General features: G+C 62.0%; 63 protein-coding genes and 1 pseudogene (2 of these 64 running past the window's edge). 28 read left to right on the top strand and 36 right to left on the bottom strand.

Annotated features, from left to right (window positions below; translation table 11 throughout):
- The 5 genes from ACGYLY_RS05810 to ACGYLY_RS05790 all read right to left on the bottom strand — a co-directional run.
- Positions 1-407: the 5' portion of a helix-turn-helix domain-containing protein gene (locus ACGYLY_RS05810; protein WP_395282549.1), read on the bottom strand. It extends 232 nt beyond the left edge of the window; only the first 407 of its 639 coding nucleotides appear in the window; the start codon lies at positions 405-407; the stop codon falls past the left edge of the window.
- Positions 408-482: 75 nt separating this feature from the next.
- The gene (locus ACGYLY_RS05805; RefSeq protein ID WP_395282550.1) at positions 483-1,358 is read right to left on the bottom strand and encodes a sulfurtransferase; all 876 of its coding nucleotides are present in this window, start codon (positions 1,356-1,358) and stop codon (positions 483-485) included.
- A gap of 51 nt (positions 1,359-1,409) precedes the next feature.
- Positions 1,410-2,147: a helix-turn-helix domain-containing protein gene (locus ACGYLY_RS05800; RefSeq protein ID WP_395282551.1), complete on the bottom strand. Its 738-nt coding sequence runs from the start codon at positions 2,145-2,147 to the stop codon at positions 1,410-1,412.
- 75 nt (positions 2,148-2,222) lie between these two features.
- Entirely contained in the window at positions 2,223-3,269 is a 1,047-nt protein-coding gene (locus ACGYLY_RS05795) for a YeiH family protein (RefSeq protein WP_395282552.1), read from the bottom strand.
- A 2-nt stretch (positions 3,270-3,271) separates the two neighbouring features.
- A complete protein-coding gene (locus tag ACGYLY_RS05790) occupies positions 3,272-3,403 on the bottom strand; it encodes a hypothetical protein (protein ID WP_395282553.1) in 132 nt (43 codons plus the stop codon).
- 195 nt (positions 3,404-3,598) lie between these two features.
- Here ACGYLY_RS05790 and ACGYLY_RS05785 point away from each other — a divergent pair, with 195 nt between their 5' ends.
- A complete protein-coding gene (locus ACGYLY_RS05785; RefSeq protein ID WP_395282554.1) occupies positions 3,599-4,159 on the top strand; it encodes a GNAT family N-acetyltransferase in 561 nt (186 codons plus the stop codon).
- A gap of 3 nt (positions 4,160-4,162) precedes the next feature.
- Here ACGYLY_RS05785 and ACGYLY_RS05780 read toward each other — a convergent pair whose 3' ends face one another.
- The 4 genes from ACGYLY_RS05780 to ACGYLY_RS05765 form a co-directional block, all read right to left on the bottom strand.
- Positions 4,163-5,872, bottom strand: a complete 1,710-nt coding sequence (locus ACGYLY_RS05780; protein WP_395282555.1) for a molybdopterin oxidoreductase family protein — start codon at positions 5,870-5,872, stop codon at positions 4,163-4,165.
- Positions 5,869-6,138 carry a hypothetical protein gene (locus ACGYLY_RS05775; RefSeq protein WP_395282556.1) on the bottom strand — a complete coding sequence of 90 codons (270 nt, stop codon included), beginning with the start codon at positions 6,136-6,138 and terminating at the stop codon, positions 5,869-5,871. Before ACGYLY_RS05775 ends, ACGYLY_RS05780 begins: the two co-directional genes overlap by 4 nt.
- Positions 6,139-6,274: 136 nt before the next feature.
- Positions 6,275-8,617 (bottom strand): formate dehydrogenase subunit alpha, encoded by a 2,343-nt coding sequence (gene fdhF, locus ACGYLY_RS05770; protein ID WP_395282557.1) that lies wholly within the window; start codon positions 8,615-8,617, stop codon positions 6,275-6,277.
- Positions 8,610-9,530: a 2Fe-2S iron-sulfur cluster-binding protein gene (locus ACGYLY_RS05765; protein ID WP_395282558.1), complete on the bottom strand. Its 921-nt coding sequence runs from the start codon at positions 9,528-9,530 to the stop codon at positions 8,610-8,612. The genes fdhF and ACGYLY_RS05765 overlap by 8 nt, the downstream gene beginning before the upstream one ends.
- Positions 9,531-9,765: 235 nt before the next feature.
- Here ACGYLY_RS05765 and ACGYLY_RS05760 point away from each other — a divergent pair, with 235 nt between their 5' ends.
- Together ACGYLY_RS05760 and ACGYLY_RS05755 are read left to right on the top strand one after the other, a co-directional pair.
- The gene (locus ACGYLY_RS05760) at positions 9,766-10,647 is read left to right on the top strand and encodes a heme-copper oxidase subunit III (RefSeq protein ID WP_395282559.1); all 882 of its coding nucleotides are present in this window, start codon (positions 9,766-9,768) and stop codon (positions 10,645-10,647) included.
- Positions 10,648-10,715: 68 nt separating this feature from the next.
- The gene (locus ACGYLY_RS05755; RefSeq protein WP_395282560.1) at positions 10,716-11,045 is read left to right on the top strand and encodes a DUF6684 family protein; all 330 of its coding nucleotides are present in this window, start codon (positions 10,716-10,718) and stop codon (positions 11,043-11,045) included.
- Positions 11,046-11,059: 14 nt separating this feature from the next.
- Here the strand turns inward: ACGYLY_RS05755 and ACGYLY_RS05750 are convergent, their stop codons facing one another.
- Complete coding sequence (locus ACGYLY_RS05750) at positions 11,060-11,479, bottom strand: hypothetical protein (RefSeq protein WP_395282561.1); 420 nt, start codon at positions 11,477-11,479, stop codon at positions 11,060-11,062.
- Positions 11,480-11,592: 113 nt separating this feature from the next.
- Between ACGYLY_RS05750 and ACGYLY_RS05745 the strand changes: the two genes are divergently transcribed.
- From ACGYLY_RS05745 to ACGYLY_RS05730, 4 genes are all read left to right on the top strand, one after another.
- The gene (locus ACGYLY_RS05745; protein ID WP_395282562.1) at positions 11,593-12,120 is read left to right on the top strand and encodes a DUF6789 family protein; all 528 of its coding nucleotides are present in this window, start codon (positions 11,593-11,595) and stop codon (positions 12,118-12,120) included.
- 190 nt (positions 12,121-12,310) lie between these two features.
- The gene (locus ACGYLY_RS05740; RefSeq protein WP_395282563.1) at positions 12,311-14,044 is read left to right on the top strand and encodes a cbb3-type cytochrome c oxidase subunit I; all 1,734 of its coding nucleotides are present in this window, start codon (positions 12,311-12,313) and stop codon (positions 14,042-14,044) included.
- Positions 14,041-14,802, top strand: a complete 762-nt coding sequence (gene coxB / locus ACGYLY_RS05735; protein ID WP_395282564.1) for a cytochrome c oxidase subunit II — start codon at positions 14,041-14,043, stop codon at positions 14,800-14,802. The genes ACGYLY_RS05740 and coxB overlap by 4 nt, the downstream gene beginning before the upstream one ends.
- Positions 14,803-15,284: 482 nt before the next feature.
- Positions 15,285-15,782 carry a twin-arginine translocation signal domain-containing protein gene (locus ACGYLY_RS05730; RefSeq protein WP_395282565.1) on the top strand — a complete coding sequence of 166 codons (498 nt, stop codon included), beginning with the start codon at positions 15,285-15,287 and terminating at the stop codon, positions 15,780-15,782.
- 199 nt (positions 15,783-15,981) lie between these two features.
- Here the strand turns inward: ACGYLY_RS05730 and ACGYLY_RS05725 are convergent, their stop codons facing one another.
- From ACGYLY_RS05725 to ACGYLY_RS05710, 4 genes are all read right to left on the bottom strand, one after another.
- Complete coding sequence (locus ACGYLY_RS05725) at positions 15,982-16,542, bottom strand: metal-dependent hydrolase (protein ID WP_395282566.1); 561 nt, start codon at positions 16,540-16,542, stop codon at positions 15,982-15,984.
- A 146-nt stretch (positions 16,543-16,688) separates the two neighbouring features.
- Positions 16,689-17,042 carry a hypothetical protein gene (locus tag ACGYLY_RS05720; RefSeq protein ID WP_395282567.1) on the bottom strand — a complete coding sequence of 118 codons (354 nt, stop codon included), beginning with the start codon at positions 17,040-17,042 and terminating at the stop codon, positions 16,689-16,691.
- Between the two features lie 3 nt (positions 17,043-17,045).
- Entirely contained in the window at positions 17,046-17,591 is a 546-nt protein-coding gene (locus ACGYLY_RS05715) for a tRNA (cytidine(56)-2'-O)-methyltransferase (RefSeq protein ID WP_395282568.1), read from the bottom strand.
- A 41-nt stretch (positions 17,592-17,632) separates the two neighbouring features.
- A complete protein-coding gene (locus tag ACGYLY_RS05710; RefSeq protein ID WP_395282569.1) occupies positions 17,633-19,201 on the bottom strand; it encodes a Na+/H+ antiporter NhaC family protein in 1,569 nt (522 codons plus the stop codon).
- Between the two features lie 148 nt (positions 19,202-19,349).
- On the opposite strand from ACGYLY_RS05710, the gene ACGYLY_RS05705 reads away from it, so the two are divergent.
- A complete protein-coding gene (locus tag ACGYLY_RS05705) occupies positions 19,350-20,282 on the top strand; it encodes an NAD-dependent epimerase/dehydratase family protein (RefSeq protein WP_395282570.1) in 933 nt (310 codons plus the stop codon).
- 12 nt (positions 20,283-20,294) lie between these two features.
- On the opposite strand, the gene ACGYLY_RS05700 is transcribed toward ACGYLY_RS05705, so the two are convergent.
- The 5 genes from ACGYLY_RS05700 to ACGYLY_RS05680 all read right to left on the bottom strand — a co-directional run bounded on the left by ACGYLY_RS05700 (position 20,295) and on the right by ACGYLY_RS05680 (position 24,743).
- Positions 20,295-20,624 (bottom strand): BsuPI-related putative proteinase inhibitor, encoded by a 330-nt coding sequence (locus ACGYLY_RS05700; RefSeq protein ID WP_395282571.1) that lies wholly within the window; start codon positions 20,622-20,624, stop codon positions 20,295-20,297.
- A gap of 52 nt (positions 20,625-20,676) precedes the next feature.
- The gene (locus ACGYLY_RS05695) at positions 20,677-21,828 is read right to left on the bottom strand and encodes a S8 family peptidase (RefSeq protein ID WP_395282572.1); all 1,152 of its coding nucleotides are present in this window, start codon (positions 21,826-21,828) and stop codon (positions 20,677-20,679) included.
- Between the two features lie 100 nt (positions 21,829-21,928).
- Positions 21,929-23,065 carry a S8 family peptidase gene (locus ACGYLY_RS05690; RefSeq protein WP_395282573.1) on the bottom strand — a complete coding sequence of 379 codons (1,137 nt, stop codon included), beginning with the start codon at positions 23,063-23,065 and terminating at the stop codon, positions 21,929-21,931.
- 151 nt (positions 23,066-23,216) lie between these two features.
- Positions 23,217-24,296 (bottom strand): S8 family peptidase, encoded by a 1,080-nt coding sequence (locus ACGYLY_RS05685; RefSeq protein WP_395284147.1) that lies wholly within the window; start codon positions 24,294-24,296, stop codon positions 23,217-23,219.
- Between the two features lie 219 nt (positions 24,297-24,515).
- The gene (locus ACGYLY_RS05680) at positions 24,516-24,743 is read right to left on the bottom strand and encodes a hypothetical protein (RefSeq protein WP_395282574.1); all 228 of its coding nucleotides are present in this window, start codon (positions 24,741-24,743) and stop codon (positions 24,516-24,518) included.
- A 163-nt stretch (positions 24,744-24,906) separates the two neighbouring features.
- Here ACGYLY_RS05680 and ACGYLY_RS05675 point away from each other — a divergent pair, with 163 nt between their 5' ends.
- The 3 genes from ACGYLY_RS05675 to ACGYLY_RS05665 all read left to right on the top strand — a co-directional run bounded on the left by ACGYLY_RS05675 (position 24,907) and on the right by ACGYLY_RS05665 (position 27,799).
- Entirely contained in the window at positions 24,907-25,665 is a 759-nt protein-coding gene (locus ACGYLY_RS05675) for a DUF2797 domain-containing protein (protein ID WP_395282575.1), read from the top strand.
- Positions 25,666-25,688: 23 nt separating this feature from the next.
- Positions 25,689-27,026, top strand: a complete 1,338-nt coding sequence (locus ACGYLY_RS05670) for a DEAD/DEAH box helicase family protein (RefSeq protein WP_395282576.1) — start codon at positions 25,689-25,691, stop codon at positions 27,024-27,026.
- A 251-nt stretch (positions 27,027-27,277) separates the two neighbouring features.
- Complete coding sequence (locus ACGYLY_RS05665; RefSeq protein WP_395282577.1) at positions 27,278-27,799, top strand: hypothetical protein; 522 nt, start codon at positions 27,278-27,280, stop codon at positions 27,797-27,799.
- Here ACGYLY_RS05665 and ACGYLY_RS05660 read toward each other — a convergent pair whose 3' ends face one another.
- Positions 27,800-28,186, bottom strand: a complete 387-nt coding sequence (locus tag ACGYLY_RS05660; RefSeq protein WP_395282578.1) for a hypothetical protein — start codon at positions 28,184-28,186, stop codon at positions 27,800-27,802.
- A 78-nt stretch (positions 28,187-28,264) separates the two neighbouring features.
- Between ACGYLY_RS05660 and ACGYLY_RS05655 the strand changes: the two genes are divergently transcribed.
- Positions 28,265-29,776: a DUF790 family protein gene (locus ACGYLY_RS05655; protein ID WP_395282579.1), complete on the top strand. Its 1,512-nt coding sequence runs from the start codon at positions 28,265-28,267 to the stop codon at positions 29,774-29,776.
- A 14-nt stretch (positions 29,777-29,790) separates the two neighbouring features.
- On the opposite strand, the gene ACGYLY_RS05650 is transcribed toward ACGYLY_RS05655, so the two are convergent.
- Complete coding sequence (locus tag ACGYLY_RS05650) at positions 29,791-30,321, bottom strand: hypothetical protein (protein WP_395282580.1); 531 nt, start codon at positions 30,319-30,321, stop codon at positions 29,791-29,793.
- A complete protein-coding gene (locus tag ACGYLY_RS05645) occupies positions 30,318-31,223 on the bottom strand; it encodes an RsmB/NOP family class I SAM-dependent RNA methyltransferase (protein ID WP_395282581.1) in 906 nt (301 codons plus the stop codon). The genes ACGYLY_RS05650 and ACGYLY_RS05645 overlap by 4 nt, the downstream gene beginning before the upstream one ends.
- 94 nt (positions 31,224-31,317) lie before the next feature.
- Here ACGYLY_RS05645 and ACGYLY_RS05640 point away from each other — a divergent pair, with 94 nt between their 5' ends.
- Together ACGYLY_RS05640 and ACGYLY_RS05635 are read left to right on the top strand one after the other, a co-directional pair.
- Positions 31,318-32,064 (top strand): proteasome assembly chaperone family protein, encoded by a 747-nt coding sequence (locus ACGYLY_RS05640; protein WP_395282582.1) that lies wholly within the window; start codon positions 31,318-31,320, stop codon positions 32,062-32,064.
- Positions 32,065-32,474: 410 nt separating this feature from the next.
- On the top strand, positions 32,475-32,651 hold the full coding sequence (locus tag ACGYLY_RS05635; protein ID WP_231183229.1) for a hypothetical protein: 177 nt from the start codon (positions 32,475-32,477) through the stop codon (positions 32,649-32,651).
- A 99-nt stretch (positions 32,652-32,750) separates the two neighbouring features.
- Here ACGYLY_RS05635 and ACGYLY_RS05630 read toward each other — a convergent pair whose 3' ends face one another.
- On the bottom strand, positions 32,751-33,500 hold the full coding sequence (locus ACGYLY_RS05630; protein WP_395282583.1) for a peptidoglycan DD-metalloendopeptidase family protein: 750 nt from the start codon (positions 33,498-33,500) through the stop codon (positions 32,751-32,753).
- Between the two features lie 181 nt (positions 33,501-33,681).
- Between ACGYLY_RS05630 and ACGYLY_RS05625 the strand changes: the two genes are divergently transcribed.
- The 5 genes from ACGYLY_RS05625 to ACGYLY_RS05605 are packed head-to-tail and all read left to right on the top strand — an operon-like array spanning position 33,682 to position 36,893.
- Positions 33,682-33,831, top strand: a complete 150-nt coding sequence (locus ACGYLY_RS05625) for a hypothetical protein (protein ID WP_395282584.1) — start codon at positions 33,682-33,684, stop codon at positions 33,829-33,831.
- A gap of 44 nt (positions 33,832-33,875) precedes the next feature.
- Positions 33,876-34,997, top strand: coding sequence for a pyridoxal phosphate-dependent aminotransferase (locus ACGYLY_RS05620; protein ID WP_395282585.1), 1,122 nt, complete (start codon positions 33,876-33,878; stop codon positions 34,995-34,997).
- 59 nt (positions 34,998-35,056) lie between these two features.
- Complete coding sequence (locus tag ACGYLY_RS05615; protein WP_395282586.1) at positions 35,057-35,908, top strand: UbiA family prenyltransferase; 852 nt, start codon at positions 35,057-35,059, stop codon at positions 35,906-35,908.
- Positions 35,909-35,968: 60 nt separating this feature from the next.
- Complete coding sequence (locus ACGYLY_RS05610; RefSeq protein WP_395282587.1) at positions 35,969-36,403, top strand: RidA family protein; 435 nt, start codon at positions 35,969-35,971, stop codon at positions 36,401-36,403.
- Between the two features lie 58 nt (positions 36,404-36,461).
- Entirely contained in the window at positions 36,462-36,893 is a 432-nt protein-coding gene (locus tag ACGYLY_RS05605) for an NUDIX domain-containing protein (protein ID WP_395282588.1), read from the top strand.
- 41 nt (positions 36,894-36,934) lie between these two features.
- On the opposite strand, the gene ACGYLY_RS05600 is transcribed toward ACGYLY_RS05605, so the two are convergent.
- On the bottom strand, positions 36,935-37,312 hold the full coding sequence (locus ACGYLY_RS05600) for a histone acetyltransferase (RefSeq protein ID WP_395282589.1): 378 nt from the start codon (positions 37,310-37,312) through the stop codon (positions 36,935-36,937).
- Between the two features lie 45 nt (positions 37,313-37,357).
- On the opposite strand from ACGYLY_RS05600, the gene ACGYLY_RS05595 reads away from it, so the two are divergent.
- Together ACGYLY_RS05595 and ACGYLY_RS05590 are read left to right on the top strand one after the other, a co-directional pair.
- A complete protein-coding gene (locus ACGYLY_RS05595; protein ID WP_395282590.1) occupies positions 37,358-38,239 on the top strand; it encodes an alpha/beta fold hydrolase in 882 nt (293 codons plus the stop codon).
- A gap of 40 nt (positions 38,240-38,279) precedes the next feature.
- Entirely contained in the window at positions 38,280-38,918 is a 639-nt protein-coding gene (locus ACGYLY_RS05590) for a type 1 glutamine amidotransferase (protein WP_395282591.1), read from the top strand.
- A gap of 12 nt (positions 38,919-38,930) precedes the next feature.
- On the opposite strand, the gene ACGYLY_RS05585 is transcribed toward ACGYLY_RS05590, so the two are convergent.
- Together ACGYLY_RS05585 and ACGYLY_RS05580 are read right to left on the bottom strand one after the other, a co-directional pair.
- The gene (locus ACGYLY_RS05585) at positions 38,931-39,527 is read right to left on the bottom strand and encodes an NUDIX hydrolase N-terminal domain-containing protein (protein ID WP_395282592.1); all 597 of its coding nucleotides are present in this window, start codon (positions 39,525-39,527) and stop codon (positions 38,931-38,933) included.
- 135 nt (positions 39,528-39,662) lie between these two features.
- Positions 39,663-40,844: a redox-regulated ATPase YchF gene (locus tag ACGYLY_RS05580; protein ID WP_395282593.1), complete on the bottom strand. Its 1,182-nt coding sequence runs from the start codon at positions 40,842-40,844 to the stop codon at positions 39,663-39,665.
- Between the two features lie 376 nt (positions 40,845-41,220).
- Here ACGYLY_RS05580 and ACGYLY_RS05575 point away from each other — a divergent pair, with 376 nt between their 5' ends.
- A complete protein-coding gene (locus ACGYLY_RS05575) occupies positions 41,221-41,430 on the top strand; it encodes a dodecin family protein (RefSeq protein ID WP_255665894.1) in 210 nt (69 codons plus the stop codon).
- Between the two features lie 19 nt (positions 41,431-41,449).
- Here ACGYLY_RS05575 and ACGYLY_RS05570 read toward each other — a convergent pair whose 3' ends face one another.
- Positions 41,450-42,424: a deoxyhypusine synthase gene (locus tag ACGYLY_RS05570; protein ID WP_395282595.1), complete on the bottom strand. Its 975-nt coding sequence runs from the start codon at positions 42,422-42,424 to the stop codon at positions 41,450-41,452.
- Positions 42,425-42,857: 433 nt separating this feature from the next.
- Between ACGYLY_RS05570 and ACGYLY_RS05565 the strand changes: the two genes are divergently transcribed.
- Complete coding sequence (locus tag ACGYLY_RS05565; RefSeq protein ID WP_395282596.1) at positions 42,858-43,076, top strand: hypothetical protein; 219 nt, start codon at positions 42,858-42,860, stop codon at positions 43,074-43,076.
- Between the two features lie 117 nt (positions 43,077-43,193).
- On the opposite strand, the gene ACGYLY_RS05560 is transcribed toward ACGYLY_RS05565, so the two are convergent.
- Complete coding sequence (locus ACGYLY_RS05560) at positions 43,194-43,925, bottom strand: GNAT family N-acetyltransferase (protein WP_395282597.1); 732 nt, start codon at positions 43,923-43,925, stop codon at positions 43,194-43,196.
- Between the two features lie 147 nt (positions 43,926-44,072).
- On the opposite strand from ACGYLY_RS05560, the gene ACGYLY_RS05555 reads away from it, so the two are divergent.
- Positions 44,073-44,468 (top strand): DUF2267 domain-containing protein, encoded by a 396-nt coding sequence (locus ACGYLY_RS05555; protein WP_231183213.1) that lies wholly within the window; start codon positions 44,073-44,075, stop codon positions 44,466-44,468.
- Positions 44,469-44,474: 6 nt separating this feature from the next.
- Here ACGYLY_RS05555 and ACGYLY_RS05550 read toward each other — a convergent pair whose 3' ends face one another.
- From ACGYLY_RS05550 to ACGYLY_RS05530, 5 genes are all read right to left on the bottom strand, one after another.
- Positions 44,475-44,843: a hypothetical protein gene (locus tag ACGYLY_RS05550; RefSeq protein ID WP_395282598.1), complete on the bottom strand. Its 369-nt coding sequence runs from the start codon at positions 44,841-44,843 to the stop codon at positions 44,475-44,477.
- Positions 44,840-46,513, bottom strand: coding sequence for an FAD-dependent oxidoreductase (locus ACGYLY_RS05545; protein WP_395282599.1), 1,674 nt, complete (start codon positions 46,511-46,513; stop codon positions 44,840-44,842). Before ACGYLY_RS05545 ends, ACGYLY_RS05550 begins: the two co-directional genes overlap by 4 nt.
- A gap of 3 nt (positions 46,514-46,516) precedes the next feature.
- Positions 46,517-47,977: an electron transfer flavoprotein subunit alpha/FixB family protein gene (locus ACGYLY_RS05540; RefSeq protein WP_395282600.1), complete on the bottom strand. Its 1,461-nt coding sequence runs from the start codon at positions 47,975-47,977 to the stop codon at positions 46,517-46,519.
- A 2-nt stretch (positions 47,978-47,979) separates the two neighbouring features.
- Positions 47,980-48,828 (bottom strand): electron transfer flavoprotein subunit beta/FixA family protein, encoded by an 849-nt coding sequence (locus tag ACGYLY_RS05535; RefSeq protein WP_395282601.1) that lies wholly within the window; start codon positions 48,826-48,828, stop codon positions 47,980-47,982.
- A gap of 170 nt (positions 48,829-48,998) precedes the next feature.
- Positions 48,999-49,952: a polymer-forming cytoskeletal protein gene (locus ACGYLY_RS05530; protein WP_395282602.1), complete on the bottom strand. Its 954-nt coding sequence runs from the start codon at positions 49,950-49,952 to the stop codon at positions 48,999-49,001.
- 189 nt (positions 49,953-50,141) lie between these two features.
- On the opposite strand from ACGYLY_RS05530, the gene ACGYLY_RS05525 reads away from it, so the two are divergent.
- Positions 50,142-50,339, top strand: coding sequence for a DUF5800 family protein (locus ACGYLY_RS05525; protein WP_066146401.1), 198 nt, complete (start codon positions 50,142-50,144; stop codon positions 50,337-50,339).
- Positions 50,340-50,387: 48 nt separating this feature from the next.
- Positions 50,388-50,525, top strand: coding sequence for a hypothetical protein (locus ACGYLY_RS05520; protein ID WP_395282603.1), 138 nt, complete (start codon positions 50,388-50,390; stop codon positions 50,523-50,525).
- A 167-nt stretch (positions 50,526-50,692) separates the two neighbouring features.
- On the opposite strand, the gene ACGYLY_RS05515 is transcribed toward ACGYLY_RS05520, so the two are convergent.
- Positions 50,693-51,910, bottom strand: a complete 1,218-nt coding sequence (locus tag ACGYLY_RS05515) for a proteasome-activating nucleotidase (protein ID WP_395282604.1) — start codon at positions 51,908-51,910, stop codon at positions 50,693-50,695.
- A gap of 143 nt (positions 51,911-52,053) precedes the next feature.
- On the opposite strand from ACGYLY_RS05515, the gene ACGYLY_RS05510 reads away from it, so the two are divergent.
- Positions 52,054-52,326 (top strand): helix-turn-helix domain-containing protein, encoded by a 273-nt coding sequence (locus ACGYLY_RS05510; RefSeq protein ID WP_231183205.1) that lies wholly within the window; start codon positions 52,054-52,056, stop codon positions 52,324-52,326.
- A 237-nt stretch (positions 52,327-52,563) separates the two neighbouring features.
- Here the strand turns inward: ACGYLY_RS05510 and ACGYLY_RS05505 are convergent, their stop codons facing one another.
- Both ACGYLY_RS05505 and ACGYLY_RS05500 read right to left on the bottom strand, forming a co-directional pair.
- A complete protein-coding gene (locus tag ACGYLY_RS05505; protein ID WP_395282605.1) occupies positions 52,564-52,692 on the bottom strand; it encodes a hypothetical protein in 129 nt (42 codons plus the stop codon).
- Positions 52,693-54,252, bottom strand: a pseudogene (locus ACGYLY_RS05500) (succinic semialdehyde dehydrogenase).
- 61 nt (positions 54,253-54,313) lie between these two features.
- On the opposite strand from ACGYLY_RS05500, the gene mre11 reads away from it, so the two are divergent.
- Positions 54,314-54,488, top strand: partial view of a DNA double-strand break repair protein Mre11 gene (gene mre11 / locus ACGYLY_RS05495; RefSeq protein WP_395282606.1) — the 5' end (the start) only. 1,292 nt of this gene lie beyond the right edge of the window; only the first 175 of its 1,467 coding nucleotides appear in the window; its start codon is at positions 54,314-54,316; its stop codon lies beyond the right edge, outside the window.

The following is a 54,488-nucleotide window of genomic DNA, read 5'->3' as shown; positions in this document are numbered from 1 at the left end:
AATCCGCTGCGTTCGAGTTCGTCCTTGAACCGGGAGAGGCGCTCGTGTGTGGTCGTGAGTTCGCAGACCATCCAGCCGTCTTCGAGGACGTAGGGGAACTGCGGCAGGTTCTTGGAAGCGAAGACGGCGCGGTACGCCGACGGAACGAACGGCAACTGAAACTGGAGCAGGACGGTCCGTTCGTCGCGGTGTATCACCTCGGAGAACATCTCGACCGGAACGTCCTCGAAGAGGTGGACGATTTTCCCCGGGTCCGTCGTCGTGGCCTCCAATACGACGACCAACCCGTTCTCCCCCGGATACGCGCTGAGGATTCGAAGGTCGTCCTCCGGATGTTCGACCGAGTGGTTGAACGGTCCGCCGGGCACGCTCGTCGGCGGCTTGAACTTCACTCGTGCGTGGGGCATACGTCCCCTTCGCTGGCGACGCATATCGGTGTGGCTACGAACATGTTCGAGCGATAAGCGACGGTTCTCCCGGAGCTATTGCTGTCGAATTTCCGCTCGCTGGCCCTTCTCTATCGGCGCACCGACCGTGTTGCCCCACTCGACCCACGACCCGTAGTAGTTGCGCACGGCGTCGTAGCCGAGCAGTTCGTGGAGGACGAACCACGTCAGGGCGGAGCGCTCCCCGATACGGCAGTAGGTGATCACTTCCTCGGTTCCGTCGATGCCATCCCCTTCGTAGATGGTTCTGAGTTCAGCTTCGGATCTGAAACGACCCTCGTCATCGACGACTTGGCTCCACGGGATGTTGACCGCGCCGGGAATGTGGCCGCCGCGTTGGACCCCTTCGTTCCATCCGGGAGGCGCGAGGATTTCGCCGCGATACTCCTCCGGCGTTCGAACGTCGATGAGCGAGGCATCTTCCGGTATCGCGTCCAGGACGTCCGGTTGGTCGGCGCGGATGCTCGCGTCCGGCTCCGCCGCGTCATAGGACCGTTCCGTGAACTGTGGCACCTCGTCCGTCACCGGTACGTCACGGCCCAACCAACTTTCGCGTCCCCCGTTCAGCAATCGAACGTCGTCGTGTCCGTAGTACGTGAGGAGCCAGTAGGCGTAGGCGGCGAACCAGTTCATCATGTCGCCGTAGAGGACGACGGTGCTATCTTCGTCGATCCCGTGTCCGCCGAGCAACGCCTCGAAATCGTCCTTCGTCGGTACGTCGAACGTCGTGGAGTCCTGTAGTTCGGTCTTCCAGTCCACTTTCGTCGCACCCGGAACGTGGCCGTCGTCGTAGTTGCTCGGGTCGATATCGACCTCCAAGAGCCGAAACGAGGGGTCGTCGCGTCGAAACTCGTCGAGTCGGTCGACCACCCAGCCGACGGAAACCAGCGCGTCGGTGGTTTCGTTGGTCATCGTGCTACGTTGTGGTGGGAACCGCATTAATCCCATGCCGTCCCCGACCGTTCATTCGAGCCATCGGTTGCCCTCGTTTCCACCGACGTAACGGCGAGCGAGTTGGGCCTCGGCCTGTCGAAGCCGATAGGAGAGCGTCGATCGCGGAACGTCGAGGTCAGCGGCGATTTCGTCCAGCGTCGCTTCGCGCGGCGTCTCGTAGTAGCCCGCTTCGATGGACGCGCGGAGCGCCGCTTCCTGTTCCTCCGGCATGGCGACGGTCGCTATCGAGTCCTGTCGCCACCCGCCCGCGTCCCGGAGGTGTCCCATCCGAAACGTGAGGCCGGTCCCGAGTCGCGCCCCGAGGTCGTCGTAGAACACGCCGACGTGCTCGTCCGAGCGCATCAGGACGCGCCACCAGTGGGCGGATTCCCGACGGCGGGTTTCGAATATCAACCCCGCCGGGAGGTGTTTTCCCGCGAGCGTGTGGACCGATTCACAGCCTCGAATGTCCGTCAGATAGGTGTAGAGGACGAGTTCGTTCGAGGACCGTTCGAGGACGTCGTGATAACGGGTGGCATCGCAGTTTCGCCCGGTTATCGACTCGCCGCAACACGAATCGTCGAAGCGGACCGACTCGATGCGGTCGAGGGCGGACTGGGGGCCGGAAACGCGCTCGATTCGCCAAAACCTGTCTTCGGTCACGAACCCATCGAGCGAGTGGGCGACGGCGGACGGGTGGTCGATGAAGACGTCCGTGATGGGGTCGGCCCCTTCCTCGTACTCGATGGCGAACGTGAACTCCCGCATTCACCCCGATGAGGTCGGCACTCGGATAAAAAGACTGCCATCGGTGGACCGTGGTCGAATATTACCGAACTACGGTCAGAACAGCGCCTGTACGACCACCAGCATCGCCGTGGCCACGACGAGTAGGGCGAGGAGGACGACGAGGATCGGTTTGTACCCCGTCGAACGGAGTTCGTCGAGTCGCGTCTCCAGACCCAACCCGGCGAACGCGAGGAGGAACGCCCAGTCGGAGGCGTTCGACAGGGAGGTTCTCTGTGCCTCCGAGAGGAGGCCGAGGTTGGCGACGAGGAGGACGGCCAGAAATCCGAGGACGAACTTCGGAAACGTGCTCCAGAGGAACCGCCAATCGCCGGGCGCATCCGTGGTGGTTCCATCGCCTCCGTCGGTTTCGACGATTTTGTCGGCTCCGGCGTTTCGTGGCGGTTCGCCGGAACGGCGGGCGTAGTACACGGCGTAGGCGATGGCGGCGAGTCCGATCATCGAGTTTCGGGTGAGCTTCACGAGAAGTGCCCACTCCCCGGCGGTCTTCGAGAATGTGAACCCGGCGGCAGTCACGGGTCCGGTGCTGAACATGGTCAGTCCGGCCCAAATCCCGAAGACGGTGTTCGAAAGTCCCAACGCGTGACCCACGAGCGGGTAGACGAAGAGGGTGGTCGAGTCGAAGAGAAGGACCGTCGCCGCGGCGTACGCGACGTGCGTCTCGTCCACGTCGATGCTCTCGGCGATGGCGACGACGGCGGACACCCCACAGATTCCCGAACCGGCGGCCAACAGGGACCCGGTCTCCTCGTGGATCGAGAAGACGACTCGGGCGAGGAGTTCGACAACCAGAATCGTCATCGTGACGGTCGCGACGACGAGGAGCAGGATCGTCGGCCCGGCGGCGATAACGCGGTCCAAGGCGACGCTTGCGCCCATGACGACGATTCCGGCTTCGAGCCAGACTTTGTGGGTCTCGACGCCGGGTCGTGCCCAGTCGGGAACCCCGTAGACGTTGCCGATGAGCAACCCGAGGAGTATCGTCACGATAAGGTAGTTGAGTCCCACGGTCGACGCGACGAGACGGGCGAGGAGGCCGACACAGAGGAGGACCGCGAGTCCCGGAACGAACGTCCGTCGCATCGTCACCACGGAATCGAGACGCCGAGCGAGACGGCGAGCAGGAGAATCAGTCCGAGACAGACCGCCTGCCAGTCGTTTTCGAGGTTCGTCCACCATCGCAGCATGGCTTCGGAGGGAGGAACGGTTTCGCTCACTGTGGTCGATACTCCGGTCGGAACCGAAATACGAATTCGGTTGTCGTACGACAACTTTAGCGTGCGACAACTTTCGGAGCGAAAATCGTTCGCGATTTCGGAACGGACGAGCGGCGAACGTCGGCCGTCCGGATTCGTCCGCCGCGAAAATTCATCACGGAAAACATATTACGGGGCTTCCGAAACAGTGGTCCAATGCCCGGCGCACGCATCGACGGCGACGAACGAATCACGCTCAGGACTGTGGAAGAGGAAGACGTCTCGTTCGTCCAGCGCGAGGCGACGAACCCGGAAATCCGCTACCCGATGGGGAAACCGCTCAGGACCCGTAGGGAGGTCGAAGAATATCTGAAGGAGGAAAACGCGGACCGCTTTCTCGTCTGCCTCGACGGGGACGATGCCGGTCCGGGTTCCTCGGAGGAGGAAGACGTGCGGCGAATCGGGTGCGTTAGCGTGGAGGACGCGGCGTGGAAGCGTCCGGAACTCGTCTACTGGCTGATTCCCGAGGAACACGGAAATGGATACGGCAAAGCGGCCGTCTCGCTGGCCATCGAGTACGCGTTTCGGACGTACGACGCCCCGGCAATCGGTGCCGGAGCCTTCGCGTTCAACGACGCGTCCCGTGGCTTACTGGAATCGCTCGGTTTTACCGAGGAAGGCCGCCGACGCGAGTTCATGTTCATCGACGGGAAACACCGCGACATCGTTCAGTACGGCCTGCTCCGCGAGGAGTGGCGAACGGAAGAACGAACGTAGCGACTATTTCGATTTCGGCGGCCGTTCGCGCCGCCAGAACCCATCGACCGGTTCGAGCGGCGTCCGCCGCCGACCGGTTCGGAACCGCTCCGCGTGCAGAATTTCGGTTCCCTTCTCCGCACCCGCGGGAAACGGCCAGCGCTGACTGCCGTGTCCGATTCCCTCGTAGGACATCCCCGCGTACAGCGGGTTGATGCGCGTGAGTTCGTCGAAGACGTCGCTCGGTCGGTCGTACTCGAATCGAGCGTCGGTGAGGCGGCGACCGATTTCTACGAGGATATCGTGGTCGTGTCGAACCCCGCCCGGCGGCGTCGTTATCGGACGCATTCGCTGAACCTGCCGGTCGAGGTTCGTCACCGTGCCGCTCTTTTCGGCCCACAGGCTCACGGGAAGCACCACGTCGGCGTGTTCGACCGTTTCGGTCGGGAACGCCTCCTGTACGAGCAGGAAGTCGAGCGCTTCGAGCGACCGGGCGACGGCCTGCGTCTCCCGCTTGCTCACGGCGGGGTTCTCGCCGATGACGTACGCACCGTGAATCGAGTCGCCGAACGCGTCAACCGCGTCGAGTTCCGAGAGGCCGGGGCTCGATGGTGGGTCGATTCCCCACTCCTCGGCGACGATTGCACGCGCGTCGGGATCCGAAACGGGACGAAAGCCCGGAAGCGTCGAGGGACGACAGCCGACGTCGTTCGCCCCCTGTTCGTTGGTGAGGCCGCGGAGGAGGTTCATCCCGGTTCCCCGTTTGCCGATGTTCCCCGTCACGAGGAGGAGGTCGATGAGCGCGTCCGCCGTCGCTGTTCCCCGATGGTCGTCCTCCTCGGCCCCCGTCCCGGCGATGACGGCGGCGCGGTCGGCGCGGCCGAACGCTTCGGCGACGCCGCGAACCGTTTCGGCATCGACGCCGGTTCGGTCGGCACACGCCTCGGCGGAAAGGCCTTCGAGCGATTCCGCGAACGCATCGAAATCCGCCGTCCGTTCGGTCACGAACGTCCCGTCGATCAGTTCCATGTCGAGGAGTTCGGCGACGACGGCCCTCGCGAACAGCGCGTCGGTGCCGGGATTCGGCGCGACGTGGACGTCGGCGAGTCGCGTGGTCTCGTTCTCCCCCGGATCGATTTGAATCAGCGTCGCGCCGTTGTTGACCGCCGGGCGAACGTACGAGTTGAAGGCGATAGGCTGGCGTTTGGCAGGATCTGCACCGACGATGAAGAAGACGTCCGCCTCGGGAAGGTCGGAAAGCGTGTTCGTCATCCCCGGCGAACCCAAGCGCTCGACCATCGCCCTGACGACCGACCCGTGACAGATCCGGGCGCGGTTATCGACGTTGTTCGTTCCGAGGACGCGCGCGAGTTTCTGGAGGAGGTAGTTCTCCTCGTTGGTACAACGCGGCGCGCCGAGAAACGAGAGCGCGTCCGATCCGTATCGGTCGAGGATTCGCTCGAACTCGTCTTCGATGCGGGAGAACGCTTCGTCCCACGTCGCGGCCACGAGTTCGCCGTCCTCTCGAATCAACGGTTGTGTCAAGCGATTTTCGACGTCCAACCCGTCGAACGCCTGAATTCCGTTTCGACAGAGCCGTCCCTCGGTGTTGACGGGCGCGCCGTCACACCCGACCGCTCCGCCGCGTCGCTCGCTGTATCGAAGCCGGCAGCCCACCGAGCAGCGTGGACAGACGCTTTCGACGGGGTCGTCCGGCGCTTCTCTCCGGCTCATCCCTTTGGAACGTCACCTTCGAGGACGTTATATGCGACGCCCAATCCGGCGAGCGCCATGATGACGAGTAGGATGAACAACGCGTTTGGAACGACCGTTTTCGTCCGGAAGAGGTGGCTTCCACACTCCGGGCAGGTGATGCTCATCGTCTCGAACTGCGCCCCGCAGACGGTACACTCGTGCACGTCGTGTTCGCGGTCGTTTTGGACGCCGACGAGACCGTCGTCGATGCCGAGGAGCCGCTTGACGGTGTACGAACGGTTCATACCGATCCCATGTGTTGTTCGCTGATGTGGTCGCGGAGTTCGTCCTCCGTGTCGAACGATTCGTGACAGAATTGACACTCGTGGTCGGTCGCGGTTGGATTGTCTGGCATGGTGCTAAATTGTGATGGGATTTCGTTCAGTCGTCGTCTGCGGCGACTTTCTGTTCCTCGCTCCGTTCGCCGTCCCCGGCGGGGGACACCCGAACGTCCGTGACTTTGTACTCGGGGACGTGCGCCTGTGGATCGAGGTGTTTCTCGTCCGTGAGTTCGTTGGCGACGTCTCCTCCCAAGTAGTGCATCGGAACGAAGACGTCCTCCCGCCCCGGCCGCTCGGTGATCTGTGCGATGGCCGTAATCGAGTTCTTCCGGGACGTGATTTCGACCTCCTGTTCGTCGATGATGCCGAGTTCCTCGGCGGTGTCGGGATGGATTTCGACGAACAACTCGTCGGTGTACGAGCGGATACCGGGTTCCCGGTTGGTCATTGTCCCCGTGTGATACTGGTAGAGGACGCGACCGGTCGTCATCGCCAGCGGGAAGTCCTCGTCGTCCATGTCCGCTTCGACCGGCCCGGAGGCGGTGGTCGGGAACATGTGGGCCTTCCCGTCGTCCGTGTTGAACTCCTCCATGTAGAGGTGAGGCGTCCCCGGGTGGTCCTCGTCCCAACACGGCCACGGGATGCTCCCCTCGGTTTCGAGGCGCTCGTGGGTGATGCCGCCGTAAATCGGCGTGAGATCGTTGATCTCGTCCATTATCTCGCTCGGGTTTCGGTAGCCCCAGTCGTAGCCGAACCGCTTTGCGAGTTCTTGCGTGATGACCCAGTCGGGTTTCGCCTCTCCGGGCGGGTCGATGGCACGCTTGACGAGTTGGACGTGGCGCGTCGAACTCGTGAACGTCCCGTTCGTCTCGACGGGGGCGTTCGCGGGCAGGACGACGTCGGCGTACTTCGCGGATTCGGTGAGGAAGATGTCTTGGACCGCGAGGAACTCCAACTCGTCGACGATTTCCTCGGCGTGGCTGACGTTCGGTTCGGAGTACACCACGTTCTCGCCTTGAATGAACATGCCCCGAATCTCGCCGCGCTCGGCGGCGAGGAACTGTTCGGTGATGGTGTGGCCCTCCTCGTCCGGGAGGTGGTCCACGCCGTAGGCCTCCTCGAACTTCTCGCGCGCGTCGTCGTTCGTCACCTTCTGATAGCCAGGGAAGTTCCCGGGAACCGGCCCCATGTCGCCGCCACCGCCTTGCACGTTGTTCTGGCCGCGGAACGGCGCCAGACCGGATTTTTCGGTTCCGACGTGACCCGTCACGAGCGCGAGGTTCGCCATCGAGATGATGTTCTCCGTTCCGTGGCTGTGTTCGGTCAACCCCAGCGTCCAGCAGAACGTACACGAATCCGCCTCGGCGATGGTCTCCGCGGCGTGCTTGATTTCTTCGGGCGGCACGCCCGTCTTCTCCTCGACGAACTCGGGCGTGAAGTCCTGGACACACTCCTTTACGTCCTCGAACCCGACGGTCCGTTCCTCGATGAACTCCTCGTCGTGCAGGTCGTTTTCGAGGATGTGGTGGATCAGTCCGTTTATCCACACCGTGTCGTATCCCGGTTCGATTCGGGAATACTGCGTGGCGAACTGCGCGATCTGGACCTTCCGCGGGTCGAAGACGAACATGTCCGCGTCGTTGTCCCTCACGTTCTGTTTGATGCGGGTCGCCAGTACGGGGTGGGCCTCCGTGGTGTTCGACCCCGTGATGAGATAACAGTCCGTATTTTCGAGGGCGTCGGTGCCGACCGAACCGGCACCGAAGCCGACCGTTTGGGACAGTCCTGAGACGGTCGGGGAGTGACAGAGTCGGTTGCAGTTGTCGATGTTGTTCGTCCCGAGGGCCTGCCTGGCGAACTTCTGCATCAGGTAGTTCGCTTCGTTCGTCGTCTTGGACGAAGAGACCAGTCCCAATCCGCCCGGACCGTGTTCGTCTTTGATTTCGGAGAGGCCCTCCGCGACTCGGTCGAGTGCTTCGTCCCACGACGCTTCCCTGAACTCGCCGTCCTCCTTGATGAGCGGTTGCGTAAGCCTGTCGTCGTTGTCCGCGTACTTGTAGCCGAACTTCCCCTTTACACACGTCGAGATGCCGTTTATCGGTGCTTTCTCGGGGTTGGGGCGCACGCCGAGGATTTCGCCGTCCTTCGAGTAGATGTCGAACCGGCACCCGACCGCACAGTAGCCACACGTCGTGTCGGTGACGTCGACCTCGCTGAGTCGGTAATCGCTCAAGGCGTCCGCCATGTCGAACAGGCGGCCCTCGGACATGGTGTTCGCGGCGAAACTTTCGGCGACGTGTTCGACGGGTTCGAACGCGTTGCTTTCCCCGACTTTCTCGCCCGCGGTTTGGGCCTGCTTCTTCGCCCGCTGCATGAATCCCGCAACCCCCTTCTTCTCGCTGCCGTCCTCTGAACCCTTCGTTCCCGGTGTTTCGTCAGTCATCGTCGGATTCGGCACCCCCTTTGCGACCCTTTCGGTGCTCTTTCATCGGCGTCATCTGCCGAGGTTGATGCTCGTAGTCCTCGCCGATCGCCTTGCCGATGCTGTTGTGTTGGTTGAATCCGGGCACCGGAATCGTGGCGATGTCGGTCATGTTCTGTTCGACGAGCGCCCCGGTCGGACACACCGTCGCGCAGTGACCGCAGGAGACGCAGGTCGATTCCATCATCGTCTCCGCGCCGTTCTGGAAGCCGATACGCGTCTCGCCCGCGTTCCCCTCCATACGCAGGACCCCCTCGACTTGGACGTCGTTGCAGGCCTCCACGCAACGGTTGCAGAGGATGCACTTGTTGCGGTCGATCTGTATGAACGGCGATGACTCGTCGATGGGTTCGTACTCGTCCCGGTCGTCGAACACGCCGTATCGCGGTTCCACCACGTCGTTTTCGATGGAGACGTCCTGTAGGTCACAGCGACCGTTCTTCCCGCAGGTCGTACACCTGAGGTTGTGGTCCGAGAGGAGGAGGTCCAAGTTCACGTCCCGAGCGTTCGCGGCCTCCTCGGCGTCCGTACTGATCGTTATCCCGTCCTCCGCCGGGAAACTACACGACGGGACGATACCGTGTTCCTCGGTTTCGACCATGCACGTCCGGCACTCGCTTCGGGGACCGATTCGCTCGTCCTCGTCGTACGAACAGAGCGCCGGAACATAGCCGTCCGTCTCGACCTGTTCGACCGCGTCGAGGAGCGTCGCTTCTTTCTCCACCGACACCGTCTCCCCATCGACCGTAACGGCGGCGCGGTCGGTCGATCCCACATCGGGGTCGTTCGCCGTCCCCGTGTTGATGTACTCGTTCAGCGGAAGGTCGGGGCCACCTTCGTCTCGTGAACTCTCCCAAATCGGATCGGAACTCATGTCTGCCTCGGTTTGAGGCCTTCTATGGCCGTTTTCTTATGACAAATCGTGCGACGGAACATTGAATAACACACCGCATACGCGTATCACGAGATTTTACTTAGTCCTGCTGGCTACTCCGGTCATACTACCGTCATCACCGCACCGAACGGGCAACGACGTTATATCCCAGAAGGTTGAGTTCGTAATCCATGCCTGTCGTCCGATACCCGGTTCCAGTGGGAGGTGTGGACGGATGACCGACGAGTCGACCGGCACCGGTCCGCGGTCCGTGGAACGAGAGAAGATGGAGGAGGACCCGGGCGTGTTCGAATGGCCGTACGACGTCGAGGAGACGAGCGTCTGGCCGTTCGTCTGCGCATCGGGCGTCGGAACGATGTACCTCGGCGCGTCCATCATCGTGCTGACGTTCGGGAGCGACCAACTGCTCCCGCGCTGGCCCGGCTTGATACTCTTTTTCGCCGGAATGGGTGGGTTCGTGACCGGACTCTTCGGTTGGGTGTATCAGGGGTTCATCTACCGATACTGGTTCCGCGGAACCGACCGCCACGACACCATGACGCTCCGGACGGCGATGGTACTGTTCCTTCTGACCGAAGTCGGCACCTTCGGCGGGGGATTTACCTACTACTTCTACGTCCGCGCTCATCCGTGGCCGCGGGGGACGGTTCCCGAACTGTTGAGTCCGATTCTCGTCATCAACACGGCGCTCCTCGTGACGAGCAGCGTGACGATGCATTACGCCCACCGGGCGATTCAGCAGGACCGTCACGAGCGGTTCGTTCAACTGCTCGGCATCACGGTCCTCCTCGGGGCGACGTTCCTCGCGGGACAGGTGTACGAGTACTACGACTTCATCGTCGAGAAGGGATACACGATTTCGAGCGGTATCTTCGCGAGCGGCTTTTTCGGCCTGACGGGACTGCACGGCCTTCACGTCACGCTCGGCGTCCTGCTGCTGACAATCGTCCTCGTTCGCGGACTGTTCCTGAACCAGTATTCCGCGGACAAAATGACCTCGATAAGCACCGTCTCGATGTACTGGCACTTCGTGGACGGCGTTTGGCTCGTCCTCGTCACCGCTCTGTACATCGGTGCCTCGCTCGATATGCCGTAGACTGATCGACCCCTCCCCGCCAACAGCCTATTTACGCACCACGGTGAACGGCCCGTGGAGACGTTCACATGCTCGGATTGACCCGCGAGCAGTTATCGGACAGCGTGCCAAACGTCGTTCCGTTGACCATTATCGTCGCACTGACTGCCCTCTTCATCGCGTACAACCCGTGGGGATGGGAGGACTGGTTCTTGATAACCGAAATCTTCGGCCTCCATCTCGTCCCGCTGATCGTACTCGGGCCGGTGACGTACGTCCTCGTCAAACTCGTCAGCGAGTCCACCGACGGCGAATCGGAAACCGCGAACCGGGTAAGAAAATGGTTCGCCGCGGATTCGGAGGAGGAAAGCGAGGAGTCGGAGGAGAAACACGACACGGGGGTACCGGCGAGTCGGTGACGGGTCGTACAGTTCTAATACTTCGTACAGAGGATGGTACCGACCATCTGCACGGAGTAATACGGGCAGATGTAGGTCGTCATCTCTTGGCTCGACTCGAACGTCATCGACACCGTTTCGCCCTCCTTCGAGGAGACGGGGGACTCCTCGAGCGTATCTTCCATACTGTTCTTGATGACGAGTTTGTGTCGGAGGCCGTCGAGGTTTTTGAACCGGACGCAGATGGATTTTTCCGGGCGAAACTTGAGTTCGGGGTTCAACTCGCCGTTTATCTCCTCGGGTTCGATACCACGCCATCCGGTCATCTTCGCGCCGAGCGTGTACTCCTCGTGGGAGAACGCACCCGAGGCGGGATTTTCCGGCGCGTTGAAGTTGAAACATCCGGCGAGAGAGGAAAGCGTCGCGACCGAACCGCCGCCGACGAGTCTGAGCATACCTCGCCTGCTCGTCGATGGGGACCGAACCATTGTGAGCGGTACTTCGGCGAGACGCAAAAGGACTGTGGCGATGCGGTTTCGCCGAGAGCGGTCGGACAGCGGGCGAAGGTATGATTACCCTCGATACCGTCGGTGGGTGTGACAACGGGGAGCACGGTACGGAGAACGACACCGGAGATTCACACGGACCACCGATGCACAGGATACTACGCGCGACCGGTTCTGGAGTGATAGCAACGACGGTGATGATCTTCGCGCTACTCATCATCGACGTACAAACGCGGTCGAAGCTCTCGCTGTTCGAAGCCCTCTCTCGCTTCTTCGGCGTCTCCGGGGAGGTCGGTTTGGGCGTCATCTTGTTCCTCGTCTTCGGCATCCTCGTCTGGCCGGTCGTTTTCGTCTACGTCAACGGGTATCTCCCGCCGGAAAACGACCCGGCAGTGAAGGGAATGGTGTTCGCGACGGTCCTCTGGATAGCCTTCATCCTCATCGGGAGCGCACAGATGGACGTCATCTTGGTGCTGTTCTATCTGGTCGTGACCCTCCTCGCCCATCTCGCGTACGGGTTCACACTGGGACTGCTGTACGGGTGGACCGAACCGATGACGACCGCTCGGCCCGCGAACAGCGGTGTGTGAGTTCGACGCCGCCCACCCTGCGGCCGAGCGAAATTCGCTTGCATCCACGTCGCTGCCGCTTTCACCAACCCACCTCATGTGGTAATTCATACCTGTCTTTCAACCCCGCAACAAAGTTTATGTGTGCAGTTCAGGTCATTAGGCACGTGATTTTCATGGTAATCGGAACCACTTCTGGGGGAGTGTTGTAGTGACGAGCATCCCGTTGATCCTCGTCGTCGTCGCCCTCGTCGGGGGGACGACGGTGGTCTTCCGCCGATTCGGGGGGATTTCACGCGGAGCACGGGCGGACGGTGGCAGCGTCGTCACCGAAGAGGAGATGGATATTCCGAACGTCTCGGACCTTCTCAAGTGGCTGTTGACGATCAATCACCGCCGAATCGGCGTTCTGTATCTCATCTTCGGAACCCTCGCGGGGTTGTGGGGGGCCACAGACGCGATGATGATGCGGACGGAACTGTTGAACCCGGAAGCGACCGTGTGGACGGTCGAAACGTACAACGCCCTTTTCACGACGCACGGGTTGACGATGCTGTTGTTGTTCGTCACGCCGGTTTTCACGGGTATCGGGAACTACTTCATCCCCATCCTCGTCGGTGCCGACGACATGGCGTTTCCGCGGTTGAACGCCATCGCGTTCTGGTTGCTACCCCCCTCGTTGCTCCTCGTCCGACTGGGACTCACGTCGGAAATCGTCGGACGGCTATTTCACGTCATCGGCATGGACCTCGGCTTTCTCTTCGCGATTCGACCGCCGGAACTCGGGTGGACGCTGTACCCGCCGCTCTCCACGATGACGACGAATCCCGAGACGGACATCCTTCTTCTCGGAATTCACCTGTCGGGTATCGCAACGACGTTAGCCGCCATCAACTTCATCATCACCATCCTGCTCGAACGCGACGACGACGTCCCGTGGGCGAACGTCGATATCTTCTCGTGGGGCATCCTGACGATGAGCGGCATCATCCTGTTCGCCTTCCCGTTGCTCGGAAGCGCCCTCATCATGCTGCTGCTCGACCGGAACTTCGGGACGACGTTCTACGCGATTCAAAACGGCGGGCCGATCCTGTGGCAACACCTGTTCTGGTTCTTCGGCCACCCGGAGGTGTACATCATCGTCCTCCCGGGACTCACGCTCGTCAGCCTCATCCTTCCCAAATTCACGGGGCGAAAGGTGTTCGGCTTTCGCTACATGGTGTACACGACGCTGGCCATCGGCGTGCTCTCGTTCGGCGTCTGGGCCCACCACATGTTCGCCACGGGCATCGACCCGCGCCTTCGGATGTCCTTCATGATAGTGTCCGTCGCCATCGCGGTACCGAGTTCGATAAAGACGTTCAACTGGATCGCGACCATGTGGAACGGGAACATCCGCTTTACGGCACCGATGTTGTTCTGCATCGGCGGCGTCAGTACGTTCATCGTCGGCGGGATCACCGGCGTGTTCCTCGCGTCGATTCCCGTGGACCTCCTCATGCACGACACGTGGTACGTCGTCGGTCACTTCCACCTCGTCATCATGGGCCTCATCATCTTCGCGATGTTCGCGGGAAGCTACTACTGGTTCCCGATTCTCACCGGCAAGATGTATAACCAGCGACTGGCGCTCGTCCACGTCGGATTGACGTTCGTCGGCGTCTGGACGACGTTCTTCCCCATGCTGTTCTTGGGGGCGTTCGGGTTGCCGCGGCGATACGCGACGTATCCTCCCGAGTTCACGTTCCTCCAGCAGGTCGCGACGGTCGGCGCGTACATCATCGGCCTCGGCGTCATCGTCTGGCTCTGGAACATGGTCCAGTCGTACCGGATGGGCGACCCGGTTCGTGATGCCGACGTGTGGGACCTGAAGAAGACCGACCAGTTCTCGCGCGAGTGGCAGTGGTTCGAAAGGCGACTGGAGGAACGGGAGGGAGAACGGTGAGACTGACTCGTCTGTGGGGAGTCCTCCCGATTCCGCTGTTGGTCGCCGTGGTTTCCGTCTTCGCGCCCGCCGCGGAGTACAACTCCGCCACCGAAAGACTGCTCCGTAACCTCCATCACGAACTGCTCTGGGTCGCGGTTCCGCTCGCCGTCATCGTCGAGGCCGCGCTGTTCTACGCGATGATCAAGTTCCACGACAACGACGACCCGAAGCCGACCAAACAGAACCGCCGCCTCGAAATCACGTGGACCATCGCCGTCGCCGTCGTCCTGCTGTTCGTCGGGGCGTCGTCGTACATGGTTCTCACCAGTCCGATGGTTTCGACCCAACCGGGACAGAGCCACGCGGGAAGCGACGCCGTCGACGTTCACATCGTCGGACAGAACTGGTTCTGGATGTTCGAATACCCCGACAGCAACGTGACGACGACAAACACGCTCGTCCTCCCCGCGAACCGAACGGTGTTCTTTACCATCACCTCGAAGGACGTGGTTCACTCCGTCCACATCCCCGAACTCGGGATCAAGGAGGACGCGTTTCCCGGCCGGACGAACACGTACAGAACCCACCTCACCGACACGGGTACCTATCGTCTCTACTGCGCCGAGTTCTGCGGAACGGGTCACTCGAAGATGCTCGCGACGGTCAAAGTCGTCAGCCCGGAGCGATACCAGCAGTGGCTCCGCAAGCAGAAACGAGACGGGTCGGGGAACTCCGGCAACGCGTCCTCGACGAACGCCACTACGGGTTCGGCGTGAAAGCGCCGACCCGCCGAGTATGACCGTCGGAGGAATTTTTCGAAGTGGAATACAGTACGGAGATGTCTTCCGCGCACGCAAAGCAGTACTACCGAACAGCTCCGTGGATACGGAACGGTCCGACTCCCTCCCCCGCCGTCGCTCCTCGCGGCCACCGGCAGTGGCCGCCTCGGTGGTTGTCTCGGTTCGACATCGAGGGGGACAGGTACCGAAGGATCGCCGACGGAAAGCGAAAGCGACACCCCGATGAGGAACGGTCCACCCGTCGAAGGGTCGCGGACGCAGGCAGGAACCGTCCTGCGTCCGCATGGCCGTCGACCCGAACAAAGGTGGTTCAGGCTCCTCGAAACTCCTCGTAATCACCAATATCGCCGGTGTAACGTAGAACGTTCCGGATGAACCGTCGGTAGGATATGATTGGCAAACTGAAACGTCTATGCCCTTTATCAGCGAGTCCGGCATAGACCGGAGGCGAGGTAGCAATGACCGAAAGTGACACACAAGAACACGTCGAATCGAAAGACCGACGCTCGTTCATGAAGAAAGGTGCACTCGCGACGGGTGCGCTCGCACTGGGATTGGGAAGCGCCGGAAGCGCTTCGGCGCAGTCCACCAACGTACTGGTCTACACTTACGATTACCACCCGAACGTCGAGTTCCGGGTCGTCAACACGCTGGAAGCGGCGACGACGGTTCGTCTCCTCGAACGACCCGGTGGCGGCAACGTGCCGGAGATCAGTCAGCCGGACAACTACAGCGGCTACATCATCCGCTACTTGCTCGGCGGGGGCAACGGCGGACAGGGCTCGATCACCACCTTCATGTTCAAACAAGGTGGCCAGTCCCTGAGCCAGGGCGACACGCGACGCTTCAGCGGCAACGCGTCCATCTTCAGCAGCGAACTCAACCTGCTGAGCACCAGCATCGGGAGCGGAAGTGGTGGCGGAACGACGACCACTAGCGGCAATTCGTCGGCGTAATCCCCCATCCCACAACATCGTTTTTAGTACGAGCGTATCGCGAATCGACACTTTTCCAATTTTATACGAATCGAGCCGCCGACGCCGAGAGACGTAGACGGATGAACCGCGACTTCGTCGTGTGTTCGCAGGTGCGTCGCCATTCACCGTCCTGCCGGACGAGTCCATCGTACTCCGTCGGGTCGAACGTCGCGCGACGCTACGTGTCGCCGATCCTGTAGCGCGTCTCGATCGGCGAACGTTCGGAGCGGAAGAGCGCGAAGTGAACCGCGAGCGCGACCCCGAAGAGGCCGAAGTTCCATATCGGCGAATCGTAGTAGATGACGTCGATGATTATCGGCTCGGTGTACACCGGCCAGAGCGGCGACAACGGCGGGGCGATGTCGGGTGCCGAGAGGAGGTCGGCGAACAGGTGGCTCATGCCGCCGATCAGAAATCCGGCGGTGGCGAACACGAACACGGTTTCCTCGTCGATCCTGTCGCTCCGCACCCACCGGCTCGCTTCGAAGCGTGAGGTGAGGAGGGTCGCCGTGAGTGCACCGGCCGCGACGCTGGCGACGGTGACGAACAACACCGTGTGCGTCACGCCGTGGTGGTGAACGGCCGGAATCAGGTGTCGAAGCACGAGGTCCGTATCGGGCAGCATCGCGGTCACGAGGGTGAACGCCGCGAACGCGAGACTTCCCCGCCGTTCCCACAGCAGCCACGCGGGAGCGGCGAACAACAGCGCCATCGCCAAATGTCCGCTGACGTCGACCATACCCACACAACGGGTGGTCGGCCGCTTATACGTTCTTGCCGAGAAACACGTCCGAAACGTGTGCTACGCTAGCTGGCAAGCCGACGAAGGAGAGGGTTAGGCCCGCGTTTCGTGGGGCACAGCTACGACGGCTGTGGAAAATCGGGCTAGTTACGCATCCGTTTGTACCGTTCGCCGAGGACTAACGGGAGGAAGAACCCGACGACCAACAGGACGAGCACCGATAGCGGTCGGTTGTGAAACACTCGATTCGCGAGAATGGCGGAGACGACCGCGAGAATAACGGCGAGAACGGTGATCTTCGGTGCGAAATCCATTCGTTTCGCGGTATGTCGGCCGAGGGCATATAATTTCTCACGAACGCTCGAAAAATACGGTCGGCTCTCGTCCGAAACGCACGCCTCCTCCCACCGCTCGTCGTTCCGGGTGGTCACGGGACCGAGCGTCGAAACCGGGCACCATTCGAAACCGGCGAGCGCGACTCGCCGGGGAATCGTCACCGATCACTTCCCGTCTTCGACCGGTTCCACCTGCTTTCCGGTCTCTTTGGGGACGACGCGCTGTTGGGCGTCCTCCCACTCCCTGTCGAGTTCCCGGCCGTCGAACAACCGGTCGAGGAAGACGGCGAGTCCGGCGACCTCGGAGTGGGGTTGGTTGGTAACGCCGACGTTCCAGTCCGCCGCCTCGTACACGTCGAACGTGACCTTCTCCGCGCCGACGACGACGAGGAGCGGTTCGTCGTCGTGCGCCTCTCGAACGTCTCGTTCGACGTCCTGTACGCGCTCGCCGTACATCGTGAGGTGGACGACGGTTCCCTCCCAGTTTCGGATGAGCGCCTTCTGACTGCCGGACAGTTCGACCTCGAATGGGCCGCCGAAGCGGTCGGTGATGTCGCGGATGGTCTCCCGTGACTGGCCCGCGTTGTCGGGAAGGACGACGCGGTCCGCGCCGAGCGCGCGGGCCGTGAGTCCGACGTGCGTGGTCATCCGTTCGTCGCGTCCGGGTCGGTGGCCGAGACGAACGACCGTGACCGACGGTTCGTCGTGCATGGCCGAAACTGGTGTTCGAGCGGGTTAGGAGGTTTCGAATCTCACTCGAACGTCTGTGCGACACCCAGTTCGTCGGTTACGCCGACGAACTCGGAGAGGAAGTAGGTCGTTCCGACCAACAGCGCGACGCCGAGGGCGAGCGTGACCCCCACCGGAATGCCGGTGTAGCCGCTGACGAGAAAGGCGGCGGTCGCTATCACGGCGGCCAGTACGGCGTACGGTATCTGTGTGTTGACGTGGTCGACGTGGTCGCTCGCGGCGAACATGCTCGACATGACGGTGGTGTCGCTGATGGGCGAACAGTGGTCGCCGAAGAGCGACCCCGTCAGGATAGCACCGATGGCCATCACGAGGGGAGAACCGAGCGTGTGGGCTAGCGGTACGGCGACGGGGAACAGGATTCCCATCGTTCCCCACGAGGTGCCAATGCAGAAGCTGATGATGGCGGCGCTGATGAAGATGACCGCGGGCAGCAGTTCAGGTGTGATCAGTCCCCTCGAAACGCTGACGACGTAGTCACCGACCTGCAGTTCCTGGCTGACGGACCCGATGCTCCACGCCAACGAGAGGATGGCGACGGGGAACATCACCATTTTGAACCCCTCGAAGATGGAGTCGCTTATCTCGTCGAGTTCGATGCGGGCGTGTCCGACGAGGATGGCGAGGATGGTCCCGCACCCGGCGAACGCCGCCCAGAGGATGGCGCTGGCGGTGTCGGCGTTCTTCAGCGCGTCGCTGAACGACCGACCGCCCATTCCACCGCCCGTGAACCAGAGGCTGAACACGGTGACGGCGATGAGAACGAGGATGGGTGAGACGAAGTACCACCAGCGCGGATCGACGCTGTCGGGCGTCTCGATGTCGCTCGCCTGCGTCTCCATCAGCGGGTTGGCGTCGTCGCCGAGGACCTTCCCGGTGTTCCGTGCGCGGCGTTCGGCGGCCCGCATCGGACCGAAGTCCCAGTCGGTGAGGACGATGACGAACACCAACACCAGCGCGAAGAGGCTGTAGAAGCGGAACGGGATGGACTGCACGAATACGACGAACGGACTCCTGTCGATTCCGAGCGCGTCGAACTGCTGTTTGATGAGACCGACCTCGTAGCCGAGCCACGTCGAGACCACGGCGATGCTCGCGGTCGGAGCGGTCGTGGAATCGAGGATGTAGGCCAACTTCTCTCTGCTGACATCGAAGCGGTCGGTCACGGGGCGCATCACCGAACCGGAGATCATGGTGCTGGCGTAGGAGTCGAAGAAGATGAGCATCCCGAGCACCGAGGTCCCGAGTTGGGCCTGACGGCTCGTTTTCACCCGCTTGACGATGGCGTCGGCCACCGACCCCATCCCGCCCGAGAGGAATATCATTCCCAGCATCGCGCCGATGAGGAAGGTGAACAACAGGAGTTTGACGTTGAACGTCGAGGTGACGTTCGTCACCACGAATTGCAAACTTCGAGCGGCACCGGCCACCGGGTTCCATCCGACGAGAATCGTTGCGCCGAGCCAGATACCCGCGAACAACGAGAGCAACGCTTGTCGTGAGACGAGCGTCAACACGATGGCTAGCAGTGCTGGTAACAAACATATCGGACCGTACGTCTCAGCTGGCATACTGATAAACACACCAATAGTAGAGTATAAGTATTATTGGACGTAGATGAAAAATAAAGAAAGGTTTCACTAATCGCCTTTCGGTCGAATTTCGTTCTCCCTGTAGAGGACCGGAACACACTTGCCGGGAACCGACACAGATTGGTGCATGCAACTCTCCGGTAAACGAGTTCTCGTAACCGGCGGTGCCGGTTTGGTCGGTTCCCACCTCGCTAAGCGTCTCTCCGAATCGAACGGGGTAACGGTTGTCGACGACCTCTCGAAGGGAAACCGAGAGCGTGTTCCCGACGGGGTCCGGTTCGTCCAAGCGGACATGACCGACGAGGACGACGTGGCGGACGTCGTCACCGACGAACTCGACATGGTGTTTCACTTCGCGGCGTACACGGACACGAACTACTCGCGTCCGCGTCGACTGTTCGAGGAGAACGGCGAAATGACGTACAACATCCTCGAACGAATGCACGAGGTGGGCGTCACGAACTTCGCGTTCACGTCGTCCTCGACTGTGTACGGCGAGGCACCGATGCCGACACCCGAAGATTACGCGCCGCTCGAACCCATCAGCATCTACGGTGCGAGCAAACTCGCGGACGAGGGCATCATCTCGACCTACGCCCACTCCTACGACTTCGATGTGTGGATGTATCGATTCGCCAACATCGTCGGACCACACCAACGGGGCAACGTCATCCCCGATTTCATCGAGAAACTACTCGAAGACCCCGAGTCGTTGACCATCCTCGGCGACGGACGACAGGAAAAATCCTACTTACACGTGGATGAGTGTATCGACGCGATGTGCCACATCGTCGAGAACGCGGACGACGAGTTGAACACCTACAACCTCGGCACGCGGACGACCACCTCGGTCAACGCCATCGCCGACATCGTGGCCGACGTGATGGACCTCGACCCCGAGTACGAGTACACCGGCGGCGACCGCGGGTGGACCGGTGACGTCCCGAAGATGCGCCTCTCCATCGAAAAGCTGTCCGCGCTCGGGTGGAACCCTACCCAGAGCAGCGACGAAGCGGTTCGGGCAGCGGCCGAACAGTTGTACGACGAACTGGCGAACTGACTCGAAAAGCGATCAAACGCTGAAATCCGTTCTCGCTTCCACGTCCTCTTCCACGATTTCGAGCGTCGCGACGACGGTGTACTGGCCCGGACGCGGGTCCGGCCACGCTCCCTCGAACGTCTTTTCCACGTCCGGATCGAACGATTCGGACTGGAGTGCCTGCGTGTACATTCGCCCGTCGCTCGCGCGCCAGATTTCGGCGTCGTCTTCGAGGACGGCGAAATCCGCCTTGAGTCCGCTCCTGAACGTCACGTTTCTCGAATCGGTATCCGGGTTTCGAACCGTCAGTTCGAACTCGACCGTGCCGTCCGTCGTCGCCGTCACGTCGCTTTCGAGCGTCATTGTTTCCCCTTCTCCGTCCTGTCTCGAAAAGGTTGTCCCCCGCCCGTGGCGATCAGTTGTCGGTGGAGTTGAGACCGAGCGCCGCAGCGACGTCGAGAAGACCCGACCCGCTCTCGTTGCTCGCCAGACCGATGTCCTCCGCCGTGTTCGTCAACTGGCTGCGGGCACCGGAGTTCGAGTACCCCTGTGCCATCAGTTGACCGGCGGCACCGGCAACGTGCGGGCAGGCCATCGACGTCCCCGAGTGCGTGTCGTATGCCTCGTCGGGGTACGTGGAGTAGATGCTGCTGCCGGGTGCGGCGATTTCGACTTCCGGGCCGGTGCTTGAGAAGTACGAGAGGCCGTCGGAGCTGTTCGTCGACCCGACCGCCATGACTTCGGGGTAGGCCGCCGGGTAGCCCACGCAGTCGGTACACGGCCCCGAGTTACCCGCTGCGGCGACGACGAACACGCCGTTGTTCACGGCGTACTGGCACGCGTCCCGGAGCGTCGCCGAACCGGTCGACCCGCCGAGGCTCATGCTGCCGACGTCCCAGCCTTGGTCGGCGACGTACTCGACGCCCGCCGCGATGTCGGACATGGACCCCCCTCCCTGCGAGTTGAGGACTTTCACGGCGTGGAGCGTGATGTTCGGGCCGACGCCGACGACGCCCTGAGCGTTGTCGTTCGCCGCCGCGATACCGGCGCAGTGGGTGCCGTGGCCGTTGTCGTCGTCCCAGCCCTGTTGACACTCGCCGGACGAACACGAAACCGCATACGCACCCGCCCCGAGATAGTCCTGTAGGTCGGGGTGATCGGAGTCGATACCGGTATCGATTATCGCCACGTCCGCCCCAGCGCCGAGGTAGCCGTTCGAATGTGCCACCTCGGCGTCCACGCGGTCGATCCCCCACGGGAGGTCTTCGGCGAGCGCGTGCATCGTCCCGTTTTCCTCCACGTAGCGGATGTTCGGGTTCTTTTCGAGCGCCGTCGCCGCACGCTTTCGGACGCGCATCGTCATCGCGTCGAACTCGAACTCCCGAATCACGTCCTCGGCGGCGTCACGGGCCATCGCCCGGCCGCGCTCGCTGCTGAACCCCACGTTCACCTCCACTTTGTCCGTCGGTGCCGCCGAGGCCAGTCCCGAGATCGCGAGACCCGCCGTCGCTCCGCCGGTTGCCTTGAGTACGTTACGTCGTGACACGCCACTTTCGTTGAGTCGCATTGCTTGTGGAAAAATATCACAGTACACCTTAAATTTTTCTACTAGCATTAAATAATAATATGATCTTATAGGATGGATAAATCGTCGGCGTCCGTACTTCTCAGTTGTCGCTGGAATCGAGACCGAGCGCCGCAGCCGCGTCGACGAGGCCGTACCCCTGTTCGTCGACGGCCAAGCCGAGGTCTTCCGCGGTGTCTCGCAGCCGTTGGCGTCCGCTCGTGTTCGAATATCCCGCGGCCATCACCTGCGCTGCCGCGCCAGAAACGTGTGCGGTGGCCATCGACGTCCCGGAGAGCGTCTCGTACGTGTCGTCCCAGTACGTCGATTCGACTTCCACGCCGGGTGCGGCGAGTTCGATTTCGGGACCCGTACTCGAAAAACTGGCAAGGCCGTCGTTTTCGTTCGTCGCACTGACCGCGATGACTTCAGACGCGGAGGCCGGATAGCCGACACAGCCGTCTTCTCCGCACGGCCCGGAACCGCCCGCTGCACCAACGAGGAGACAACCGTTGTTGTACGCGTATTGGACCGCGGCGTCGACCGTCGAGGAGCGAGACGACCCGCCGAGGCTCAGGTTGATGACGTCGTAACCTTGGTCGGCCGCCCACTCGATACCGGCCGCGATGTCGGAGTAGGACCCCGACCCGTAGCCGTTCAATACTTTCACGGCGTGAAGCGTCGCTTCGGGAGCGACGCCGACGACGCCTCGCGTGTCGTTCACCGCTCCGATGATGCCGGCGACGTGCGTGCCGTGACCGTTGTCGTCGCTCCACGAACTGCCGACGAACGCCTTCCCGGTTCCGAGGTTCGCCTGCAGGTCGGGGTGGTCGGCGTCGATGCCGGTATCGACGACGGCCACGTCCGCGCCAGTGCCCGTGTCGCCGTGTTCTATCGCCACGTCGGCATCGATGCGGTCGATACCGTGGGGAACATCCTGAAGGAGTGCGCGCATCCTTCCGTTCTTCTCGACGTAGGCCACGCCCGCTGCGGATTCGAGCGCGGAAATCGCCTCCGCGGGTACGCGAATCGTCGCCGCGTCGATTCCCGAGAACTCCCGAACCACGTGGTTCGCCGATTCGAGGGCCATCCGCCGACCGACGTGGTTTTCGAATCCGACGTTCACCTCCCGGAGTTCGCCCGTTCCGGCGGCGACGCCGCTCGCACCGACCCCGACGATGGATGCGCCGGTCGTTTTCAACACGCTTCGTCGCGTCGTATTCCGCATTTCTTTCGCCATCACCATATATATAAAATACCCTCGTATAATATTTACTAATAATTGTATGGAATAATACGGGCGGGTTCGGACAATCGGTCGGTGTGTCAGACCGCGATATCACCGAAAAAGCGAAAGTACCGTCGTCTGTACCCTGTTCGACATCGATTTCTCAGTTGTCGCTGGAGTCGAGGCCGAGCGCCGCGGCGACGTCGAGGAGGCCGCTGCCCTGTTCGTTGCTCGGGAGGCCGAGGTCCTCGGCCGTATCGAGGAGTCGGCTCTCCGCGTCGCGGGCCGAGTAGCCCTGTGCGATCAGCTGACCGGCGGCACCGGCGACGTGCGGCGTCGCCATCGAGGTGCCGGAGTAGGTGTCGTAGCCGCCGGGAACGGTCGAATAGATGTCCGTACCGGGCGCGATGATGTTGACCTCGGGTCCTTGACTGGAGAACGAGGACTGCTCGTCGTCGCTGTTCGAGGACGCGACCGTAACGGTCTCCTCGTACGCCGCCGGGTAGCCGACGCAGTCGGTACACTGGCCGTCGTTCCCGGCCGCCGCGACGAGGACGACGCCCGCGTCGTAGGCGTACTGAATCGCGTCGTGAAGCGCCTGCGAACCGGATGACCCGCCGAGGCTCATACTCGCGACGTCCCACCCTTGGTCCGCGACGTACTCGACGCCCGCCGCGATGTCGGAGAACGTTCCGCTGCCGGAACAGTCGAGGACCTTCACCGCGTGGAGCGTCGCTTGCGTCGAGATACCGACGACGCCCTGACCGTTGTCCACGCCGTTCGCGATACCGGCGCAGTGGGTACCGTGGTTGTTGTCGTCGGACCACGAATCGTTGCAGGAGTTGTCGTTGCCGTAGAAGAGACAGTTCCCGGTGAATCCGCCGCTCCCACAGGAGACGAACGATTTTCCTGCGCCGACGTTCGACTGCAGGTCCGGGTGGTCGTCGTCGATACCCGTGTCGATGATGGCGATATCCGCACCCGCGCCCGTGTCACCGTTGTCGTGTGCGACGTCGGCGTCCACGCGGTCGACGCCCCACGGCGTCGTCTGAGCGAGCGCTTCCATCGTTCCGTTCTCCTCCACGTAGCGGATGTTCGGGTTCTTTTCGAGCGCCGTCACCGCGCGCTTTCGGACGCGAATCGTCATCGCATCGATGGAGTCGAACTCCCGGACGACGTCGTCCGCGCTGCTTCGGGTCATCGCTCGCCCACGTGCGCTGTTGAACCCCACGTTCACCTCCACTTTGTCCGTCGGTGCCGCCGCGGCCAGTCCGGTGGCACCGACCGTTGCCACCGAGCCGCCGGTTAGTTTGAGAATGTTACGTCGTGATACGCCATTGGCTTTCCTTGCCATGCGACTGCAACAAACAATTATGTAGTAATATAATTTTCTATTTTTATTTCCGAAATAAATTGCTGCCGCGACGCTAATGGAGGTTGCGTCCACCGCCCCGGTGCCGGCTTATACCCCGGACTGGCCGTTCTCCTCGATGTACCGTATTTCGGAATGACCGTCGAGTTCCGACCACCTCGAACGCGGAATCCGAACCGTCACCACATCGAGCGACTCGAACTCCCGAACGACGTCGACTGCGGCATCCAGCGCCGCTTGCTTGCCGTCCCTGCTATCGTATCCGATATTGACTTCGACGGTGTCCCGTTCGCTACCCCCCACGTCATGATTCGACACACCACACCACTACGCGTCGCCGGTTATTAATCTGTTCTCCTTAGCTTCAAATATATTGAAATTATTCAATTTTAATTGCTTTATCGAACAAATCCAACTTGAGACACGATCTCTCGTTCCGTCGAACGATACGCCTTTTACCCGGTCCGACCCAACTAGACCCGTGCAAATTGTCGGGTACGAAACCGGTGCAGATGCGGAGGAACGACCAGCGTTGCTGGTGGACGATGGCGATTCCGTCTCGCGAGAACCGCTTCGACGCGGCGACGAACTCGAATACACGCTCGGCGACAGACACTGTGCGGGAACGTTCGACGGGTCGACACATATCGCGTGTCCCCGGCCCGACGCGCCATACTGCGACGTCCACACCCATACGTGGGTGTGCGCTCGTTGTACCGGCACGTGTCTCAAGGACGAGATGGACTGCCACGAGGACCACGCAATCTACCTCGCGGCCTTCGCGCCGCGGACGTTCAAGGTCGGCGTCACGCGCGACTGGCGACTTCACACCCGACTTCGGGAACAGGGTGCCGACCGCGCCGCACACCTCAACACCGTGAAAAACGGCCGAATCGCCCGCGAACTGGAGGCGGAAATCGCGGAGACGTTCACCGACCGCGTTCGCGTCCCGACGAAGATTCGGACCCTCGACCAATCGGTGGACGACGCGGCGTGGCAGGACGCACTGTCCCGGTTCGACCCGCTCGATACCTTCGAGTTCGATTACGGATTCGAACTGGCGTCGGCACCCGTCCACGAAACCCTCGCCAGCGGCACCGTCCTCGGGACGCAAGGCCGCGTCCTCGTCCTCGAACGCGGCGGGACGACCTACGCCACCGACATGCGCGATCTCGTCGGCTACGAACTCGAACGCGGCGCGACCGACCGAAGCCTGCAGGCCAGCCTCGGCACCTTTTAGGCCGGAGACTTCCCACTTTCGGTGTGGCAGACGTGACCCTCTCGTACGAGAACGGTACCCTCCGCGTCGAGAGCGAGCGCGACGTTCCGTTCGCCGAACCCGACCCACGCTCGAAGACCCTTCGTGCGCCCGCCTACCGCTACGCCGCCATCCGTGATTCCTGTGCTGAACGCGGGCTTTCGATGGCCGATAGCGTCCTCGACGTTCCGGACCTCCCCCCGCTTTACTCCGCATACGAACTCCGGGAGTACCAGCGGGACGCGCTCGACGCGTGGGAGACCGCTGGACGGCGCGGCGTCCTCGAACTTCCCACGGGGAGCGGGAAGACGGTCATCGGCGTGAAGGCCATCGAACGGTGTCAGGCGGCGACCCTCGTCGTCGTCCCGACCATCGACTTGCTCGAACAGTGGCGACGGGTCCTCGAAACCGAGTTCGACGTGCCCATCGGCCAACTCGGCGGCGGCGAGCAGAACGTCGAAGGGTTGACCGTCTCGACGTACGACTCCGCGTATCTCCGGGCCGACGACATCGGCGACCGGTTCGGTCTCGCGATTTTCGACGAAGTTCACCACCTCGGCGGCGAGGGCTACCGCGAAATCGCGCGACTCCTCGCCGCTCCCGCGAGGATGGGGCTGACCGCGACGTTCGAGCGACCGGACGGTGCCCACGAAACCGTGAGCGAACTCGTCGGGGAGAAGGTCTTCGACGTTCACGTGGACGAACTCGCGGGAACCCACCTCGCCCCCTACGACGTGAAGCGAATGACCGTCGAACTCACGCCCGAGGAGCGCGAACGATACGAGGAGGCTCAAGGCGTGTTCACGGATTACCTCGCCCGTTCCTCCATTCAGATGCGGAGCGGCAGCGATTATCAGGAACTCGTCAAACGTTCGGGGAGCGACCCGAAGGCCCGCGAAGCCCTGCTCGCGAAACAGCGGGCACGCGACATCATGATGAACAGCGAGGGGAAAGTGACGCTCCTCGCGGACCTCCTCGACGCCCATCGAGACGACCGGATAATCGTCTTCACCGCGCACAACGACCTCGTCTACCGCCTCTCCGAACGGTTTCTCATCCCGGCCATCACCCACCGAACGTCGGCACCCGAGCGACGGGAAATTCTGGACCGTTTCCGCCACGGCGAGTACTCCCGCGTCATCACCTCGAATGTCTTGGACGAGGGGGTAGACGTTCCCGACGCCAACGTCGCTATCGTCCTCTCCGGGAGCGGGAGCGAACGCGAGTTCACCCAGCGCCTCGGGCGAATCCTCCGGGCGAAAGGCGACGGCGGACGCGCGCTCCTCTACGAGGTCGTCACCGAGGAGACGGCGGAAGTCCGCGTCGCAAATCGACGCCGGTAGCCTTCGACCGCTCGTCGGTTCGTTTCATCGTTCGCGAGATGCTGCTTTCTCACCGGTTTATCGATACTGTTTCTCCGGCATTCATGATAGTATACTCTGTTTTCATACTATCTACTGCATCTCTGTTTTTGATAGTATAGTGGCAGTACTCAATACGCCCGTTCACCTTCACTCGAATGGGGACGCCCTACTTCCCTCTGACATGGCTCTTGGGGGCGTCCCCTCTCGACGTTTCCGTTAGGAGGCCGATGATGACCGACCTATCCACCACTTCGACCGAGGAGTACGAGCTACTGACCGCGAAACAGAAGGAGCGACGGGGAAACACGGAGACGGCGACCGTACAGGACGTTCGTGTGACCCGAACGCAGGTCAACCTCTCGCTCAGCTTCGACTGGACGGCCGACTCGACCCGACTCGTGTACGATTTGGACGACGGGCGGGACGTGCGCGAACTCGAAGCGCTGGCAGACGAACACGGCTTCGAGTTCGCACAGGTCGGCCACCTCGAAGGTCTTTCAGTCCCCGTTCGGTACACGAGTCAGGGATGGGTTCCGGCCACGTACCTCGCGCACACCGAAGGAGAAGGCTCCATCTCGGAGACGTCCCGAACGAAACTCGAACCGTTCGGTCGGGAGATTGCTCGAACACCGGGTTCCCTCGGCCGGTTCGTCGCGTGGGTCAAATCCCTCTCCACGAAACAGCTCGTCATCGGCGTCATCATCGTGAAAAAACTGCTGATAGTCGCCGTCCTCGTCGCGATGGTGCTGTAGTTATATTAGGTTGATGTCGATGGAGGATTTGCCCGCACTATCGTACTTCTCGTACGTCACCTCGAACGGGACGTGCACGTCCTTCGATTCGTTTCCGGGAACGGTTATCTCCGGGTCCATTAAGTGAACGACGCCGTCCACCGTGGTCGTCACTTTCAGCGTTGCGGACTCCTTCTCGCTCCCGTGATTTTGCACCGTGACGACGACCACGAGATTACCGTCATCGTTTTCTTTGGGTCGTATTTTGACACTTTCCAAATCCCCCGATCGTTTCTTATCGCCGTCATCGGAGTTCCCGCCGCGTCCACCGAGGATGGCGGCACAACCGCTGGTCGCCGCGAGAGAGGCAACGAGGCCGAACTGTCGGAGGGCATCTCGTCTTCGCATACTCCGTACCGATTCGAGCGGCCGGAATGAATCTTCTCATTCCGTCGGCTTTTGTACACTGCACGTGTAGTGTCAGGTGTGCTTACGAAAGACCTGCTCCGGGTGTCCCGCGCCGGAGGAGGGTACCATCCGCAGTTCGCCGGTCGCGACCAGCGACCGCTCGCGGCGCGCGTCCTCGGAACGTATCAGGGTCACGTCGGCGAACCGTTCGGACACCTTCAGTCCGCCCTCTCCGAACTCGAAACGGAGGCACCCGACTTCAAACTCGTCCGCGGGTTCGCCAAGCTCCTCGACCGAGAAGCGAGGTTCGAAACGGAGGCACCCGTCGCGCCGAACCGCGCACGAACTGCCGCCTTCGAGGCGGCCGAAGGGGTCGGCGTCGCCACCGAATCGGAACGGAAGACCGCCCTCCAGCGGGCAGCAGCCTCCATCGGTTCGACGCCGGACGATGTCGCGGAGTCGCTGTACGCCGATCTCGAAGAGCGACAACCCCTCGTCTCCTTCGACTCGCGGTGGGACCCGGACGAACTCGTCTCCCAGTACAACCTGTCGCTCGCCCAAACGGCGCTGTTCGACGCGACGGAACTCCGCGTTCGGAGTTCCGACCCGCGGGCGCTCGTCTCGGCCGTCAAGCGACTTCGACTGATGTACGAAATCCACGAGACGGACGCCGGACGTGAAGTCATCGTCACCGGCCCGGACGCGCTGTTTCGCTCGACGCGACGGTACGGGACGCGCTTTGCGAGACTGCTCCGAACCGTCGTCAATGCCGATGATTGGCGACTCGTCGCCACCATCGACGACCGCGGGACCGAACGCGAGTTGGTCCTCTCCGACGACGACCCGATTCGGCCGCCGGGAACCGAACCCATCGCGGACGTGTCGTTCGACAGCGAGGTGGAGCGGTCGTTCGCGACCCGGTTCGAGGCTCTCGATTTGGACTGGGACCTCGTGCGCGAACCCGAACCATTGGCGGCGCGCGCGCGAGTGATGATACCCGACTTCGCCTTCGACTATCGGCACGCCGACTTTCGGGTGTTCTTCGAAATCATGGGCTTCTGGACGCCCGAGTACGTCGAAAAGAAGCTCTCCCAACTTGACGCCGTCTCCGACGTACAACTGCTCGTCGCCGTCGACGAAAGCCTCGGCGTCGGCGAGGAGATAACCGCCCGCGACCACCGCGCGATTCCGTACTCCGGGTCGATTCGACTCAAGGACGTTCGGGATGCCCTTCGACGGTACGAGGAGGAACTCGTCGCGGAAAGCGTTGCAGCGCTGCCCGACGAACTCGTCCCGGACGCGGACGCGATTTCGCTCGCTGACCTCGCCGCCGCACACGGCGTGAGCGAGGACGCGCTGGAAGGTGCGTCCTTCCCCGAGCATCGGCGGGTCGGAAGGACGTTGGTTCGACCAGGTGTCCTCGATGCCATCGACGACGAAATCGAGGACGGAATGGCCTACTCGGCGGCGAAGTCAGCCCTCGAAGAACGCAATATCGAGGACGACAGCGCCCTCCTCTCGGAACTGGGTTACGCCGTCGAGTGGGAGGGGTTGAGCGGCGGCGTGATTCGGACACGGGACGGAGAATAGAGAGCTCGGCCGTTTCAGAGATCCCGCTGTCGTCCCTGCGGGACGAGCGATTGGAGTTCGCCGTGGAGGAACAGTCCGACGCCGAGGGGTTCGACCCCTCCCGCGATTTCGTGTGCGGCGATGAGGTAGCCCCAATCACCCTCCCACTCGATTTCTTGATCCTCTCCGCGGGCGAACCGCCGGGCCTGTTCGTCGTCGAGTTCGATGACGTTCTTCGTCGCGTGTCGACCGAACCGCTGGGCCGCGTTCGTCGTCGGTTTCCAGTGTCGCTGTCGCGTGCGGAGGAACGTCATCCCGAGCGCCTCGATGTGGACGGGCGACTCCAAATCGCCGTCCAGTATCCAGATTTTACCCTTCCCCTTCTCCCAGAAGGACGCTCCTTCGAACGTCTCCGGTGGGATGCCGAACCGGTCTTCCCACCAGTCGAGCACTTTCCGTCTGCTCGCACGACCCGACACCTCGCGGTCGTCTTCGGTGTCCGGCAGGCGGTCGAACCGCTGGCCGTCGTTCGTCGCCAGTTCGTCCCCGTCGCCATCATCGTTCATCGACCCACCTCCAGTTTCGCACAGAAGAACCCGCCCGTGTCGTTGTGGTGCGGATAGAATCGCTTCGCTTTTCGAACGCTCCCGTCGAACTCGTCGCCCTTCCACTCGGTGAGTCCCGGTTCCGACTGAAGGCTGATGTCGTACTCGGTTAGACGGCAGTCCTCACAGGAGAGAACGTAATCGAGGACCGCCTCGTTCTCCTCCGGCGCGAACGTGCAGGTTGAGTACACCACGGTTCCGCCGTCCCGCGTGGCCTGCACGGCGCGGCGCAGGATCCCCTTCTGGACGCCGGCGACGCCCTCGATGTGGTCCAAGCCCCAATCGTCCAACGCTGTCGGGTTCTTCCGAATCGTCCCCTCGCAGGAGCACGGCACATCCACGAGCGCCGCGTCGAACGCCGAGAGGCCGAACGGTTTGAGCGAGAAGTTCCGGGCGTCCTGATTCGTCACCGCGGCGCAGGTGACGCCGAGTCGTTCCGTGTTGAATCGAAGCGCCGACAGGCGACCGAGGTTGCTGTCGTTCGCCGCGACGAGTCCCTTGTCGTCCATCAGCGCCGCGAGTTGGGTCGTCTTGCTCCCCGGCGCGGCACAGGCGTCCAACACGCGTTCGCCGGGTTCCGGGTCGAGGACGAACGCCGGAATCGAGGAGACCTCCTCCTGTCCGTGCGTCCAGCCGTGAAACGAGGGCCACGTGTTGCCGGGTTTCCCCTCGATTTCCAGCACGTTCTCGTTCCACTCGCGCGGCGTCCACTCGACGGACTCCTCGTCGAACGCCCGCGTCACCTGCTCTCGGGTCGCTTTGATGCGGTTCACCCTGACGACCGAGGGAAGCGGGCGCTCGCACGCCGCGAGAAACGTCTCGAAATCGTCGAGGATGGGTTCGTAACGCTCCAGTGCGTCCATTGCTCGGCTATGCGGGCGAGAGGTGTTTGTGGGTTTCGGAGCGCCGCTGCGAGTCGCCCTCGTTTTTAAGACGCATCCATCCGAAAACGATGGTATGACCGACATCGCCGTGGTCGCGGACGACATCGAACTCGACTCACCGACGCTGGTCGAAGGACTTCCCGGACTCGGATTGGTCGGCAAAATCGCCACCGACCACCTCATCGAGCGGTTCGACATGACCTACTACGCGGCGGTGGACTGCGAGGGCATCCCACAAATCGCGGTGTACGAGGACGGCGACCGCGATTTGCTCCCACCGGTTCGGTTGTACGCCGACGAGGAGCGCGACCTGCTGGCGCTGCGGAGCGACGTTCCCATCTCGGCGGACGCCGCTCCCCAGTTCGCGAACTGCGTCACCGCGTGGGTCGAATCGACCGACGCGACGCCGCTCTACCTCAGCGGCCTTCCCCACCAGAAACAGGCCGGGACGGTCCCCGAACTCTACGGCACCGCCACGGGCGACTTGGGACAGCTGCTCGACGAGTACGACATCGGCTCGCCCACGGAAACCGGAGCGGTCAGCGGCCCGACCGGCGCGCTCCTCCACCGCGCCAGCAGGAGCGGCGTCGGCGCAATCGGCCTCATCGTCCAGTCCGATCCGCAGTTTCCCGACCCCGCCGCGGCCAAGGTGCTCCTCGAAGACGGCATCGACCCCATCGCGGGTATCGACGTGAACACCGACGAACTGGTCGAGAGCGCCGAGGAAATCCGCGAGCAGAAAGAGCAGTTCGCCCAGCGAATGCAGGAAACCGAGGAGGCGGAGAGTTCGCAGGCTCAACCGCTTCGGATGTTCCAATGAACCTTTTACGACGGTCAGAACTCAGCGGTCGCGTGCCGTAGCGCGCGACCGCTGACAGCTTCCCTGTAAAAGGTTCATCAAAAGCACCGGAAGACGTTCCAGCTCACTTCGTTCGCGGGCTGCGACTTCCGAGCCTTCGTTCGCTTTACTCACGAAGACACTCCTCCCTCACTTCGACTCACGGCTCACTACCGTTCGCCGTTCGCTTATCGAGACGCAAAGCGTCTCGCTCCGCTCGGTCGTCGGCCGGAAAATCGAAGATTTTCCGGAAGGATTGCTAGCGACTGGCGGTTGTGACGGTTGCTGATTTCCGGCGGTCGTGTAAATTCGGTTTGGGTGGATGTGTCGCTGGCAGATAGAATTGAAGAGTTATATTCCGCCAAAGAAGATACTCAAGATATACGATTCGAATGAGTAACGTAATCCTGCGATTGTACGGTCACGCGGCCCTGTTTGCGGGCGTCGTCGGGGTCGGATTCGCGTTGATGGTGTTGACAATCAATCCGACCAAATTTGCGACGTGGGGCGCTGGATTGGTCTGTCTCCTGTTGGTTGTTCTCGGCGTCCGGACGATACAAGCGGCGTAGACGCCGCTGGCGATTTTTCACTTCTTTCGTTTTCGGTATCGTCGTTGACGTCGGTTAATTCCGGGCAAAAATTCGTCGATAGTGGACCGGCGGAGTCGTTCAGATACCGCCGTAATCCTTCGGAATCGCGGTTCCGGCGGTGACGTTCTCGCCGTCGGCACCGGGAATCGACGCGTGGCCGCTCCCGGTTTCGATTTCGAAGTGGAGGTGCGGGCCGGTCGAGTTTCCGTCCTCACCCATGCCGCCGATATAGTCGCCCTGACTCACCGTCTGACCGTCCGAGACGGCGGTGCTGTTGAGGTGGCCGTACTCGGACTGGTAGCCGCCGCCGTGGTTGATGTAGATGTACGTTCCGTAGCCGCCGGGGTCCTCGGCGGTGTAGGCAGTTCCGCCGTGGGCCGCGTAAATCGGTTCACCGATGTTACCGTTGGCTCCGATGTCCACGCCGTAGTGGTAGCCGCCGTCGCGCGGACCGTACGGCGACGTGATGTATCCCGTAATCGGCCACACGAAGTCCGAACCGCCGCCGCCACCGGACGTGGATTGGAGGTACCGTTCGACCGACCAACCCCAGACGTTCCGGTTGAGCCAGTGGACGCCCCACCACGTGTAGCCGCCTTTGTCCGTCGGCCCGTTCATGATCTCCCCGACTTCGCCGTCGTTCACCGTGGCGACGATGGGTTGGTCGGTTCCTGGTTGTTCGCGCGTGTTCAGCGCCGTGGTCGCCGCGACCCGTTCGCCGTCGGTGAACGCGCTCGCCGACCCGCTCAGCGCCGCCGTTCCGGTGAGAACCGTCGCGGTGGTGCCGAGGGATTTCAGAACTGACCGCCGCCCGAATTTTCGTGACATAGCAACACTAGTAATTCACCGCACAAAATTAAATTTTACTAATTTCTATAAGAATATTATAGTGCTCTATGGAGTTCGTGCATTCGAGCTTTGGAACCGCTGTCACCGCTTCCGTCGCTCGGTTGGCCCGGTTCGAAATGCAACCACGACGCTTTTGGGTGCCAACCGTCTTTCCTCAACCATGAGCGACACGGATAACGTTGATTTGGACCAGTTCTTCCGCGACGTGGACAAGGTGTACTCGGAGTACGACAACGGCTACATGGATGCCGACGCGGCGCTCTCGGTCATCGACGACCACCTCGAAGCGCTCCGGGCACAGGTCGAGTAACCGAAGCGAAGAATTATCCTCCCCCGTTGCGTGCTTTCGGGCGTATGACCGGCTTTTCGGACAGGGTCGAACACGTATCGATAAGCGGCATTCGGAAAGTGTTCGAAGCCGCAGGTGAGGACGCTATCAATCTCGGACTCGGGCAACCGGACTTCCCGACACCGGACCATGCTCGGGAGGCGGCGCTCGAAGCCATCGAATCGGGTGCGACGGACGCCTATACGTCGAACAAGGGGATTTCGCAACTCCGTGAGGCCATCAGTGCGAAGCACGACCGGGACAACGACCTCGTGGTCCCGCCGGAGAACGTCATCGCCACGGCGGGCGGGAGCGAGGCCCTCCACATCGCCCTCGAAGCGCACGTCAGCGCGGGCGAGGAGGTCATCTTTCCCGACCCCGGGTTCGTCGCCTACGACGCCCTGACGCACCTCGCGGGCGGGACGCCGAAACCCGTTCCCGTGCGGGAAGATTTGACCATCGACCCCGCAATCATCGAGGAGAACATCACCGAGGACACGGCCGCCTTCGTCATCAACAGCCCCGGCAACCCGACAGGCGCGGTGTCGAGCGAGGAGGACGTGCGCGAGTTCGCGCGCATCGCGGACGAACACGACGTCCTCTGCATCTCCGACGAGGTGTACGAACACATCGTCTTCGACGGCGAACACTACTCGCCGATGCAGTTCGCCGAGACGGACAACGTGGTCATCGTCAACGCCTGCTCGAAGACGTATTCGATGACCGGGTGGCGACTCGGCTGGGTCGCCGGTAGCGAGCGCAGAATCGAGCGCATGCTCCGCGTTCACCAGTACGTACAGGCCTGTGCGAGCGCGCCAGCGCAGTTCGCCGCGTTGGGTGCCCTCTCCGGCTCACAGGACCCGGTGGACGAGATGGTCGAATCGTTCGAAGAGCGCCGCGACGTGCTCCTCGACGGCCTCGCGGACATCGGACTCGAAACCCCGACGCCACAGGGTGCGTTCTACGCCATGCCCAAGGTTCCCGAAGGGTTCGTGGACGAGGTAATCGAACGCGGCGTCGTCGTCGTCCCCGGCGAGGCATTCGGCGAGCACGGCGCGGGCTACGCTCGCATCTCCTACGCGACGAACGTGGAGGAACTCGAAGCGGCGCTCGAAATCATGGGCGAGGCGGCCGACGCGGTTCGCTGAATTTTTCCGATTTTTCGCGGCCTGAGACTTTATCATGGGCGACGTTGTGGGTCGATTCGATGCCCATCTCACGCCGCGGTTCCGGCGTGGTCCCCGCAGCACGCGCAGTCACATCGCAGGTACATCCGGTGTTCATGCTCCCTCCCGTCGCCGCATCGTGGTTCGGGAGCATGTTAGCTGGACACTTCTCGCTGCTGACCGGCGGACTCCACATGGTCGCCATTTTCGCCGCCGTCTACACGGCCCACGTCAAGGACGGGTACGTCGATTTCTATCTCCGGGGCGAGGACGACGACCATCCGCTCACCGAACGCGGATGTAAACTCCTGCTCGTCGCCGCCGCCGTACTCTTCGCGGCCTGTCTCGCGGGACTGTGGCTCACCGTCGGTATCGGTGCGGTCCTCATCACGCTCCCGACGTGGTTCATCGGCTACCTGCACGCGCCGCAACTCGATACGAATCCCGTCAGCACGACCACCGGCTATCCGCTCGGTATCGCGCTTTCCATCCTCGGCGGCTACTACGTCCAGACGAGAACCCTCTCGCTCGTCGCCCTCGCGTTCGCGTTCGTCTTCCTCGTTCTCCTCTCGGGCGTGAAAGTCATCGACGACGCACAGGACTACGACTACGACCGCTCCATCTCGAAGCGGACCGTCGCCGTCGCGCTCGGCCAAAACCGGGCTCGGACAACTGCCTACGGACTCATTCTGACCGCGCTCCTCTGCGTGCTCGGATTTTCGATGACGCAGGTGTTTCCGCCGAGTTCCGCCGTCGCCGTTGTGGCCTTCGGCGTCGTCGCCGCCATCGCGTACCGAAGCGGACCGGAACTCGCCACCATGTTGCTCATTCGCGGGTCCTACGTCTTCCTCGCACTGTTGCTGACGGCGGTGTGGTTCCGGCCGTTATCGTGAAGGTGGCGACAAATTTGTCAGATAAAAATATACTTGTCCGTGGTCTGTGTGGCGAATTTCATGGAGAAAACCGTCATCGAACCCGGATTCGGCGACCTCGACTCTGAAATCGTGGATCATGCCGTCTTCTCGTGGGGTGTCGTCACCGAACATTCGAACCACCGTCGGGTCTGCCTGTCCGGCGGCGGGTGGCCCGAGGGTGACGTACAGGAGCAAACGCGGGAAATTCTCGGATACGTCGAGGAAACGCTCGTAGACCTCGGTGGGTCGATGGACGATATCGTGATGACTCGATTTTACGTCCGGTCGGATATCTTCTCGCGAGAGACCCGGGCTCGAATCCACGAAGTGCGAGCCGACTTTTTCGACTATCCGGAATACCCTGCAAGTACGATGCTTGGCGTCGCGGACCTCCTCGGCGATGATATGCTCGTAGAAATCGAAGCCGAAGCCGAGATTCCGGACGACGAGTGGAGCGCCGAAGTCGTTGATTGATAGGACAGGTGATTGAAATAACGCTTACGCCCCCGCCCCTCGTTTTGTAATTGTATCCGTGATAGACCAACCTGTAACTGAAGAAAAAGCCTATGCGTACATCACCCGCAAGGCCGCCCAGACCCCCCAGTTGCTCGTCTTCGAGCACGCCAACGAGGACGCTGGCGTGCAGGTTCCGAAAGGTACTATCGAGGACGGTGAAATCCCTCGCGAGGCAGTCGTCCGCGAAGTGCGGGAGGAAAGCGGCTTGACGGAGTTCGATTCCATCCGTCCGCTCTCGACGGACGTGTGGAACCATCACGAGAAGCCGAAGGCGTATCGTCGTCACTTCTTTCACCTCAGCGTCGACGAAACGCGGGACGAGTGGCGACACAGGGTCACGGGAAACGGCGAGGACAACGGCGTCATCTACAGCTACTTTTGGGTCCGACCCGGGTCGTGTTCGCTCGCGCGGGACATGGACGACTACATCGAGCGGATTTCCGACTGATTCGACCGAATCGTAGACCGACCCGACGAATCCTGAGGTAATCACGAGTCGAGCGACCGGCACCGATCAACCCACCGTGTTTCGAAGGTAGCGCCCGTGACGACGCGCCCCGCGAGGTCGGAGATGTCCGTGATACCTTCGTCTCGACACCACGAGACGCATCGTTCGTATTTCGACACCGGAATGTCGTCCGTATCGCGGACGACGCGGAGTTCTTCCGCGCCGGAGAGGTGGGCGACGAAGGCGCGCGTGTGTCCGTCCGTGAGCGTCCATCTGCCGTCGAATTTCCGCACCGGAAGCGGGTCGTAGTTCGGCGCGTCGAAGTCGAACCACCTCGTCACAAGCGAGAGTTTCGACCCGTTGAGATACAACTGACTGGGCTGAGCGGCGGTCTGCGGGAGGGTGAAGGGTTCCGTCACGGATATACGTCAACGCTTATCCACGAAAATACCGTGGATGAAACCATGCCCGAACTGACTCACGACGAAGCCGTCGTCAACGGGGTCCGTCTCCACTACATCCAAAGCGGGGATGGCCCGCTCGTCCTCCTCCTTCACGGTTTCCCGGAGTTCTGGTACTCGTGGCGCGAACAGATTCCCGCGCTCGCTGCGGCGGGGTATCACGTTGTCGCACCCGACATGCGCGGCTACAACGCCTCCGAGAAACCACACGGCGTCGACGCCTACCGAACCGACGAGTTGGTCGCCGACGTGACCGGCCTCATCGACCACTTCGGCGAGGAGAGCGCCCACGTCGTCGGCCACGACTGGGGCGGTGCCGTCGCGTGGCAGGTCGGAATCGAGCGCCCGGAACGCGTCGATAAACTCGCGGTCCTGAACGCACCCCACCCGGAACGATTCCGGGAGGAACTACGAACGCCGTCGCAACTCAAACGCTCGTGGTACATGTTCTTCTTCCAACTGCCATGGCTTCCCGAACTGTTCCTCTCCGCCCGCGGGTACGAGTCCATCGAGAACATCTTCAGGGACAGCGCGAAGAATCCGGAGGCGTTCGACGAAGAGGACGTCCGCCGCTACGTCGAGGCGGCCGCACAGCCCGGCGCGTTGACCGGTTCCATCAACTACTACCGGGCGCTGTTCCGGGAGAATGTCCCGGCGGCGTTTCGGTCCCTCCTCGGTAAGGAGAGAGAATCCCTCGACGTGACCGTCCCGACCATGTTAATCTGGGGAACGGAGGATTTCGCGCTCGGCAACGAACTGACCGAGGGGATGGACCGGTGGGTTTCCGACCTTCGAATCGAACGGCTATCCGACGCCAGCCACTGGGTACAAAACGACAGGCCGGAACGGGTGAACGGACTGTTGACCGAGTTCCTCGCCGAGTAAGCACGTAGCTTTTTACCGTCATCGGACCGATACACCGCTGATGCTGCTCGTACTGGAGAACGAAGTGAACCCGGATTATCGGTATTTCGTCCGCTCGATGGAGTCGTTTCTCCCGGACCACGAGGTGTACGATTACGTCGCGGCGGACGAACCGCCGTCCCTCTCGGGCGTCGACGGCGTCATCGTCGCCGGAAGCACGGCGGGCGTGTACGAGCGGGACGAAAACCCGTGGATGGACGAGGAGGCGGCGCTCGTTCGCGAACTCGTCAAGCGGGAGGTTCCGACGCTGGGCGTCTGTTTCGGGCACCAGTTGGTCAACGACGCGCTCGGCGGTTCGGTCGAACACCGCGGCTTGACGAACGAACTCGTCCGCGCCGACTTGGCGGACGACCCGCTCTTCGACGGCGTCTCACCGGTCGTTCCGGCGGTCCACGGCGACCATGTGGTCGAACTCGGCGACGGGATGGAACCCATCGGTTCGACCGAGTACAACGAGTATTTCGCCACTCGCCACCGAAACGTGCCGCTGTGGACGACGCAGTTTCATCCCGAATTCACGGACGAACTGTATCCGAAAATTGCGGCGGACTTCGGATGGGAAGAGAACGAACTGTCGTTCGATGAGGTGAACGGGGAACGGGTTTTCGAGAACTTCGTCGAACTCGTGGACGGGTCGTGACGAACGGTATTCTCACCCTCGCCGCTTTCTGGCCGCCGCGCGCGCCGCCGGTTCGTGGTCCTTGTGCCAAACCGGGACGTCGTTGATGTCCCAGTACCGAACGTCCTCGCCCTCGTGGGACACCCGGAGTTCGCCACCCGTGACGGAACAGAGGTAGGAGTGACGAACCAGACAGTGCGGGCCGTATTCCCCGGGTATTCTCGTGTAGATCCCGGCCAACTCGTCCACTTCGACCGTGAGCCCCGTCTCCTCTCGGGTTTCCCGCACGGCGGTTTCCGCCGGGGATTCGTTGGGGTCAGTGTATCCGCACGGAAAGCACCACGTTCCGTCGTCGATTCGTTTCTGAAGCAGGATACGTCCGTCGGAGTCGAAAACCACGGCCTCGGCACACACCTTCGGCGTGACGTAGCCGACTTCCTCCGCGAAGCGTTCCCGAACGTCTTTTTCCGGCAGGTCGTACGACCGGCCGTACCACTCGCTCACGAGGGTCAGGATTCGCTCGTAGCGCTCCTCGTCGTACGGGTCGTCGACGTATTCGAGGCCGACCTGTGCCATGATTCGGAGTTCGTCGAGGAAGGCAGTGAAGTCGTCTTCAGCGGCGTTAGACATCGGCCCCTCCGGCGCGAGCGCGATTTCGTTCCATAACTATTGTATGAAAGAAACCGAACCGATATCAATCAATGGGTGGCGAGCGTGGTCGAAACCGGAACGCGGACGCGAGAAAAACCGCGCGCTACCGACGGCTCACTTCGCGGTGCTGACGATTTTTATCACGTCGCCCTCTTCGAGTTCGTAATCGTCGCTGATGTCGCGCTTCGTTTTGGCGTTCACGGCGTGGAGATAGCCGTCGCCGATGTCGCTGTGGACCGCGTAGGCGAGGTCGCGCGGCGTGGAACCGCGCTGGAGGAGGAATGCGTCCGGGAGGACGTTTCCCTGCCCGTCCGTCCACTTCGATTCGTTCTGGACTGGATACGTGGTGATGCGGTCCAGAAGGTCGTAGACGGCGGCGTCGAGGCTTCCCTGCACGCCCGTGCCGCCCCACTCCCCCATCACGTCCCGTATTCGCTCCAGTCCGGCCTGCTGTTGGTCGCTCAGATCGCCGATTACCTCGAAGTCGTCGTCGCCGGGGTCGTAATCCACGACCTCCGCCTCGACGCCCTGTCGGAGCGCGAGTTCCCCCTCCGCGGTCGCGGGAATGACCATCTTCCCCGTCCCGCGGAGTCGCTCGATGTTCTCCTCGGGCGCGACGTCGGCCTTGTTCGCCACGAGGATGATGGGCTTCGTCCGGGCCCGGATGTCGCGGGCCAACTCCTCGCGGTTCTCGTCCGTCCATTTCTGCGGATCGCTGGGGTACTCCAAGCCGCGGAGACTCGTCGTCACGTCGTGTTCCGTCGCGCCGAACCCCGTCAGCATGTCCGCCAATGCTTCATCGATGTCGAACCCCGGCGAGCGTGACTGGCGCACCACGCTCTCCCAGTTCCGGTCGATGATGCCGGTCAGCCATTGGTCCATCTCCTCCTCGATGAAATCCACCTCCTCCACCGGGTCGTAGCTCCCGACTTCGACGGGTTCGCCCTCCTCGTTCGTCCCCCCGGAGGCGTCCACGACGTTGAGGATGGCGTCGGCGTTGGTCAGCGCGTCGAGGAACTGATTGCCCAACCCTCTCCCTTCGTGTGCCCCCGGCACGAGCCCGGCCACGTCCAGCAGTTCGATGGGGACGTAGCGCTTCCCATCGTGGCAGTCGTCGCTCCCGCAGCGCTCGTCGCGTTCGAGGCAGGGGCAGTCGGTTCGGACGTAGCTCACGCCGCGATTGGCGTCGATGGTCGTGAACGGGTAGTTCGCCACGTCAACGTCGGCCATCGTGGCGGCCTTGTAGAAGGTGGACTTCCCGGCGTTCGGTTTGCCCGCCAGCGCGATAGAAATCATGTCTGTCGGTAACAGGGAAACCGGCAACTGCCTTTCGGTTTTTCGGAGAAAATGTGAACCGCAGATCCGAGAGGTACGAGTACGAGCGAAGTCTGCTAAACGGCCCCGGCGCGTGCGGCAGCAACCCGAGGACGCTTCGTCCGAGGGGTTGGTTGGCTATCACGCGAGGGATGAGCGGAACGAAGTGAAGCGAATCGGCTGGGGAGGGTGTGGACGGTGCGGTCGTGCGCCGCCAGTAATCGCCCGTGGAAGCGCCTCAGAGATTCCAGTTCGACGAGACGAACGCACGAACATCGGTACCTCTTCGACGGAAATCCGATTGTCCGTTCCATCCGGCCGCAACTGGCTATATCGACCGCGGCGTAGGGCGCGTGCCATGCCAGCAGTGAAAGTCATCAAAGTGCTCGGGATCTCGGAGGAATCGTGGGAAGAGGCGGCCAAAGAGGCGTTCGAGAAGGCGAGCGAGACGGTCGAGGACATCTCGGGGATCGAAGTCGAAAGCTGGACGGCGAACGTCGAGGACGGTGAAATCAAGGAGTACCACGCGACGGTGGAGATGGCGTTCCCGGTTCACGGGATGGAATAGAAGGAGGAGAGGAAAGCGGCTACTCGTCGGCGAACGCGCCCGCGACCAGCATCGGAACGACCAACGTCGCTTCGGCCTCGACCTGCACGTAGTTTTTCGTCTCCTGCTTGATTTTCCCCCACGAGACGGCCTCGTGCGGCGGGGCACCGGACAAGGAGCCGTCGCCCTCCATTCCGGTCGAGACGTAGACGGCGTAGTCCGCGCCGCCGCGGAAGAGGTTGGTCATGATGGCGTGGTGCTTGGGGACGCCGCCGCCGAGGACGATGAGACCCGTCTTGTCCGCCAGCAGACCCTGCTCGATGAGGGTGTCGTAGTCGTCCACGATTTCGATGCCGATGTCCGAGTCGTAGCCCTGTCGATAGTAGTAGAGGAAGTTGCCGACCTCCGCGTCGGTCAGGGCGGGACAGAAGACGGGGATGTCGTTGTCCGCGGCGTTGGAGAGGATGGAATCCTCGTCGTCCAGTGTCTCGCCGAGTTCGCGCGAAAACTCCGTCGGCGTGCGAATTTTCTCCTCGGCGAAGAAGTCCTCGAAGAAGTCGTTCAGGTAGGACTCCAACCAGACGTAGCGGTCGGAGGGAACGAAGATGTTGCCGAGGCGGTTGATGCCCCGCTCGCGCATCTCGGCCTCGTCCACGTCCCACTCGCCCATCTTGAACGGCTTTTCGGTCTTGATGACGTCCTCGGTTATCGACCCGGAGGTGGTTATCATCACGTCGACGAGGTCCTCGCGGGCGAGGTAGGCCAGCGTCTCCCGAAGCCCCGAAGAAACGATGTTCGAGGTGAAAGTGAGGTTGATTTCGGCACCCTCCTCGCGCATCGCCCGAATCAGTTCGACCGCCTCGTAGAGGTGGGTCGCCTGGAACCCGGTCGTCTCGTACGACGACAGCATGTCGAAGAAGTCGAAGTCGCCCCTGAAGTCGTAGCCGGAAACGTCCTCGGAATCGAGTTCGTCCTCGCTCCCGGGAACGACGTGATCGTGGCTTTCGTCACTCATGTCCGGTTCTCATCACCGAGCGAAAATGAGTCTTCAGATTTGGCGGCGGCGTGTTGGCGAGGAATCAGAACGGTACCCGGTACGGTGACTTTCCGGCGCGCGAAAAACGCGCGAGGGACGAGGATGCGGTGAGAGCCACGCAGTGGCTCTCATGCTCGCGGATAAACCGCGAGCAAGCGACCGAGGAGGTTGGGAAGGGTGAGGTGCGGTGCGGTTTCATTGCCTCTCGGTCGTTGTTTACGCTGTAGTTACTCATGAATTCAGAAAAACGAGAACGGCTCTGCCGAAATACTATTGAGTAGACGCCATTGGTAGTGAAACATCGGAGAGGTAGTGTACGAGCGTACCGATACTCGACCAGACACCTCATCGTCGGAACTCATACTTACAAGTCAACGTAATCGATCATATGGATGGACTCGGGAGGAAAATCGTGCGTGCAGACGAATTCCTCTGGCATCTCAGCAATGTCGGTGTCGGTATCGCCGTGTTCGTTGCTACGCTCTTGTACGCCTCGCCAGGGAACTACTCCCTCGATTTAGTCGTGTTTAGTATCGACCCGTTTTATCCGCTCGTTCCGCTCTCGATCGCGTACACCGCTTGGACGGGAATCGATTTCTGGAGGTGGTGTTTCGGTACCGACGATCGATAACGCTGTTAGACGTACGCTCTGCTCCGAACGGTACGAAAACTCCCGTTCGAACAGTAACTCGGTGTGAGTTTCAACGGGGCCAAAAAATCGGAATCAATCCCCGGCGATCAAACTCGGCTACAACTTCACGGCCATCATCACTTCGTCCACGTACTCGCCGTCGATCTTGTAGTGGTTCTCCCGTACGGCCTCGGTTTCCCACCCGTGTGCTTCGAGGAAGTCGATGGCGTTCTCGTTGGTCGACGGCGCGCTCTGGTACACCTTCTCGTAGCCGTTCGCGCCAGCCCACTCCAACCCGCGTTCGAGGAGGTGGCTGCCGATGCCGTGGCCCTGATACTCGTCCAGCACGCCGACGGTCAACTCGGCGGTGTGGCTGAGTTTGTCGAGTTCGGGCGCGTTGAGGTGGACCCACCCGACCACTTCGTCGCCGACGGTCGCGACGAAGAACATCCGGGATTCGAGGTCGTTGTGGCGGAGCAGGGCGTCCTGATGGTCGATTTCGTCGGCGACGGTTTCCGCGACGATGTACGACCCCTCCTGGGCGACTTGCCGAATCGCGCCGATGATGCCCGAGAGGTCCTCCTGTCGCGCGGGGCGGATGATGAACTCCACGTCGTCGACGTCGAACTCCTCTTCTGCGCCCGTTTCGAGGGCGACGGAGAGCGTTTCCTCGTCCTCCGAAAGGTAGCCATCCCGGCGGAGGATGGCGATGTGATGGCGGAACCCGCTGGGGTCAATGCGGAGCGAGTCCTGCACATCGTTCACGTTCGCTGTTCCATGGCGCTCGACGTACTCGTAGATTCGGCGGCGGTCGTCGTGGCCGAACTCCAACTTCTCGGAGAACTCCATGCACTCTGTTACCATCCATCTATACTTATTATTACCGATGGATCTGACGCCCCGCTGGGAGTTTCCGACGCCGCCCGTCGAACCGCCGCACCGAATCCGCCGCGCGATTCTTGTAGCAAGGTGTCGTGATACCGCTGGGGGAGAATCATGGATTACAGCGATTTCATCGGACAGGTACAGCATCGACTCCAATTGGGTAAACAGGGACAGGCGGTGAGAGCGATTCGCGCCACGCTGACCACGCTCGCCGAGCGGTTGCAGGAAGGCGAAGCGAAAGACCTCGCGGGTCCGCTCCCGATGGAAGTCGACTGGTATCTACTACAGGCCGACTCGGGCCAGCGATTTCACTTCGACGAGTTCGTCTCCCGCGTCGCCGAGCGGGAGAGCATCGACGAGGGCGACGCACTCTTCCACGCGAAAGGCGTGCTGTCGCTCGTCGCCGAAGTCGTCCCGGAAGGCGAGTTGGAACAGATACGCGGTCAACTCCCCGAGGAGTACGACCCGCTCTTCGAACTCGTCGGAAACGAGGACGCGTTCGACTAAGGCCGCTCACCCTGTTTTCCTGTCGGGAACGCGCGTCAGCAACTGCACGGTGTCGTGCAGGTCGTGGGTTTTTATGACGAGTTCCGCGACTTCGCGCACCGTGAAATCCGTCTCGATTTCGTAGCCGTAACAGCGCGCGTACAGCGCCAACCAGTCGTTGAGCGCCCGCTCCATCCGTTCCATCTCGTCCCCGTCGAACCGCACGAACTCGCCGCTTCGCCCGTCGATGTACACGGAAACGACGTCCCCGACTCCCTCACGGAGGTACGACACCGCCATCTCCTCGTCCGGCGGGTCGGCGGGCGCGTCGAACGATTCGCGCTCGTCCCGCGCCCGCGTGGCGAGCGACGCGATGCACTCGCGGTACTCGCTCATCCCTCGCGGAACTCGACTCCCTTGCCGCCGCGTGGGTGTTCCCACTCCGTGTCGGCGACGAGCGCACACGTCCCGCATTCGACGCAGGGTTGCGTGTCGAGGCTGACGATTTTCTCCTCGTGGCTGTTCTCCTGTACCGTCTCCTCGCGGTAACAACCGCCGCCGAAGTCCTTCGCGCTGACCGGACAGGCCGTAACTGCCGCGCCGCTGACTTCGTAGGAGTTGTCGCGCAGTCTGATGTGCGGGTTGCCCACGTCGGTATCGTAGGTCAGGTCGCCGATTCGGTCGGCGAGGCTCTTGGGTTCGACCTCGTTTTCGTCCGTGATTTCGGTTCCCAACTCCTCGGCGATGACCGTGGGCAGCGTGACGTACGGCGTCCGCGTGTCGGGAATCATCGAGGAGAGGTACGGCGAACCGTACAGGCGTTCGAGTTGGCCCGATATCACGCCGGAACTCAGTACCGCCCGCCCGAGCGACGAGGAGAGTACGTTGTCCACGAGTTCGCTCATCCGGTCGTTCTCGGCGATGCCGCGGGTCGCGCGGTACTGATTGGGACGAAGTTTGCTCATGACGCCCTCGTCTTTGAGTTTCTGCTCGTAGAGCCGTCCGGCCTTCTCGGGGTCGCCGCGCATCCGCGCCTCCGCGAAGGCTTCGGCGGCGAGCGCCCCGGCGGTCACGGCGTGGTTCATCCCCTTGATGATGGGGCCTTGTGCCTGCATCTGTCCGCCAGCGTCGCCGACGAGGACGAGTCGCCCGCGGTGCGGTGCCGGGTGGGCGACCTTCTTCGAGTCGGGGACGAGTTTCGCGGAGTACTCCACCTCGTCGTAGTGGCCGTTCAACCACTGGGCGAGGAGCGGATGGGTGAGCAGGTTGTCGAGCAGTTCGTGCGGTTCCGCCTCCTCCGCGACGAGGCTGTCGAGGTGGAAGACGGACCCGATGGAGAGCGTTCCCTCGTTCGTGTAGAGGAACCCGCCGCCGCGGACGCCGTCGAACAGGTCCCCCGAGAAGAGGTGTGCCGCGCCCGTCTCCGGGCCGACGTCGAACCGCTCGTCGATGACGTCTTCGGGCATGTCGATGACGGCTTTAACGCCTTGGAACCACTCCTCCGGTTCGTCCCAGTCCATCAGTCCGGCTTGGCGCGCGAGTTCGCTGTTCACGCCGTCCGCCGCGACGATGAAGTCGGCTTTGATCGGGTCGAGTTCGTCGCAGGTGACGCCGACGATCTTTCCGCGTTCGCGGAGCAGTCCGTTCACCCGAACGCCGGTCAGCAGGCCGCCGCCCGTCTCGTGGGTCATCTCGTGGACCTGCTCGGCCAGCCACGAGTCCATCTCGCGTCGGAGAACCGCATCACACCACTCCGTGTCGTGGTCGTGGAGTCGGGTAATGTCGAACGATTTCACCTTGTCGCCCGCCACGTTGTGGATGTTGTAGTCCGTGATCGGCCGTTCCGTCGCCTCCTCGCGGAAGTCGGGGAACAACGAGTCGATGGTGTAGGGTGACGACTCCTCGGCGTAGAGGAGGCCGCCGGAGACGTTTTTCGACCCGGCCTCGACACCGCGTTCGAGGACGAGCGTTTCGATTCCGTTGCGTGCGAGCGTCGCGGCGGCGGCGGCCCCACCGGGGCCGGCACCGACCACGACGGCTTCGTAGTGTTCGTATTCCTCGCTCATCGTTCAGTCATCGTCCTCCGCTACGACCGCATCCAGTTCGCCCGCCTGTACCGCGTCCGTCAGACGGGGGAGCACGTCGAACATATCCCCTTCGATGAAGAAGTCGCTGAAGTCACGGATGTCCGCGTCCGTGTCGGTGTTGATGGCGATGATTGTGTCCGACTCGTCCATCCCCACCTTGTGCTGAATCGCGCCGCTGATGCCCGCAGCGATGTACAGCGGTGGTGCGACCACCTGTCCCGTCTCGCCGATCTGACGTTCCTCGGAGACGTACCGCTCGACGTGGCCTTCGACGCTGTAGGAGGCCGTCACCACGCCTCGGGACAACCCGAGGTCGGCGTCCTCGAAGGCGTCCACGAGGTCCAACGCGAGTTCGATTCCCTCCGTCGGGTCGTCGCCGATGCCGCGCCCGATCGCGACGATGACCTCCCTCCCGGTCAAATCGACGCCGGTGTCGAGCGTGTCCCACTCGGTGACTTCCACGCGGAACCAGTCGTCCGGGAGGTCGATGTCGTGGGAGACGACTTCGCCTTCTCGATCCCCGTCGGGGTCCATCGCGTCGAAACTTCCCGGAATCACCGAACAACCCTGCGGATGGAACTCCCGGTCGGGGTTGTCGATACAGAGAATGGTCGAATACTCGAACCCGGAGAAGTCCGGGCGTTGCATGTGCAGGATGCGCTCGAACTCTATCTTCTCGCCGGGTTCGCCGGTTTTCACCGGGTTCGAGATGAGTTCGTCCGTGATGGTCAGGCCGGAACAGTCGCTCGCCAGCCCCGAGTCGAGTTCGCCCTGTACCTGCGCCGAAAGGTCACGTCCGTTGTTCGTCGCCGGGAACAGGAAGTATCGCGGTTTGTCGTAGTCCTTCCACTCGGCATCCGTTCGCGCCATGTCCGCCACTATTTCCGTATACGGCTTGTGGCGGAACCGCTCCAGTCGGTCGTCGTCGTGATAGACCGCCACGTCCGCGCCGAGGGTGATGCACTCCTCGGCGAGTTCTTCCATGTCGTCGCCGACGAGGACCGCGACGACGCGCTCGTCGTCTCCGTAGTCCTCGGCGTAGCCGTCCATCAACTCGCGGGCCTTGCCGAGCATCTCCTTCGACACGTCGAGGAGTTCACCGCCCTGCGTCTCGCAGTACACCCACATGTCGCGGTAGACGCCGTTTTCGAGCGCCCGGACGTGCTTCTTGTCGGCGGTCGCCTCCCCTTCGTCGGGACTTTCGACGTCCTCCGCCGTCGCCTCGTACTCGCCTTCGGTTTCGGTGTCGTCGGTCGCTTCGTCGACGTCCGTGTCCTCGGCTACCTCGTCGATTCGGGCCTGAATCACTTCCTTGGCCGTTTTTCGGTCCTTTCCTTCCTCCTCCGCCGAGAGGAGGTCGGACAGTTCGCCGGGGTCCTCGATGGTCCGCACGTCGTCCTCTATCTCCTCGACGGTTCGGTCGCCGGGATTCGTGTCCGTCATGGTCAGTCACCCCCCGCGAACGGCTGCATCGTTTCGAGCACCTCGGACATGGCTTCCTCGTCGTCCAACGTCGCCATCGTAGCCTCGCGCTCGGCCGGTGCCTTCGGAATCGGGTCCACGGAGGAGACGATGGTCGGCGACCCGTCCAGTCCGATGTACTCGGAGTCGAGGTTCAGGTCCTCGTGGTCCCACGTCGTGAGGTACTCCTCGTACTCCTCGGCGCGCGCCTCCGTCTCGGCTTGCAGTTGCTTTTTCCGGAGTCGGTGTGAGGCCTTCCGATAACTCGCTTCGTACTCGGGGTCGGTGACGACGAACGCCGGGAGCGGGGACTCGACCGTCTCGATTTCGTCCACGTCGCCCTCCACCAGTCGCTTGGCGCGCACGGTGCCCTCGTCCTCGTCCACTTCCATTGCGATGACGTGCGTGATGATGGGATAATCGAGACACCACGCCGTCTGCGGACCGGTTTGGCCCGTCTCGCCGTCCGCCGTTTTGAATCCTGCGAACACGAGGTCCGGTTGGCCGATCTTCTCGATACCGGCGGAAAGGGTGATCGCCGTCGCCCACGTGTCGGCGGCGGCCATCTCGCGGTCTGAGAGCAGGTAGAGATCGTCGGCGTACGTCTCCATCGCCTCGCCCAGCACGTCGGCGTAGCCGGGCGGTCCCATGCTCATCGCGCTCACCTGTCCGCCGTGTTTCACCTTCGTCTGGAGGGCGGCGTTCAGTGCGAACCGGTCGTTCGGGTTCATCACCGTCGGGGTTCTCCCACGTTCGAGGTGGCCGTCTTCGTCGAAGGACACCTGCCCCTCGCGGAAGTCCGGGACGCCCTTGGTCAACACGACCGAGTGCATCGGTACCTCCTCGCGTGAGTGCGTTTAGTTTGCATACGTCAATCGTTACCAATACCGCCTGTCGTTATTATACTGTCGGAGGTCTAACAATTATCTGACATACTACCTCGATTCAACCGGCTGTTGATGGCTATCGCTCGACGGTTGTCTCCGCGAAAAGGTATCATTACTCAGGCTTGTGGCGCGGGGCCGTCGGATCCGCTTCGGTCCCGATGTGCCGTCTCGACGGCCTCCGAGGCGTTCTCGTCGTCGCTTTCGTCTTCGTACGTCTCTTCATCGGTCGGTTTCCGAGCGTCGGCACGTACCATCGTCATCTCGCCGCGGGCGCGCATGGTTCCGTCGGCGGTGGCGTTCTCGTGAAATTCGAGGTCGGTACAGGAAACGTCGCCGAGAACCTCCGCACCGTCTTCGAGGACGACGGTGCCGTTGCGCGTCGTCACGTCGCCGTGAATCCGCGTTCGTTCGCCGACCACGATGTCGCCGCGCGCACGGAGGCTTCCGAACAACTCGTCGTCCGCGCCGACGACTATCTCCTCCGCGCGGATGTTGCCGTGGAGCCGACAGCCGTCGCCCACGGTCGCTGGCGTCGAAACGCGCCACGCGTCGTCGCTGACGTGAGCGCTCCGCGGAATCGTCACCGGGTCCGCCTCGCTCTCGTCCACCATCTCGTCGATGATGCCTTGGGCGGCCTCCTCCTCGCCGAGTCGGAGGAGTTGTGACAGATAGACGAACAGGAACACGACGGTCGGCATGGGGTTGCGGATGACGATCCAGCCGTTGGCCTCGAACCCCTCGTCGATCTGAACGTCGTCGCCGATGTCGAGGTCACCGCTGACCATCAGTTGCCCAGTGACGTGGACGCGCTCGCCGAGATACGCGTCCTGTCCGACGAGTACGTCGCCGTCCACGTCACACCAGAGGTCGAGGCGACAGTCCGATTCGGCCTCGATGTGACCGCCGAAAGTCGTCCGTTCGCCCGCAATTACGTTGTTCCCGCGGACGCCGAACTCGACGGTACTCTGTGCACCGACGATGATGTCCCCGTCGGTGACGAGGTCGTGTTCTTCGACGGTGGTCCCGTCGGGAATCGAGAGTTCATCGAGTGGGTCAGAACGGAGCGGCACACATCCTACCAGCAAGTCGCTCGTAATAAAACCTCCCGAGACCGTCAGACGTTCGTCTGTCACGTTTCGGATTTCCGGCGAAAAATCCGGACGAGATCGGACACGGAACGAATCACGTGCGTCGAACTCACGGATTTCTCCTCGTCGTGTTCTGTAGCTTTTTTACCTACCCGCGGCGAACGCCGTGGTATGACTACGCTCTCGTTCGATGACGACGGTGTCGATGTCGTTTACGAAGGAACCGAATTTCGTCTCTCGAAGGACCTCATCGAGGAGGCGACGGGAAAATCCTACTACGACGTGACCGACCACCAAGTCCTGCACATCGTGGAGAAGGATCCAGCGACGGGCGGACAGGCGCGGCGAATCGGCGACATCCTTCGTTAACGGTCGGAACTCCGGTAGGGTTTAGACGAGGGAGAGAAAACGTGAGGTATGAACCTTCCCGCCGATTTCGAACACCCCGCATGGATGACCGCGACGAGTACGGTCGGCTCGTACCTCCTCGTCCTCGTGGCGATGACCGTCCTGCTGTTCGGCGTTCCCTACGTGATTTTCACCGCGCTGGCGTAATCCGAAGTTTCGACGAACGGCGACCGAATTTTTGCCCGTCGAGAATCGAGCAGCCGCGTCGCTGTCGGTGGTCGTAACGACAGTCGAACGAGAACAGACGAACGAAAAAACCGAACCGTGGTGGTTCACAGGAACCGCGTCGAGTTCGGGGTTGAAACCCGAACGAATCAGGCGAACGTCTTCGAAACCTCGTCGTTCTCCTCTTCTTCCTGCTCTATCTTCTCCTGAGCGTCGACGAAGTCCTGCATTGTGATTTCGGTGCGGTCGTCGCGGATGGCGAACATCCCGGCTTCGGTACAGATGGCCTTGATGTCCGCACCGCTCGCGTCGCCCGCTTCGACGGCGAGGTGCTCGTAGTCCACGTCGTCCGCGATGTTCATGTCGCGGGTGTGGATGCGGAAGATCTGTTCGCGGCCTTCCTCGCCGGGGTTCGGGACTTCGATGAGGCGGTCGAAGCGACCCGGGCGGAGGATGGCGCGGTCGAGCATGTCGAAGCGGTTGGTCGCCGCGATGATGCGGATTTCGCCGCGGTCCTCGAACCCGTCCATCTCCGAGAGCAGTTGCATCATCGTCCGCTGCACTTCGGCGTCGCCCGACGTCTTCGAGTCGGTACGCTTCGACGCGATGGCGTCGATTTCGTCGATGAAGAGGACGGCGGGTTCGTGCTGGCGTGCGACCTCGAACAGGTCACGGACGAGTTTCGCACCTTCGCCGATGAACTTGTGAACGAGTTCGGACCCGGCCATCTTGATGAACGTCGCGTCGGTTTGGTTCGCGACGGCCTTGGCCAGCATCGTCTTCCCGGTTCCCGGCGGGCCATAGAGGAGAACGCCGCTCGGCGGTTCGATACCAACCTGTTCGAACATGCCGGGGTTTTCGAGCGGCATCTCGACCGTCTCGCGGACCTCGTTCATCTGTTCCTCCAAGCCACCGATGTCCGAGTAGGTGACTTCGGGGCTCTTCGTGACTTGCATCACGCGAGCGCGAACGTCGGTTTCGTCGTCCAGCGTTTTCACGATAGAGAGGGAGTTGTTCACGGCGACGCGCGCGTCAGGGTCGAGTTCGTCACGCATCTCCTCGGTCACTTCCGTAACCGCCTCCTGATTGTTGCCGTGCTGTTTGATGATGACGCCTTCCTCGGTTATCTCCTGAACCGTGGCGACGAACAGCGGCGACTGTTTCAGCTTCTTGTTCTCGTGGGTGAGTCGTTCGAGCTTCTGCTGATATTTGTTGTTCTCCGCGTTCGCATCGAGAAGTTTGTCCCGCATCTCCTCGTTCTGGGATTCGAGGACATCGAGACGCTCTTGGAGAGCTTCTATCTGTTCCTGTTGTGACGTACTCTCCTCGTCGTAGGGGAGTTCTACGTCATCCACAGTATCGGTCATCAACTCGGGGATAAGGGCCTGCATCTTAAGAGGCTTCGGGTGCCCGACCTGTTGGTACGATCAAATATGCCGTGTATTTAATTCCCAGTGGTAATATGAAAGAATGGGAAATATTATTACGCTGTATTCAAAATGGGGAAGTGATGAGCGCCCCAGAGCTTTCACGAACGACCGAAAATCGGCTCCAAGACGTGGATTCGACCGCGACCATCCGCGACTTGCCGCCGAGCGCGAAGCTAGTCGCAAAGGTGTTGGAGTACAACGAGACGATGACCCAAAGCCAACTCGCCGAAGAAACGCTGTTGCCGCCGCGAACCGTTCGCTACGCTCTGACGCGTCTCGAAGAGGAAGACCTCGTCGACTCGCGATTTTCCTTCTCCGACGCGCGAAAACGCCTCTACACGCTTGACCTCTGAATTCCGACCGTTTATATCTCATGCCGCGGCCAACGACGGCCAAGCGCGGTCGTTTCCCACTCTCACGTTTCGCAGTGTTCGCTCCTCCACACCGTCCCATCACTCCGTACCTTCCTTCGCTGTCCGTTCTGCTCCCTTCCACCGCGGCTAACGTATCGGGTCGGGCGTGACCACCCGGCGGTCACGCCCGAAGACAACCGTGCTCCCGACGGAGAACGGTGGCGTGCTCTCCGTCGATTACTCGCTCTCGACCGTCTGTCGATATTTCGGTTGGACGAGACGGGAGATGATCCGCCCGCGAGCGAGCGACCGCTTCGTCAGCGCGGAGCCGAGAAATCCGGGGAGTTCGGCGAGGAAGACGTCCATCTACCGGGCCTCCTCGATTCGCTTGAACAGTCGCATCACGCCCGACATCGCGCGAGCGTACCACTTCGTCGGAACCCACCGCGGTGGTGCGAGCGAGGCGACTCGCTGTTCGGCGACCGTTTGCGATTCGGTGTACTTCCGCATTCCCTCCCGGCCGTGACGACGGCCGATTCCCGAGTCCTTCATCCCGCCCATCGGCGCATCGACGGACGCCCACGTCGCGTGATACGGGTCGTTGATTCCCACCGTTCCGCAGTCGATTCCACGGGCTATTCTCCACCCTCGGTCCGTGTCCGTCGTCCAGACGCTCGCGTTCAATCCCCGGTCGGAGTCGTTGGCAAGCGCGATTCCCTCCTCCTCCTCGGAAAACCCGGACAGGGAAACGACCGGGCCGAACGTCTCCTCGCGTGCCAGCGTCATCTACCTCCGTCACGTCCGTCAGAATCGTCGGTTCGAAGAAGTACGGCCCGACATCGGGGCGCGCGTTTCCACCGGCGACGACCGTTGCGCCCTCGTCCACCGCGTCCGCCACGTGTTCCCGAACCTTCTCGAACTGCCGTTCCGAGACGAGCGACCCGACTTCCACGTCGTAATCGAGCGACGGTGCCATCGAGAGTTCGCGGGTCCGTTCCGCGAATGTCCGCCGGAACTCATCGTACACACCGTCTTGGACGTACAACCGTTCGAACGAGAGACAGATCTGTCCGGCGTTGGTGAAACAGCCCCGAATCGCCCCTTCGACGGCAGCACCCACGTCCGCGTCATCCAGCACGAGCATGGGGTTCTTCCCCCCGAGTTCGAGCGAGCACTTCACGTTTCGCCCGCGCGTTCCGCGACGGTTCGCCCCGTCTCGGTGCTGCCGGTGAAACTCACGAAATCCACAGCGTCGATCAGCGCCGGACCGACCTCGTCGCCTCGCCCGGTGACGACCCGAAAGGCGTCCGCCGGCAGTCCCGCTTCCCGCAGCAGTTTCGCGACCAGCAACGCGGAGAACGGCGTCTCCTCGGCGGGTTTCAGCACCACCGCGTTTCCGGCGAGGAGCGCGGGAATCGCGTCCGAGGCGGCGAGCGTGAGCGGGTAGTTCCACGGTGCGATGACACCGACGACGCCCACGGGCTTCCGATATTCTATCGTCTTCGTGGCGAGCGGAATCGCCCCGTCGCGCCGTCGCGGCCGGAGCAGTTCTTCGGCGCGCGTGGCGTAGTACCGGGCATTGGTCGCCACGTCGAGGACCTCCTCGTAGCCGTCCTGCCGGACCTTTCCGCTTTCCAGACCCATCACGTCGAGGAGTTCGTCCTGTCGATCCAACACGAGGTCGTGACACCGCAGGAGGACGTCCGCCCGGCGGTTCACCGACCACGACGACCACTCGCCCTGTGCGGTTCGAGCGCGCGCAACCGCCGCGGTCACGTCCGATGGAGCGCAGGCAGGGACGTTGCCGATTCGCTCCCCCGTGAACGGCGCATCCACCGGAATCGACTCGTCGCTTTCGTCGGCGGAAACGTCGTCGGCGAGGTCGTTCAACGTACCGGAGAGAATGTAAGACGTCTGAAACGTCATGCGGATGTAAACGGGACAGTCACGGAAACAATTTATGAGGCTGGAACGTATCGCTGAATCAATGACACGGGTGATTCACACGGGCGACACTCACATCGGGTATCGTCAGTATCATTCGCCCGAGCGACGGGACGATTTTCTTGCCGCGTTCGACCGGGTCGTCGAGGACGCCATCGAGGACGAAATGGATGCGGTCGTCCACGCCGGCGACTTGTTCCACGACCGCAGACCCGGAC

Source organism: Haladaptatus sp. CMAA 1909 (assembly GCF_043952005.1).
Classification (GTDB): Archaea; Halobacteriota; Halobacteria; order Halobacteriales; family Haladaptataceae; genus Haladaptatus.
Note: the sequence above shows the minus strand (reverse complement) of the source record. Positions and strands in the feature narration are given on the sequence as shown.

Coding starts and splice junctions, on each gene's coding strand:
- ACGYLY_RS05595 (WP_395282590.1), top strand. CDS start 37,358: ATGCCCGAACTGACTCACGACGAAGCCGTCGTCAACGGGGTCCGTCTC.
- ACGYLY_RS05520 (WP_395282603.1), top strand. CDS start 50,388: ATGAACCTTCCCGCCGATTTCGAACACCCCGCATGGATGACCGCGACG.
- ACGYLY_RS05805 (WP_395282550.1), bottom strand. CDS start 1,358: ATGACCAACGAAACCACCGACGCGCTGGTTTCCGTCGGCTGGGTGGTC.
- ACGYLY_RS05695 (WP_395282572.1), bottom strand. CDS start 21,828: ATGCGACTCAACGAAAGTGGCGTGTCACGACGTAACGTACTCAAGGCA.
- ACGYLY_RS05610 (WP_395282587.1), top strand. CDS start 35,969: ATGGAGAAAACCGTCATCGAACCCGGATTCGGCGACCTCGACTCTGAA.
- ACGYLY_RS05800 (WP_395282551.1), bottom strand. CDS start 2,147: ATGCGGGAGTTCACGTTCGCCATCGAGTACGAGGAAGGGGCCGACCCC.
- ACGYLY_RS05515 (WP_395282604.1), bottom strand. CDS start 51,910: ATGACCGATACTGTGGATGACGTAGAACTCCCCTACGACGAGGAGAGT.
- ACGYLY_RS05645 (WP_395282581.1), bottom strand. CDS start 31,223: ATGGACGCACTGGAGCGTTACGAACCCATCCTCGACGATTTCGAGACG.
- ACGYLY_RS05545 (WP_395282599.1), bottom strand. CDS start 46,513: ATGAGCGAGGAATACGAACACTACGAAGCCGTCGTGGTCGGTGCCGGC.
- ACGYLY_RS05785 (WP_395282554.1), top strand. CDS start 3,599: ATGCCCGGCGCACGCATCGACGGCGACGAACGAATCACGCTCAGGACT.
- ACGYLY_RS05705 (WP_395282570.1), top strand. CDS start 19,350: ATGCAACTCTCCGGTAAACGAGTTCTCGTAACCGGCGGTGCCGGTTTG.
- ACGYLY_RS05625 (WP_395282584.1), top strand. CDS start 33,682: ATGAGCGACACGGATAACGTTGATTTGGACCAGTTCTTCCGCGACGTG.
- ACGYLY_RS05665 (WP_395282577.1), top strand. CDS start 27,278: ATGACCGACCTATCCACCACTTCGACCGAGGAGTACGAGCTACTGACC.
- ACGYLY_RS05725 (WP_395282566.1), bottom strand. CDS start 16,542: ATGGTCGACGTCAGCGGACATTTGGCGATGGCGCTGTTGTTCGCCGCT.
- ACGYLY_RS05505 (WP_395282605.1), bottom strand. CDS start 52,692: ATGGACGTCTTCCTCGCCGAACTCCCCGGATTTCTCGGCTCCGCGCTG.
- ACGYLY_RS05700 (WP_395282571.1), bottom strand. CDS start 20,624: ATGACGCTCGAAAGCGACGTGACGGCGACGACGGACGGCACGGTCGAG.
- ACGYLY_RS05635 (WP_231183229.1), top strand. CDS start 32,475: ATGAGTAACGTAATCCTGCGATTGTACGGTCACGCGGCCCTGTTTGCG.
- ACGYLY_RS05640 (WP_395282582.1), top strand. CDS start 31,318: ATGACCGACATCGCCGTGGTCGCGGACGACATCGAACTCGACTCACCG.
- ACGYLY_RS05765 (WP_395282558.1), bottom strand. CDS start 9,530: ATGAGTTCCGATCCGATTTGGGAGAGTTCACGAGACGAAGGTGGCCCC.
- ACGYLY_RS05575 (WP_255665894.1), top strand. CDS start 41,221: ATGCCAGCAGTGAAAGTCATCAAAGTGCTCGGGATCTCGGAGGAATCG.
- ACGYLY_RS05550 (WP_395282598.1), bottom strand. CDS start 44,843: ATGAGCGAGTACCGCGAGTGCATCGCGTCGCTCGCCACGCGGGCGCGG.
- fdhF (WP_395282557.1), bottom strand. CDS start 8,617: ATGACTGACGAAACACCGGGAACGAAGGGTTCAGAGGACGGCAGCGAG.
- ACGYLY_RS05660 (WP_395282578.1), bottom strand. CDS start 28,186: ATGCGAAGACGAGATGCCCTCCGACAGTTCGGCCTCGTTGCCTCTCTC.
- ACGYLY_RS05730 (WP_395282565.1), top strand. CDS start 15,285: ATGACCGAAAGTGACACACAAGAACACGTCGAATCGAAAGACCGACGC.
- ACGYLY_RS05535 (WP_395282601.1), bottom strand. CDS start 48,828: ATGCACTCGGTCGTGTTGACCAAGGGCGTCCCGGACTTCCGCGAGGGG.
- ACGYLY_RS05560 (WP_395282597.1), bottom strand. CDS start 43,925: ATGGAGTTCTCCGAGAAGTTGGAGTTCGGCCACGACGACCGCCGCCGA.
- ACGYLY_RS05690 (WP_395282573.1), bottom strand. CDS start 23,065: ATGGCGAAAGAAATGCGGAATACGACGCGACGAAGCGTGTTGAAAACG.
- ACGYLY_RS05620 (WP_395282585.1), top strand. CDS start 33,876: ATGACCGGCTTTTCGGACAGGGTCGAACACGTATCGATAAGCGGCATT.
- ACGYLY_RS05745 (WP_395282562.1), top strand. CDS start 11,593: ATGATTACCCTCGATACCGTCGGTGGGTGTGACAACGGGGAGCACGGT.
- ACGYLY_RS05755 (WP_395282560.1), top strand. CDS start 10,716: ATGCTCGGATTGACCCGCGAGCAGTTATCGGACAGCGTGCCAAACGTC.
- ACGYLY_RS05510 (WP_231183205.1), top strand. CDS start 52,054: ATGAGCGCCCCAGAGCTTTCACGAACGACCGAAAATCGGCTCCAAGAC.
- ACGYLY_RS05555 (WP_231183213.1), top strand. CDS start 44,073: ATGGATTACAGCGATTTCATCGGACAGGTACAGCATCGACTCCAATTG.
- ACGYLY_RS05630 (WP_395282583.1), bottom strand. CDS start 33,500: ATGTCACGAAAATTCGGGCGGCGGTCAGTTCTGAAATCCCTCGGCACC.
- ACGYLY_RS05585 (WP_395282592.1), bottom strand. CDS start 39,527: ATGTCTAACGCCGCTGAAGACGACTTCACTGCCTTCCTCGACGAACTC.
- ACGYLY_RS05590 (WP_395282591.1), top strand. CDS start 38,280: ATGCTGCTCGTACTGGAGAACGAAGTGAACCCGGATTATCGGTATTTC.
- ACGYLY_RS05540 (WP_395282600.1), bottom strand. CDS start 47,977: ATGACGGACACGAATCCCGGCGACCGAACCGTCGAGGAGATAGAGGAC.
- ACGYLY_RS05570 (WP_395282595.1), bottom strand. CDS start 42,424: ATGAGTGACGAAAGCCACGATCACGTCGTTCCCGGGAGCGAGGACGAA.
- ACGYLY_RS05650 (WP_395282580.1), bottom strand. CDS start 30,321: ATGAACGATGATGGCGACGGGGACGAACTGGCGACGAACGACGGCCAG.
- ACGYLY_RS05710 (WP_395282569.1), bottom strand. CDS start 19,201: ATGCCAGCTGAGACGTACGGTCCGATATGTTTGTTACCAGCACTGCTA.
- ACGYLY_RS05615 (WP_395282586.1), top strand. CDS start 35,057: ATGCCCATCTCACGCCGCGGTTCCGGCGTGGTCCCCGCAGCACGCGCA.
- ACGYLY_RS05780 (WP_395282555.1), bottom strand. CDS start 5,872: ATGAGCCGGAGAGAAGCGCCGGACGACCCCGTCGAAAGCGTCTGTCCA.
- ACGYLY_RS05715 (WP_395282568.1), bottom strand. CDS start 17,591: ATGCACGACGAACCGTCGGTCACGGTCGTTCGTCTCGGCCACCGACCC.
- ACGYLY_RS05750 (WP_395282561.1), bottom strand. CDS start 11,479: ATGCTCAGACTCGTCGGCGGCGGTTCGGTCGCGACGCTTTCCTCTCTC.
- ACGYLY_RS05525 (WP_066146401.1), top strand. CDS start 50,142: ATGACTACGCTCTCGTTCGATGACGACGGTGTCGATGTCGTTTACGAA.
- ACGYLY_RS05775 (WP_395282556.1), bottom strand. CDS start 6,138: ATGAACCGTTCGTACACCGTCAAGCGGCTCCTCGGCATCGACGACGGT.
- ACGYLY_RS05580 (WP_395282593.1), bottom strand. CDS start 40,844: ATGATTTCTATCGCGCTGGCGGGCAAACCGAACGCCGGGAAGTCCACC.
- ACGYLY_RS05760 (WP_395282559.1), top strand. CDS start 9,766: ATGACCGACGAGTCGACCGGCACCGGTCCGCGGTCCGTGGAACGAGAG.
- ACGYLY_RS05795 (WP_395282552.1), bottom strand. CDS start 3,269: ATGCGACGGACGTTCGTTCCGGGACTCGCGGTCCTCCTCTGTGTCGGC.